This window comes from Streptomyces sp. NPDC003016 (assembly GCF_053591455.1).
This window is the reverse complement of the sequence record NZ_JBSFTV010000041.1, coordinates 1-55,808: the sequence shown is the minus strand read 5'-3', so window position 1 is coordinate 55,808 and position 55,808 is coordinate 1. Positions and strand designations below refer to the sequence as shown.

The following is a 55,808-nucleotide window of genomic DNA, read 5'->3' as shown; positions in this document are numbered from 1 at the left end:
GCTATGGCGACGGTGACCGCCCCTGTACCGCCGAGTACCACCGCGCCGATGGTCAGCCATGCTCGGCGTTTCATGCTCAGCGGTCTGTAGGCGTGTGACTTGCGCGGGCTCAAATCCCTTACCCCTCATGAGAGTTCACTTGCGGCTCACCTCTCGCGAAGATTGCCTGCTCTACCCAGCGAGCCCCGGCACGCAAACGTCACCCATACGGGTGGAGTTGTGGCGCAGATCACTGAGGGGCAGGTCGCTGAGGCGGTGAGGCGGTGAGGCGGTGAGGTGCTCAGGCGTGGTGGCGGGCGGCGGGGAAAGGTGAGCCCTGCCCCGGGCACTCCTCAGGGAGCGGCGGGGCAGGGAGCGCGTCCGGCTCCGCTACGGGGCCGGCGTCTCGCCGGTGTCGGGGGGCGTGGGGGGTGTGGGGGGTGCGGGGGGTGTGGGGGGTGCGGGAGGCATGGAGGGGTCGGAGGGGTCGGAGGGGGCGGTCATTGCGGTCGCCGCGGTGCGGATGGCGGGCAGGTCGGCGTAGAGGTTGCTGCCGGGGCACTCGGTCGGATAGCCGTCGCGGTGTCCGGAGATCCGGTTCATGACGACCTTCTGGCCCAGCTTGTACTTGCCGTTGTTGGCGCCGGCGGTCAGTGTCACGGTGCCGCTCGGGTCGTGCCCGTACAGGCCGAGCTTCCAGGCGGCGACCTTGGCGACGGATTCGCGGACGACGGGTGTGGTGGCCGCGGTGTTGTAGTTGCCGAGGACGGAGACGCTGCTCGTGTCGGTGTTGAAGCCGTAGGTGTGTGCGCCCTGGACGGGCTTGTCGATGCCGCCCGCGCGGCCCTCGAAGAGGGTGCCGCACTTGTCGACGACGAAGTGGTAGCCGATGTCGTTCCAGCCCTGGCTCTTCACGTGGTAGATGAAGAGGCCCCGGATGACCGAAGCGGACTCGGCGCAGGTGTAGTCGTTCGACCCGGCCGTGTGGTGGACGAAGACGGCCTCGGTGTCGCCCGTGTACGTCGGGGGGTTCGCCACCAGCGACTCGTCGGCGCCCCAGCCGGCCCGCGAGGTGATGGCCGGCTGCCCCGGTGCGGTGGGTGCCACGGTCGCGGTACGGGGGACGGGCGCCTCGGTGTCCCCGGGGTCGACCAGCTCGACGCGCAGGCCGTCCGGCAGGCGCCGCTTCGCGGACACGCGCAGCTGTACGCCGTCGGAGGGGCCGGTCCACAGCGGCTGGGTCCCGGCGCGCAGGCCGGGCCCGGCGTGCTCGGGCCCGCTCTCCGGCGTACGCGCGTCCGTGTCGAGCGCGCGCCAGCCGGACCAGGCTCCCGTGCGGCTGTCCCGGGTGCGGACCTCGGCCGTACCGCCGAGCTCGGCGTACGGGTCGTCCCAGGTGAGGCCGACCAGACGGAACGCAGGGGTGGTGTGCCGCGGGAGCGTGCGCACGGCCGGGTCGCCGCCGGCCGGGACGGCGAGGGTGTGCAGGGTGCCGGACGGCTCGGCGGTCTCGGCGGCCACGAGGGCCGCGAGGGCCGCGGCGGTCCCGGCGGCCGTGGCGGGGACGGGCGGGGTCGCGAAGGCGGCGGGGCCTGCCAGGGCGAGCGGGCCGACGGCGAGGGACGATGCGGCGAGCAGTACGGCGGTGCGGCCGAACGCTTTCGACTTTCCTGCCGAAACCTCTTGGATTGTGGAAATGCCGGTTGATCGCGTGGAATTCATCGGTGGTGGCACGGGGCTCCATCTCTCGCTCGGCAGGCAACTCGGAACCGGGTGGTTATACACCGGGCGAGCGGTGCGTGCGAGCATGCGGAAGAAATAGGCTTATTCGAGTTGGCGGGACCGCCGCCTTCGGTCTCTGTACACGCCCACGGCCGGGTTCCGTGGTTTTCCACAGCAGTGGAATTCCACAGCGCGACGCGATGCGGTACGGCGCGACGCGGTACGGCGCGACGCGGTACGGCGTGGCTCACGCCGGCCGGGCGTCGGCACGCGGGTGGGGCCGGGGTGGCGCCGAGTGCTCCCGCGCCCCAGATGTCGCGCCCCGCAGGGGACGGGACCAGACTGGAAGGAGGCGGAGTTTCCCGGAACTTCCGCGTCGGATCCGCCGTGGAGGAGCCATGAGGTCGACCACGCGGAATGACACTCCTGTCGCGATCGAAGGCGGCGGAGTGGAGCTGCGTATGCAGGAGATCGGGGGCGACATGACGGTCGCTTTCGCACGGTTTCCCCAGGGCACGGACATGGGGCCGCTCGCCAAGGGCCTGCCCGGTGATCTGTGCCAGTGCCCGCACTGGGGTTACCTGTTCAAAGGCCGGTTGAAAATGCGGACCGGGGACGGCGAAGAGATTTACGAGGCGGGGCAGGCTTTCTACTGGGCGCCCGGTCACGTCCCCGAAGCGCTCGAGGACTGCGAATATCTGGACTTCTCGCCGACGGAGGAGTTCAACGAGGTGATCGACCACCTCAAGTCGCAGATGTGAGTCCGTGAATCGTCCGGATCGCGTCCGTGAGCACGGGCGCGGGGGGTTTCGCCCGGTGTTGTGGTCCCCGCCGGAGAGGTTCGCCGACCGGTTCGAGCCGGGCCGGGCGCGGGAACTGTGACGTTTCCGTGGCTCCGGGCGCAGTGCAAGAGGGGGGCATGGGCACGGTGACCAGTGCCGAGTCGGCACGAAGAGGGACGTGTGGTCAGGGGCGGGGAGCGGCGTCGTACACAGGAGTGCGACGCGGAGTTGGGCGCTGCCGTCGAGCGGGCCCAGCAGGGGGACGAGGACGGGTTCGCGGTGGCTTACCGCCTCGTGCACCCGGGGTTGCTCGGATACGTACGGGGGTTGGTCGGGGAGGACGCCGAGGACGTGACCTCCGAGGCATGGCTGGAGATCGCACGCGATCTGGGGCGGTTCCGCGGCGACGGGGCGGGATTCCGCGGCTGGACGGCGACGATCGCCCGCCACCGCGCACTTGATCACTTGCGCAGGCTGAAGCGAAGGCCGCGTACGTCGCTGCTGGAACAGGACGTACTGGAGCTGCCCGCCGGCCAGGACACCGCCGACGACGCGCTCGAAGCGCTGTCGACCGGGCGGGCGCTGGAGATGATCGCCACGCTGCCGCGCGAGCAGGCGGAGGCGGTGCTGCTGCGGGTGGTCGTCGGGCTCGACGGGCCGGCGGCGGCCCGGGTGCTGGGCAAGCGCAGCGGATCCGTGCGGACGTCCGCGTACCGCGGGCTGAAGCGGCTGGCCGAGCAGCTGGCGTCGGACGGCGGCCGGGCGGGCGCTGTGACGTCTGCGGCGCCGCGCACGCTGAAGGATGAGACATGAGACGGGTATGGGAACAGGCGAGGGCCCGGCGGCGGGCCGAGACTGCCGAGACCGGGACCGGGGACCGGGAAGCGGCGCGCGAGGAGCCGGCCACGCCGGAGGTCGAGGCGCTGCTGGCCGCCGTACGCCGTCCCGCGCCTCGCCGTGGTGAGGAGAGCGCGCAGGCGGCGCTCGCCGCGTACCGGGAGGCGCGCGACTCCGGCGTGCACGCCCTCCCGGGGCGCTGGTGGCGGGCGCGTGGGCGTGACGACTGGCGGCCGTCTCGGCGGCGGCGCGGTGCGCTGCCGGTCAGGGCGGCGTTCGCCTCGGCCGCGGCGACGGTGACGCTGGGCGGGATGGCGCTGGCGGCCGGCACGGGGGCGATCCCGGGGCCGTTCGGAACCGGCGGCAGCGGCGGCAGCGCTTCGGGCGGCGGGGCCGGCACAGGAACGGCGGGGACCTACAGCAACGCGCCGACGGTGCCCGGCACGGAGCGGGGGAGTGCGGGGGACACGGCGGGAGGCGCGGCGCGCCGCCCTTCGGCCGACGTCACCCGCCCGGCGACCGCGCGCCCGCCCCGGGCCCGGGGCGACGTGGAGTACTGCGCCGCGTACCTGGCGTCCGACGGGCGGGGGACAGCCTCCCGTCACGGTGAGCCTTCCGAGCTGCCGACGGCGGCCGCCGCGGCCGCCGGACAGTCGGTGGAGGCGTACTGCGAAGACGTGCTGAAGGCCGGAAAGCGGCCGGGGCCGGGGCCGGAACCGGCGGGCAAGAGCTCCCCGAATGCTTCGAAGGCACTGAAGCCTTCGAAGGCGCCGAAATCACCGAAACCGACGAAATCACCGAAATCGACGAAGCCGTCGAAGCCGACTAAGGCGGCTGAGGTGCCGAGGACGACGGAACCCCCGGCGCAGCCGACCGGCGGCGCCCCAGGCCGCGCAAAGCCTGCGAAACCTGCACATTCAGGAAAGCCCGCGAAGCCCGGAAATCCCGGAAATCCCGCGAAGCCCGAAAAACCAGTGAAGCCCGAGGGCAAGCCCAAGTCCAAGCCCAAGTCCAAGCCCAAGCCCAAGGGCGAGGGCAAGGGCGGCGACGGCCGCCGGAGCGGAAACGTCGCCCAGCGCACCGACGGGAACGGACCCCGCAAGCAGTGAGCGGGGGTCCGGTGGGCGGCCCGGCGGGGGCCGGTGAGCGGCGCCCGTGTGCGGCCGGCCGCCCCGGGACCCGAGGCCCGGGAAGACAGAGTGGAGCCGCCGCCGGTCCTGGAAGGACGACCGGGGCCGCCACCCCCCACAGGAGAGGCCCCGGTCGCCGTCCGCGGACCGTGCGGCGGCCCGTACTTCTCTCAGCGCCATGTATGCGTTTTCTGTCACACCGCTCTCTGTCAGCGCCTCGTCGCACGGTGTGCAGGTCGTGGACGCGACCCCGTGCGACGTCGTAGCGTGCTGACTCGCGCGGGGCTGCGCGGCAGCGGTGACCAGCCGCGACTCGGGACAGGTTGAGGGAGTGCTGGGGGACGACGCGGAGCTGACCGCCGCGGTGCTCGCGGCACAGGACGGGGACGAGGACGCCTTCCGGACTGTGTACCGCGCCGTGCACCCGCGGCTGTTGGGCTACATACGGACGCTGGTGGGCGACCCGGAGGCCGAGGACGTCGCCTCCGAGTCGTGGCTCCAGATAGCCCGCGACCTCGACAGGTTCAGCGGAGACGCCGACCGGTTCAGGGGCTGGGCGGCGCGCATAGCGCGCAACCGTGCCCTCGACCACATCCGGATGCGCGGCAGGCGCCCCGCCATCGGCGGCGACGAGAGTGAACTCGCCACGAAGCCCGGCGCCTGCGACACCGCCGACGAGGCGATGGAGGCCCTTGCCACCGGCGACGCTCTCGCCCTCATCGCCCAGCTCCCCCAGGACCAGGCCGAGGCCGTCGTCCTGCGCGTGGTCGTCGGGCTCGACGCGAAGAGCGCGGCCCAGACCCTGGGCAAGCGCCCCGGCGCGGTACGGACCGCCGCACACCGCGGGCTGAAGCGGCTGGCCGAACTGCTGAACGCCGGGGACGGAGGCAGCGACGACGGCGGCAGCGAGGGCAGCGGTGGCGGCGACGAGGACCGTGAAGGCGGCAGCGGTACGGTTGCGGGTCCGGTCGGCGTACGGCCGGAACTCGGCGCCGTACCGCCCCAGCGACGCCCGCGACCGGGCCGGGTGACGTCCGCCGGTGTGACGCATACGTGCGTGCGGACGCAGAAGGACATGTGATGGCCGACGAGCGGTACGAGTGGCTCGACAAGGGCGCGGCGGAGCGACTGCTGCGCGGAGAACCCGTCGGGCCCGTCGGCGACCACGCACGCGCCCAGGCCGAGCGCCTCTCCGCCGCCCTGGACGCGGTGGCCCGGGCCGGCGGTCCCGAGAGCGGTGAACTCCCGGGTGAGGCAGCTGCGTTGGCGGCGTTCCGCAAGGCCAGGGCGGCGTCCCCCGAAGTCTTCTCCACGGTACGCGGCGGCCGCAGGGCGCCCGCCCCCGTGCGCTGGGGGCGTCCCGTGCGCGTCGGGCTGGCCGGGGCGCTCGCCGGCGTCGCGCTCGGCGGCGTCGCGGTGGCGGCGGGCACCGGCGTACTGCCGGGCCCCTTCGGGCGTGACGCCGATCCGGCGCCCGCGTCCTCCGCGGCCGCGACACCGCACCCGGCCTCCCCCGGGACCGCCGACCGCGAACCGGGCGCCCCCGGCGAGCCCGCGCCGGGCGCCACCGGCACCCCTGGCGGCGCGGACGGGACGCCCGGCAGCGGGACCGGCGGCGCGGAGCGGGACGGCGACGGCGAGAGCGACGGGGAAAGCGGCGGTACGCACGACTCCTCTCCCGGACCGGACACCGGCACCCCCACCACCGGCCCGGGCTCGGCCGACGCCGACGCCGACGCCGACGCCGGCGCACCGGGAACAGGCGACAGCTCCGATCCCGCTTCCCGTCCCGGTTCCGGCGACTGGTACCGCAAGACGGCCAAGGCATGCCAGGACTACCGCACCGGCGACCTCGCCCCCGACCGCGAGCGGCGCCTGGAGGCGGCGGCCAAGGGTGCCGACCGGGTGGAGCGGTTCTGCGACCGCCTGCTGGAGGGCGCCGACGGAGCGGCCGGAGGTGAGGTCGCCGGTGCGGGCGGGACCGAAGGCAGGGACGGCGACGGCGTGGGCGAGGGCCGCGGCGACGGAGGTTCCGGCGGTGACACGAACGGCGGGACCGGCGGTGACACGAACGGCGGGACCGGCGGGAGCAGCGGGACCGGCGGTCGCAGCGTCGACGGCGGCCAAGGAGTCCGCGACGGAATCCGCCGCTCCGTGCCGCAGGTCTCCTTCACCCGGCCGGCGTCCCCGGCACTCGCCTCGTCCGTCACCGCAGCCTTCTCGTCAGAACTGCTCTGACCTGCGGATTTACGGACTCGCTCACAGTGGTGTGACGTTTTTCCGCCCCGTGACGCAGTAGAGAGTGAGCCGACTGGTCATCGGCAGCGCGACGAGCCGGGGTTCCCCCCGTACCTACGGCTCCGCGCAACAGGCGCGGGCGGGACACGTTCCCCCGGTCCCGCCCGCGCCCCTTCTTCTTTCCCCGCCGCTACCAGTAGACGACGACCTTGTCGCCGTTGCGGACCTGCGCGAACAGGCTCGCGATCTTCGCCTCGTCCCGGACGTTGACGCAGCCGTGCGAGGCGCCGCTGTAGCCGCGGGCCGCGAAGTCCGACGAGTAGTGGACGGCCTGACCGCCGCTGAAGAACAGGGCGTACGGCATGGGGCTGTCGTACAGCGTCGAGACGTGGTGCCGGGACTTCCAGTACACCTCGAACGTCCCCTCACGGGTGGGCGTGTACTGCGAGCCGAACCGCACGTCCATCACGGAGACGGCCCGCCCCTCGACCATCCAGGACAGGGTCCGGCCGGTCTTGCTGATGCACAGGACCCGGCCCTTCAGGCAGCGCGGGTCGGGCTTCGCGACCGGTTCGGCGGTCGGCGGGTGCAGCTCGGCGCGCGTCGGTTCCCTGGTCATCCCGAGGAGCCTGTCCCAGGTGACGGTGTCGGTCGTGCCCGTGCGGGGCAGGCCGCGCTTGTCCTGGAAGGACGAGACGGCAGCGGCGGTGACCGGGCCGTAGTGGCCGGTGGGGGCGCGGTTGAAGTGGGCGATCTGGCGGAGCCTGGCCTGGAGTTCGCGCACCTGGCCGCCTTCGGACCCGCTCGCCATGAGGGTCTTGGGCGCCGTCGGCTCCGCTTCCGGCCGGGGCCCGGGTGTTCCGGCCCCGGCCTCGGAGGCCGTCGGCCCGGCGGCCGGTTCCGTCGGCTTCGCCGGCGTCGGCTCCGGCTCCGGTGTCGTCGGCTCCGTCGGCGTCGTGTCGGGCGAAGGCTTCGCCGAAGGCGCGTCGGCGGCCTCGAACGCGGGAGCCGCCGACTTCGGCGCCCCGCCGGCCGCCCCTCCGCTCGCCGCCGCCGGACCCGCTCCCCTCCCGTTCGTCTGCGCCGTGCATCCCGCCGTCACCACTACGACGGCGGTCGCCGCCAGTGCCACCGCTCTGCGCACGGCCCTGGTGTTCCGCTGCTTCTCGTCCATCCCCGCCCCCCGGGCATCTCGTATGTCCCCAGGGAGTGTTTCCCGGTCTGCCCGGTTGCGAAAGCCCCCGCATCATGGAAGCAGCGACGCGGAGCGACGTTGTGAGCAAGGTCCCAGCCTGCGGCTCTCCACCCGCCGCACGCCCACCGCTACAGTCCGTCGCGAGGGTCGGTTCATTACCAGCCAGTACGTTCAGCGGGAGGCACAGCAGATGGCGCGCGAGTCGGAGTCGGGACTGCCTATTGAGCCGGTGTACGGACCGGACGCCCTGGAAGGCTGGGACCCCCGTGAGAAGCTGGGCGAGCCCGGTGCGTACCCCTTCACGCGCGGTGTGTACCCCTCGATGTACACGGGCCGCCCGTGGACCATGCGCCAGTACGCGGGCTTCGGCACGGCCACCGAGTCCAACGCCCGCTACAAGCAGCTGATCGCCAACGGCACGATGGGCCTGTCGGTCGCCTTCGACCTGCCGACCCAGATGGGCCACGACTCCGACGCGGCGATCGCGAGCGGCGAGGTCGGCAAGGTCGGGGTGGCGATCGACTCGATCGACGACATGCGGGTCCTGTTCGGCGGCATCCCGCTGGACAAGGTCTCGACGTCGATGACGATCAACGCGCCCGCCGCGCTCCTCCTCCTGATGTACCAGCTGGTGGGCGAGGAGCAGGGCGTACCGGCCGGCAAGCTGACCGGCACGATCCAGAACGACGTCCTCAAGGAGTACATCGCGCGCGGGACCTACATCTTCCCGCCCAAGCCGTCCCTGCGCCTGATCGCGGACATCTTCAAGTACTGCAAGGCCGAGATCCCGAAGTGGAACACGATCTCGATCTCCGGCTACCACATGGCGGAGGCCGGTGCCTCGCCCGCGCAGGAGATCGCGTTCACACTCGCCGACGGCATCGAGTACGTCCGCACCGCCGTCGCGGCCGGCATGGACGTCGACGACTTCGCGCCCCGCCTCTCCTTCTTCTTCGTCTCCCGCACCACCATCCTCGAAGAGGTCGCCAAGTTCCGCGCCGCGCGCCGCGTCTGGGCGAAGGTCATGCGCGACGAGTTCGGCGCGAAGAACCCCAAGTCGCTGATGCTGCGCTTCCACACGCAGACGGCGGGCGTGCAGCTCACCGCGCAGCAGCCCGAGGTCAACCTGGTGCGCGTCGCCGTCCAGGGCCTGGCCGCCGTCCTCGGCGGAACGCAGTCCCTGCACACCAACTCCTTCGACGAGGCGATCGCCCTCCCCACCGACAAGTCCGCCCGCCTGGCCCTGCGCACGCAGCAGGTCCTCGCGTACGAGACGGACGTCACGGCCACCGTCGACCCCTTCGCCGGCTCGTACGTCATCGAGAAGATGACGGACGAGGTCGAGGCCGCCGCCCTCGAACTGATGGCGAAGGTCGAGGACATGGGCGGCGCGGTCAGCGCGATCGAGCGCGGCTTCCAGAAGAACGAGATCGAGCGCAGCGCGTACCGCATCGCGCTGGAGACGGACAGCGGTGAGCGCGTCGTGGTCGGCGTGAACCGTTTCCAGCTGGAGGAGGAGGAGCCGTACGAGCCGCTGCGCGTCGACCCCGCGATCGAGGCCCAGCAGGCGGAGCGGCTGGCGAAGCTGCGCGCGGAGCGCGACCAGGCGGCGGTGGACGCGGCGCTGGTGGAGCTGAAGAAGGCGGCGGAGGGCACGGACAACGTCCTGTACCCGATGAAGGACGCGCTGCGGGCCCGGGCGACGGTGGGGGAGGTCTGCAACGCGCTGCGGGAGGTGTGGGGGGCGTACGTCCCCACCGACGCGTTCTGAGCGCGTCGGATCGCCGGCCCCCGGACGGGTGATCGGGGGCGGAGTGCCGGCGCCCCCGGTTACTCTCGGTGGAGAGTGATCCCGACAAGGAGGATGCCGTGGCTGTCATGCAACACGAGCTGACGTTGGGCGAAGCCGCCGACCTGCTCTCCCGTGCACTGCCCGGGCACCGCGTGGAGATTCTCCAGGGGAGGCTCATCGTGACACCGCCGCCGGACGGTTCGCACGCACTGTCGTTGACCTGGCTGGTCGTGGCGTTCGACCGTGCCGGGGCGAGGCAGGCCGGACTCAGGTACGTCCAGGGCATCGGCCTGTGGCTGCCCGGCCTGCCCGACGACTACGCGATCCCCGACTTCTCCGTGGTCGACGAGGACTTCCGGGACGCGCTCGTCCAGAAGAACTGCTACGCCCCGAACGTCTTCCGCCTCGTCGTCGAAGTGACCTCCTCGAACTGGACCGACGACCTCGGGACCAAGGTCGAGAGCTACGCCGAGGCCGGGGTCCCCGTCTACGTAGTGGCCGACCGCAAGCACGGCGAAGTGCTGCTCTACAGCGACCCGGTGAACGGCAAGTACCCGGCGCCGCAGCGGTACGAGCGGGGGTCCTCGGTCCCCGTCCCCGCCTGCGTCGGCGTCACCCTCGAACTGCCCGTGGACACCCTCCTCGACGGCGACTGACCGCCTCCGAAATGCCCGGCCGAGTGTCGTACTCCTGTGCCACACTCGGCCCATGCTGGGTGTCACCGACCTTCCGACCTACCTCGCCGGGCTCGTGCTGGCCATTCTGCTGCCGGGGCCGAATTCGCTGTACGTGCTGTCCGTCGCCGCCCGGCGCGGAGTGCGGAAGGGGTACGCGGCGACCGCCGGGGTGTTCTGCGGGGACTCGGTGCTCATGACGCTGTCCGCCGCCGGGGTCGCCTCGCTGCTCCAGACGAACGCGCTGCTGTTCGGGATCGTGAAGTACCTGGGCGCGGGCTATCTGACCTGGCTGGCGATCGGGATGATCCGCGCGTCCTGGTCGATGTGGCGCTCCCGCCACGAGCGCACGGACGACGCCGGGGCCGCGGCCGTCGACGCGGCTCCGACCACCGAGCGCCCCTTCCGCCGGGCCCTCGCGATCAGCCTGCTCAACCCGAAGACGATCCTCTTCTCCGTCTCCTTCTTCGTGCAGTTCGTCGACCCGGCGTACGCCCACCCCGCGCTCTCGTTCGTCCTGCTGGGTGCCCTCGCCCAGCTCGCGAGCGTGCTCTACCTCTCCGCCCTGATCTTCGGCGGCACCCACCTGGCCGCCGCCTTCCGCCGCCGCAGGCGCCTGTCGGCGGGTGCCACCTCGGCGGCGGGGCTCCTGTTCCTGGGCTTCGCGGCGAAACTGTCGCTCAGCAGCGTCTGACCGACGCGGAGCCCTACGCTGGGCGCCATGTCGATCCAGGTGCCGATGAGCGACGTGCTGCGTTCCGTGGTGGGTACGCCCGCCGAGGCCACCGTTCTGGAGAGCAGTCCGCGCTCGCGGGTGTGGCGGGTCGATCTGCGCGGGGGCGACCGGGTGATCGTCAAGCAGATCGCCGACGTGGGCGGGCCGGGGTCCGGGGCCGGGTCGCGGTCCGGGACCGGGTCGGGGCCCGGTGCGAGGTCCGCGGGCGACGAGGACGCGCGGTACGCCCGTGAGGTCGCCGCACTGCGGCTTGCCGCACGGGCCGCCCGGCCCGCCGTCGCGCCCGCGCTGCTCGCGGTCGACCCGGCGGCCCGCGTGATGGTTCTGGAGTACCTGGACGATCTGGGCGCCGTCGACGACTGGATGCCGGGGTACGCCGAGTCCTTGGCCCGGCTGCACGCGCTCACCGGCCCGGCCGACACCGGCGCCCTCCCGGCCTGGTCCGGGCCGACCGAAGCCGACGCCGACTCCTTCCTCGCTCTGGCGCGGGCACTCGACGTACCGGTGCCGCCCGGGCTCCCGCACGAACTCGCGGACCTGATCGACCGCCTGGACCCCGCCCCCCACCACGCCCTCCTCCACGGAGACCCCTGCCCCGGCAACGACCTGCGCACCGCGGACGGCCTGCGCTTCGTCGACTTCGAACAGGCGTCGCTGGGCAACGGCCTCGTCGAACTGGCCTACTTCCGGATCGGCTTCCCGACCTGCTGGTGCGCCCTGTCGGTGACCGGTACCCCGCTCACGGAAGTCGAGGACGTCTACCGGTCCACCTGGCGCGGCATCACCGGCACGGACGTCCCCGGCGACCTCGCCGACGCCTGTGCCGGCTGGCTGATCCGCGGTGACGCCCTCGTCCAGCGCGCCGAGCGCCAGTCCGCCGACCACCTCGCACGGATTCCCACCGAGGACTTCGACTGGGGTCACGTCTCCGCCCGCGAACGCCTGGTCCACCGGCTGGGCGTGGTCGCCGGCCTCACCCGGGCCCACGACCACCTGCACGCGCTCGGCCGGCTCAGCGACACCCTGGCCACCCGGCTCCTGCACCGCTGGCCGGCCCTTCGCCCGCTGCCCGCGCACGGCGAGCGGCCCTGGCACTGAGGCTCCGCCGGCTTCCGCCGCGTACACCCGGCCGGGCGCCGCCCGTCAGGGCCCGGCCGAGCGCGGCGAGCAATTTGCCGTGCGGACAAGGGGAGTTCACCCGGGAGTCGTGCTGGATTCCTAGGGTGACGCGGACCCGCGACCTGTCAGCGGGGCGGAAAGACCTTGGAGCATCATGACGAAGGCCCGCAACCGATGGCCGAGACCGCGCGACGGGGAGAACCCCGCCGCCGCGCCGGACGGCCACGCGTCACCCCATGCGCCGCCCGTGGGGATCACCCCGACCGGACTGGACGAGTGCCTGCGCGCGTGCGCCGTGCACAGCGGCAAGCTGGTCGCCGGGCTCGACCGCAGGCGCACGGAACTCGCCGAGAGACTGCGGCAGCTGCTCGCCGTGCAGGCCATGGCGCAGGCCCCGGCGCCGACGCCGTCCGCCTCCGGTGCCACCGCCCTGATCCGGCGCGCCGCCAAAGGCACGGCCGGCCCCGCCGACACGCTGGGCGCCGAGCTGCTCGACGCGTTGCTCGCCGTCGGCAGCAAGGCGCTGGAGTGCGGTTACGACGACGAGCTGAGGCTGGCCCTGCTCATCAGCGACACCGTCCTGACCCTGCGCAGGAACTCCCGGGCCGGCTGGCGGCTGCGCGCCCGCACGCTGGAGGCCGTCGGGGACGAGGCCGCCACCGTCGAGGCGTACGAGCGCTACCTCGCGCTGACGGACGACGACGGCTTCGGGGTGGCCCCCAAGATCGCCGGAATGCGGGAGGGCGGGCGGCGGCAGGACGAGCTGCTGCGGCTGCTGGAGCGCCAGTGCCCCGGGGCCGCGGCGTACTCCGCCGGACCGGCCACCGACGTCTGGGCCGAGGGTCTCGCGCTGCACGCGCGCGGCAGCCGGGAGGAGGCCGAACCGCGCCTGGTCGGCGCACTGCTCGCGATGGAGCACGACGGCAGCCCGGTGCAGGACATCCAGGCGGCCGTGAGCCAGTACCTCGACCTGCGGATCGCCGCGAACGGCGGTGGGGCGGCGGAACTGAGCGAGCTGATCACGCTCTACGCCGAGCAGCGCCGGAACCGGATGCGCGGGCCGGTCGCCGACCCCACCTTCGGCGGTGTCGACTGGATCACCCTGGGCGAGTTCCGCAACCAGATCGCGGGCAGGTCCATCTGCCTGATAGCCAACTCCCAGCGGGTCGGGCGCGGTTCGCTGGGAGCGGAGATCGACGCGTACGACCTCGTCGTGCGCTTCAACTCGTACAGGATCGACGCGGCCGCGACCGGCAGCCGCACCGACATCCACGCGACCATCCACAAGCACGGCTTCAACTGGGACCGGCCCGTGACGACCAGGCTCGTCTTCGGCGGGGTGTCCGGCGACTGGAAGCACTCGCTGCGCAACCGGCTCGTGCCGGGCGCCCAGAAGTACCTCGGCGACGAATCGCTGCGCTGGCCGCTGCGCAACGTCGGCAGGGTCGGCACGGACGTGTGGTCGTCCATCCCCACCAGCGGCTTCAACATGCTGTGGCTGCTGGACTTCCTCGACGTCAGCCCGACGCTCGACCTCATCGGCTTCGACTTCTACGAGAGCGGTGCCTACCGCCTCCAGGAGGCGATGCGGATGCCCATCACCTCCGTGCACGAATACACCAGCGAAAAGGCGTGGGTCATGGAACGTGCCCAGAGCGTCAGCGACATGAGGATCTCCCTGCGATGACATCCCCCGCCCCCGCCCCCGCCCCCGCCCCCGCCCCCGCACCCGCCTCCGCCCTCACCGGCAAGCGCCGCATCGCCTTCGCCAGTTTCGTCGACGAGAACTACCTGCCCGGCTTCCTCGCACTGCTGCGCAGCCTCGCCCTGTCCAATCCCGGCCTGTGCGAGGATTTCATCGTCCTGCACGACGACCTGAAGCCCTCCTCCGTCGCCCGCATCCACGCCCTGCACCCGCGCATCGAGCTGCGCCGCGTCGACGCCGCCCGCTACGACACGTACGCCAAGGGCGACCAGGACAACTACCTGGTCCGCAAGGCGTACTTCATCCTCGACGTCTTCCGCATCCGCGACTACGACACCGTGATCACCCTGGACACCGACATGGTGGTCCTCGGCGACCTGGGCGAGCTGCTGAAGCTGCGCGAAGGGCTGGCCGCCGTACCGCAGTTCTTCTACGGGCAGCACAAGCTCAACAGCGGTCTGCTCGTCATCCAGCGCGCATACCTCAGCGACGAGTTCTGCGCGCGCATCGACGCCACCGGCCGCAGCGGCGCGTACGAGCTCGACAAGCACGACCAGGGCATCCTCAACGCCGTGCTCGACGGGGACTTCGTCCAGCTCGACGCCCGCTACAACTTCGTCAAGCGGCGGCTGTCCGGCGACCTCCCGGTACCCGACGACACCGCGATCCTGCACTTCACCGGGCGGCACAAGCCCTGGCAGGGCGGCGAGGCGGGGTACGGGAAGGCGGAGGAGCGCTGGCGCGAGTTCGAGCTGTCCGACGCGCAGTTCCACGCCGCCTTCCTGGCGCAGGGCAAGGGCATGCACCACGACCTGCTCGTCCACTTCGGCACCCCGCACGTCCGGCGCACCGGGGACGTGGAGAGCGCCCGCAAGGTCGCCGCCGCCCACATCGCGGCGGGCGAGTACCAGGAAGCGGTGGACCTGCTCGGGCGCGTCCGCATCCCACTGGACTCGGCCTGGCCGCACGAGGTGCTGGGCCACGCCCTGATGAGCGTGTCCCGTTACGACGAGGCCCGGGCGCAGCTGCTGCTGGCCACGGCCGCCCCGAACCGGGCCGCCACCGCCTTCGGGCGGCTCGCCCAGATCGCCTGGATCCACGGCGACGACGACGCGGCGCAGCAGTACGCGCTGGACGGGCTCAGGGTCGACCCGGCCCACCGGGCGAGCCGGCTGATGCAGCGGCGTACCCGGAACCCGCAAGCTCCGCGGGAGGGGGTGGCGGCCGAGCAGATCGCGCACGTCGCCTTCTACATGGAGCGCCAGGGCAACGCGGGCGACAAGCTGCTGCCCGAGAGCGTACGGCTGGCCTTCGACGCCGACCCCGGCCCCCGCCGCTGGCACTCCGTCCACGCCCACCGGCTCTTCGACGAGGCCGCCCTGGAGCGCGTCAACGCCCGGCGCGGACTGGTCGTCGGCGGCGGCGGACTGTTCATCCCGGACACCGCGCCCAACGGCAACAGCGCCTGGCAGTGGAACGTCCCCGACGCGCTGCTGAACCGGATCGACGTCCCCGTCATGGTGTACGCCGTCGGCTTCAACGCCTTCGACGGCCAGTCCTACCGGGCCGGGCGCTTCAACACCGCCCTGCGCACCCTCGTCGAGCGCGCCTCCTTCTTCGGCCTCCGCAACCACGGCTCGATCGAGAAGGTGCGCGCGCTGCTCCCCGCCGGGCTGCACGACAAGGTGCGCTTCCAGCCCTGCCCGACGACCGTCACCCGGCAGCTCGTCGACGGCTGGACCGACCCGCCGCACCGCGAGGACACGATCCTCGTCAACGCGGCGTACGACAGGGCCGGCCTGCGCTTCGGGCACGACTACGGCCACTTCCTCGCCGAGATGGCGAAGGCCGTGCGCGCGCTCGGCGCCCACGCCGGGGTGAAGTGCGTGGCGCACTCGCTCGACGACGAGAAGATCGCCTTCGACCTGCGGCGCGAGCACGGCATCTCGCTGCCCGTGATCCCGATGTACGACTTCGGCAACGACGCGATCAGGGACACGTACGCCCGCACCAAGCTGGTGATCGGGATGCGCGGCCACGCGGGGATGATCCCGTTCGGCTGCGGTACGCCGATCATCAGCCTGATCTCGCACCCCAAGATGGCGTACTTCCTGTCCGACATCGACCGGCCCGAGTGGGGCATCTCCGTACACGACAAGAACCTCGGGGCGGTCCTCACCGAGCGGGCGCTGGGCCTGCTCGACGACCATGCCGCGTCGGTGGCCGACGTGCACGGACGGCAGCAGGAGCTGTGGAAGGTGACCGAGGCGAACGCCGCGGACCTGCGGGTGATCCTGGGGCGCCGCCCGGCTCTCTGAGGACGCACGGAAGGGGGTGGGCCACTGACCGGTGGCCCACCCCCTTCGCCGTCGGCCGGTCGGCCGGTCAGCCGTCAGCCGTCAGCCGTCGGCCGCCAGCCGGTCAGCCGTCAGCCGTCGGCCGCCAGCCGGTCAGCCGTCAGCCGTCGGTCGCCAGCCGGTCAGCCGTCAGCCGGTCGCGGCCCTCCTGGTCGCGGCCCGCTTCAGCGACCGCGCCCTGCGCACCACGCGCCGCAGCGCCGCGTTGCGCGGGATGAAGCCGAACTGCTTCGGGATCGCGCCCGGCAGCGCGAGCGTGGTCAGCCGGCGGCGCTTGAAGTAGCGCCAGGTGGAGCCCCTGAGGTGCTGGGCGAGGAAGTGCTCGGCCGCCGGCCGCAGATCCGCGCGGATCTGCGGCTGCATCGCGAAGCCGACCGCCTTGAGCAGGCCCGCCAGGTCGGGCGGGCCGGTGTGCGCGCCGTCCTCCGCCAGACCGGGGACCAGCGCGTCGACGATCGTGACCGGCACGCGGTTGCTGTTCTGGTACGGCGAGAGGCGTTCCAGGAGCAGGTCCGTGCCGGTACGGGCCACCGGGACCGCGTAGAACGTGCTCGCCGTCAGCAGCGCCGTCGAGAAGCACCCGACCACCAGCGCGGGACGGAAGCGCTGGTACACCACCTCGGCCAGCACCGGACTGTCCAGGACGGTCAGTTCGACGCCCAGCGCCTGCGCCTCGCGCTCCAGCAGGCGCGACCAGCGGGCCGGCGCCGTGGGGTGCGGCTTGAAGACGATCTGCCGGTGGCCCCGGTCGGCGGCCCCGCGCAACATCGCCACATGGAGGTCCTCCTCCTCCTCCGCGGTGAGGATCGAGAGCGCGGACAGGTACTGGCCGAGGAGGAGCGCCGAGCCGACGGGGAGCGACAACCCCTCCTCCGCGTCGGACAGTTCGCCGAGCACCTTCAGGAAGGACTCCGTCGGTACGACCTCCGGCGGTACGCCGAACTCCCCGAGCAGCAGCGGAGTCAGGCCCGGCACCAGGTCCAGGTGGAGCAGGCGGCGTACGCGCGTGCCGACCAGCGGGTCGATCTTGTTGCGGGTCGGGCCGTAGCTCATCAGCCCGTCGGCGTACACCTCGACGGGCGCGTCCGTGAACAGCTGGGTGAGCGCCAGCGCCGGATTGACCTGGATGGACTCGACGACCAGCTCCACCGTGTCGTCGCCGAGGTCCCACAGCAGCCTCAAGTGGCGTTCCCACAGCGGGATGTCGTCGGTGCGCGGCGACCAGGCGCCGGGGTGGAAGGGTGCGAGGGCCTCGTTCCAGGACAGCACCCGGTCGAAGCGGTTCCGCAGCCGCTCGAAGCCCGGCATCTCGTCGAGGGAGGGCGTCGTCTCGGGGGTGGTGGCGTTGTTGCTGACGAGGAGCAGGCGCCGGCCGGCCGGAGCGAAGCAGTCGCTGTCGATGGCGGCGGCGAGCGTCGCGGCGCCGTACAGCGTGGAGGCGAAGAAGATCTGCGTCGTGGCCATCAGGCAGCGGCCTCCGACGAGCCCTGCGCGACCGACGAGCCCTGCGCGACCGGCGCGGCCGGTGCGGTCCGCGCGCCCGCGGGACGGCGGTGGAGGCGGCGCAGCCTTACGGAACGCTCGGTGTCCATCGAGTCCAGCGCGTCCTTCAGGACGTCCTGCGGCATCCGCTTGAGGGCCGCCGCGCTCATCGTCCGCAGTTTCCGCGCCACGGCCGGTTCGAACCTCTCGATGCTTCCCAGGTGGTGGGAGATGATGGCGCAGTACGTGCGCACCGCCTTCGGCAGCAGCCGGTCCGCGTCGCGGTCCGCCGCCGTCTCCCCGACGACCTGGTCGAAGGCCCGGATGAAGTCGAGCTGCCGTACGTCACCGATCTGCGTGAGCGACGACGCGATGCCCCGCCGGTAGAAGACGCCCAGCATGCCGAGGACGGCGAAGCTCCCGGCCTCCCGGTGCAGCCGCCAGATCCACGGCCGGTCCTCGGCCGTGCGCAGGCCGTCGGTGAAGTGCAGCAGCCCCCGGTCGGCGAGCCTGCGGTGGTACATGCCGGCCCAGGCGTACGCGTAGTCGACGGAGGTGGAGCGGGTGGCGGGCAGGATCGCCTCGCGCGGCGACATGACGACGCCGCGCCGCCCGTGCGGGACGCGGTGGACCGTACGCGTACGCCCGGTGCACTGCACGTGGTCGGTGCGGACGAAGTCGCAGCCCAGCTCCTCCATGGCGGCGAGCAGGCGCGCGTAGTGGCCGGGGGCCAGCCAGTCGTCACCGTCGAGGAAGGTCAGGTACTCGCCGCGCGCCGCGTCGAGACCGGTGTTGCGGGCGGTGGCCAGGCCGCCGTTGCGCTCGTGTCTGACCAGGACCGCCCCCGGGAGCTCGCGCTCGGCACGCTGGAGGATCTCCGGCGTCCCGTCGGTCGAACAGTCGTCGACGAGGATGAATTCGAAGTCCTCGCGGGCATTCGCGCGGAGGCTTCGAAGGGTGTCTGGGGCGTATGTCTGCACGTTGAAGAACGGCACGACGACAGAGAGCTTGACCACCCCCGCGACGCTAGGGCGCACTGCGGCATTCGCCGCGACCCCCACGGGGACGGCGGGTGAACGAAGAATGGCGGAATGGTTAACCCGCCTGTTTTCCGGGCGCCGACGCCGACCGTCGATGTGCTGTTAACCGTTTGTTGCGGCTGAGTTGGGCCGTCAATCGGAATGCCTCCCTAGTTTCGTCGATGTGCCAGCAAGTACCAGCAAAGCCCTGCGGATCGCCGTGATCGCCGATTCCGACACGCGATGGAAATGGGGGGCGCTCACCGCCCGCCGCATCGCACCGGAAGCCGGAATCAGCGGATTCCTGCTGCGCGGCCGGGCCACCCCCACCCCCCGTCAGCTCGCCGAGGTCGGCGTGGAGGCCGAGGGGGTGCGGGAGGTGACCGCCGCCGAATTCATCGGTGAGGTCGAGCACGAGGCGTACGACGTCGTCCTGCTCGCCCTCGTCGGCGGCGCCGTACAGGCGATGCTGCACGGCCTGGCGCCGCTGTGGCCGGGCACCGGCCGCCGGCCCGTCATCAGCACCGGTTACGTCGGCGTCGTCTACGAGAAGCTCGCCGACGGGCTGCTGCTGCGCCACGGCGCCGACATCGTCATCGCCAACTCCCGCCACGACGCGGAGCGTTTCCGCGCGGTGTACGAGGGCGTGGGCGCCGACGCCACGGCCGTCACGGAGGCCGCGCTGCCCTTCCTGGGCGGCGCCGGCTACACGGGCACGGACACCCGCACCGTCGTCTTCGCCGCCCAGCCCTCCGTCCCGCAGTCCCGCGCCGACCGCGCCTACCTGCTGCGCCGCCTCGTCCGGCACGCCCGCCTGCACCCCGGCCGCGAGGTCCTCCTCAAGCTCCGCAGCAAGCCGGGCGAGCACACCACGCACATCGAGGAACTGCCCTACCAGAAGCTCGCGGCCCGCGTCGAAGGCGGGATGCCCCCCAACTTCCGCCTCGTGTACGGGCACATGGGCGAGGTCCTGGACCGCGCCGACCTCCTCGTCACGGTCAGCTCGACCGCCGCCCTGGAGTCCCTGCACCGCCGCATCCCGACCGCCGTCCTCACCGACCTGGGCGTGCGCGAGGTCCTCGGCAACCACCACTTCCTCGGCTCCGGCTGCCTCGCCTCCTGGGACCAGCTCGACGCCGGCCACCGGCCGCGGGCCGACGAGGAGTGGCTCGGGCGCCAGGGAGTGGCCGCGGACGGCTCGTACGAGACGGCCTTCGACGCCGTACGCGAACGGGTCGCCGCACTCCTGGAGCGCCCCGGCCTCCCGCCGGTCGCCCCCTACTACACCTCCGCCACCGCGCCGGGCTACCTCCCCGGCATCCTCGCCCGCCACCGCCTCGACGGCACGCACACCACCGCCGACGTCACCGGCGTACGCCGCGTCCTGCGCGACGCCGTGCGCGAGGCGGCGCGCGGGGCCTACCGCCACGGGGTGCAGCGCGTGGCGCCCGTCATCCGCCGCATGGGAGAACTGTGAACAGCCAGCCCGAGCCCCAGACCGACGCGGCACGGCCCGGACGCCGCGTCCTCGCCGTGATCCCCGCCCGCGGCGGATCCAAGGGCGTACCGGGGAAGAACCTCGCCCCCGTCGGCGGAGTGCCGCTCGTGGCGCGCGCCGTCCGGGCGTGCCGGGGCGCCGCTCACGTCACGGACGTGGTCGTCTCCACGGACGACCCCGCCATCGCGGCGGCGGCGCGCGGCGCGGGCGCCGAGGTGGTGCCGCGCCCGGCCGGCATCGCGGGGGACACGGCGACCAGCGAGGCGGCCGTGCTGCACGCCCTGGACGCCCACGAGGCGCTGCACGGCGCGGTGGTGGACGTGGTGCTGCTGGTGCAGTGCACGAGCCCGTTCCTGACCGGCGAGGACGTCGACGGCGTCTGTGCCGCGGTCGTCGAGGACGGCGCGGACACGGCCCACACGGTGGCCCCCTTCCACGGCTTCGTCTGGCGCGAGTCCGCCGAAACCGCCGAATCCGCCCGGCCCGCCGAGTCCACCCGGTCCGCCGCGCAGGGCGTCAACCACGACAAGAGCTTCCGCCCCCGCCGTCAGGACCGTCCGCAGGACTTCCTGGAGACGGGTGCGGCGTACGCCATGGACGCGGCCGGATTCCGCAAGGCCGGGCACCGCTTCTTCGGGCGCACCGCGCTCGTCGTCACGGACCCGGCCCGCGTCCTGGAGATCGACGACCCGCACGACCTGGCCCGCGCCCGCGCCCTCGCGCCGCTCCTCGACCCGCGGGAGACACCGGGCGCCCTCCCCACCCGCGTCGACGTCGACGCCGTCGTCATCGACTTCGACGGCACCCAGACCGACGACCGGGTGCTGATCGACTCCGAGGGGCGCGAACTCGTCGCCGTGCACCGCGGCGACGGGCTCGGCATCGCGGCCCTGCGCAAGGCGGGGCTCAAGCTGCTGATCCTGTCCACGGAACAGAACGCGGTCGTCGCCGCACGGGCCCGCAAGCTGCGCATCCCCGTGCTCCACGGCGTCGACCGCAAGGACCTCGCCCTCAAGCAGTGGTGCGAGGAGCAGGGCGTGGCACCCGAGCGGGTGCTCTACGCCGGCAACGACGTCAACGACCTGTCCTGCCTGGCCCTCGTGGGCTGGCCGGTGGCGGTCGCCAACGCCCACGACACGGTGCGCGCGGCGGCGCGCGCCGTGACGACGATCCCGGGCGGCGAGGGCGCGATCCGCGAGATCGCCGCCTGGGTCCTCGGCCCGTCACTCACCACCGACACCGACACCGACACCCCCGCCCTCACCCCGTAACCCACCCCCCGTAAGGAAAAGATCCACATGAGCACCAACTCCCGCCTCCGCACCCTCGGTTCCAAGACCGCGGGCCCGGGCCACCCCGTCTACGTCACCGGCGAGATCGGCATCAACCACAACGGCGACATCGAGAACGCCTTCGCGCTCATCGACGCCGCCGCCGACGCCGGCTGCGACGCGGTCAAGTTCCAGAAGCGGACCCCGGAGATCTGCACCCCGCGCGACCAGTGGGACATCGAGCGCGACACCCCGTGGGGCCGGATGACCTACATCGACTACCGCCACCGCGTCGAGTTCGGCGAGGACGAGTACCGCGCCATCGACGAGCACTGCCGGAAGCGCGGCATCGACTGGTTCGCCTCCCCGTGGGACACCGAGGCCGTCGCCTTCCTGGAGAAGTTCGACGTACCGGCCCACAAGGTCGCCTCCGCGTCCCTCACGGACGACGAGCTGCTGCGCGCGCTGCGCGCCACCGGCCGCACGGTCATCCTCTCCACCGGCATGTCGACGCCGCGCCAGATCCGCCACGCCGTGGAGGTGCTGGGCAGCGACAACATCCTGCTCTGCCACGCCACCTCGACGTACCCGGCCAAGGCCGAGGAGCTCAACCTGCGCGTGATCAACACGCTCCAGGCCGAGTACCCCAACGTCCCGATCGGCTACAGCGGCCACGAGACCGGCCTCCAGACGACGCTGGCCGCCGTCGCCCTCGGCGCCGCGTTCGTCGAGCGCCACATCACCCTCGACCGCGCCATGTGGGGCTCCGACCAGGCCGCCTCCGTCGAGCCCGGCGGCCTGACCCGCCTGGTCCGCGACATCCGCACCATCGAGGCATCCCTCGGTGACGGCGTCAAGAAGGTGTACGAGTCCGAGCTCGGTCCGATGAAGAAGCTGCGCCGGGTCGCGGGCGTCGTCGCCGAGGGCGCCGACCGCGAGCCCGTCGCGGTCTGACGGACCGAGGTCGAAGTCGCCGTGAACGGCACCCCCGGCCCCCCCGCCACCGAGGTCTCCGAGGCGTCCCGCGCCTCCGACGCCTCCGAGACCCTCGCCTTCGTCGAGAGCCCGGTCCAGCTCCTGAACGTCCTGGAGTGGGCCCACGCGCAGGCGGATCCCCGGGCACCGGCGCAGCGGCACGACCTCACGGTCGTCGTCCTCTCGCCCACCGACCCCATGACCCGCGGCCAGCTGCGGCGCATGGCGGAGCTCGCCCGCCACGAAGGCATGCGGGTGCGGTGGGAGGAGGCCCGTGGCGGGGCGGGGGCGCCGTTCCAGACCATCGGCGGCCTGGCGTCCGCCCTGCGCCGGGCGCGCCGCGTCGTCATCGGCGACCCGTTCTCGCGGTACGTACAACTGCTGCTGATGATCACGCGCGCCCGGGACCTGGTCGTCGTCGACGACGGCACGGCCACCATGGAGTTCATCGCCCAGCTCACCGGCGGCGAGCGCCTGGAGCGCTGGCACCGGCGCGGCGGCCGCCGGGCGGCGCGCGACGTCGTCTTCGGGCCGGTCTCGGCGTCGGCGCGCCGCCGCCTCACCCCGTCGCCCACCCGCACCGTCGAGGTCTTCACCTCGATGCCCGTGGAGCGGGCTCCGGGGATCACCGTCACCGCCAACGACTTCGGCTGGACCCGGACCCGCTTCGGGCCGCCCCGCGTCTCGCGCGGCGCGGACCTGGTCGGCACCTCGCTGGTCGAGACGGGTGTCGTCGACCCCGACCGGTACGTCGAGGCGGTCACCACCCTGGCCCGCACCCACGGCGCCACCCGCTACTTCGCCCACCGTCGCGAGAGCACCGACAAGCTGCACCGCCTCGCCGTCGAGACGGGTCTGGAGATCGTCCGCCCCGACCTGCCGCTGGAGCTCATCGCCCGGCGCGGCCCGATCGGCCGTACGATACTCAGCTTCCCCTCGACCGTGGTGCACACCCTCCCGCTCGCGCTGGCGGGCACGGGCGTACGGGTCGCGGTCTGCGACGTGAACCCGCAGTGGCTGCGGGACACGGCCTCACCCCGCGCCCAGGGCTTCCTGTCGGGCGTCACCACCACGGCCCGCGACGTCCAGCGCCTCCCGGCCCTGGGCTGAATGTCCGGCGAATGTCTGGTTCGACACATATGTGAGTTCGCACACGGAGGAGCGGATTCCACGCGCGGGAAGGTGGGCCGCAGGACGGTCCCGACGCGAGGGTAAAACACCAGCTCGACGGCGCGATGAGAGCGGCGCAGCTTACCCGCCCGGGCCGGATCCCATGCACCGTGCGACCGCTTTTCCTTCCCCTATGCGACTGAAGTTTTGTAGATCACTGGTCACTCACCCCCCTGAGGCGCCTACCCTTTCAGGGATGAGCCAGCTGATCTGCGAGTCCGAAGAAGCAGCACTGCCCGGGATGGTCCCGCTCCCCGGCACGCTGCCCGAGAGCCTGCGTCTTGAGCTGATCGCCTTCCGCCGCGACCTGCACATGCACCCCGAGCTCGGCAATCAGGAGTTCCGCACCACCGCCGCGATCAAGACCCGCCTGGAGCAGGCAGGTCTGGCGCCGCGCGTGCTGCCCTCGGGGACCGGGCTCATCTGCGACATCGGCACGGTCCCGGCCGCCGCCGGCCGCGACGGCGTACGCCCGGTCCTGGCCCTGCGCGCCGACATCGACGCGCTGCCCATCCCGGACACCAAGACGGACGTCCCGTACCGCTCCACCGTCCCCGACCGCGCGCACGCCTGCGGCCACGACGTGCACACCACGGTGGTGCTCGGCGCCGGCCTGGTCCTCGCCGACCTGGCCCGCCAGGGCCTGCTGACGCAGCCGGTACGGCTGATCTTCCAGCCCGCCGAGGAGATGATGCCCGGCGGCGCGCTCGGCGTGATCGAGGCCGGCGGCCTCGACGGCGTGGGCAGGATCATCGCGGTGCACTGCGACCCCAAGGTCGACGCGGGCCGCATCGGCCTGCGCACCGGCCCGATCACCTCGGCCTGCGACCGGATCGAGATCTCGCTGGACGGCCCCGGCGGCCACACCGCCCGCCCGCACCTCACCACCGACCTGGTCACGGCCGTCGCCAGGGTCGCCACCGACGTCCCGGCGCTGGTCGCCCGCCGCGTCGACGCACGCGCGGGACTCGCGGTGACCTGGGGCCGCATCGAGTCCGGCCACGCCTGCAACGTCATCCCGCAGCGCGCCGTGCTCGCCGGCACCGTCCGCTGCCTGGACCTCGGCGCCTGGCACGAGGCCCCGGACCTGATCCACGCCGCGATCGACGAGATCGCGACCCTGCACGGCGCCAAGTCGGAGATCAACTACGTCCGCGGCGTCCCGCCGGTCGTGAACGAGCACGCCGTCACCGAGCTGCTCACCGACGCGATGGCCGCCAGGCGCGGACTGCACGCGATCGAGGACACCGAGCAGAGCCTCGGCGGCGAGGACTTCTCCTGGTACCTGGAGCAGGTCCCGGGCGCGATGGCCCGCCTGGGCGTGCGCACCCCGGGCGACACCGCCCGTCGCGACCTGCACCGTGGTGACTTCGACGTCGACGAGGCCGCGATCGAGGTCGGCGTCGAGCTCTTCACCGCCGCCGCGTTGCTCGAAGGACACCGTTCGTAACCAGCCACGGCGCCTTTCGTTCACGACGATCCGATAACAGCTGTCGTACGGTCGCTTATCCGGCATCTACGCGCGTTACGATCGCCGCGAAACCAGCGCCGGCAGAGGCGCTTCGGTCAGGTTGAAGGAGCCCTCCCGTGCGCCGGGTAACCAGAAGTGCCACTGTGGCCATCGCGTCCACAGCCCTCGCGTTCTCCGCCACCGCGTGTGGCAAGACGTCGGACTCCGGTTCCGACCCGAAGGGAGCCAGCGCCGCCATCGCGTACGACATCGGCGGCCGCGGCGACCAGTCCTTCAACGACGCCGCGTACGCCGGCCTGGAGAAGGCCGAGAAGGACCTCGACATCAAGGGCAACGACCAGGAGCCCTCCGAGGGCGAGTCGGACGCCGACAAGGTCCAGCGCCTCACCGAGCTGGCCCGCACCGGCAACAACCCGGTGATCGGTGTCGGCTTCGCCTACGCGCCGGCCATCAAGAAGGTCGCGCCGAAGTTCCCGAAGACCACCTTCGGCATCATCGACGACACCTCGGTGACCGGCAAGAACATCGCGAACCTGGTCTTCAACGAGGAGCAGGGCTCCTACCTCGCCGGCGTCGCCGCGGCCAAGGCCACCAAGACCAACAAGGTCGGCTTCATCGGCGGCGTCGAGGTCCCGCTGATCAAGAAGTTCGAGGCGGGCTTCGCCCAGGGTGTCAAGGACACCAACCCCCAGGTCGAGGTCCTCGAGCAGTACCTGACGCAGCCGCCGAACTTCGACGGCTTCGCCAAGCCCGACCTCGGCAAGGCCGCCGCCCAGGGCCAGCTCGACAAGGGCGCCGACGTGATCTACCACGCCGCCGGTCTCGCGGGCTCCGGCGCGATCGAAGCAGCCGCCAACAAGGGCAAGTGGGCCATCGGCGTCGACTCGGACCAGTACAAGCAGCCCGGTCTGGCGAAGTACAAGGACAAGATCCTCACTTCGGTGACCAAGGACGTCTCCGACTCGGTCTACAACCTGATCAAGTCGGTCAAGGACGGCAAGCCGCAGTCCGGTGAGGTCCGTTACGGCCTCGCGGAGGACGGGGTGGGCCTGTCCGACTCCAACCCGGCGTACCGGAAGATGACGGACCTCATCGCCGCCGTCGACAAGGCGAAGGCCGCCATCGTCGCCGACAAGATCAAGGTCAAGACCGCGCCGTAGGGCCGCCGGCCACGACGTGAGACCCGGGGGACCGGGGAGGCGGTTTCCGTCGCCTCTCCGGCCCCCCGGCCGCATACCGCCCGGCTCTTTCCGTCATTCGACGGAGCTACGCGCGTAGACGCTCCTGTAGCACGATAGTTTCGCCGCGCCCCGCATCCCTGCGTTCCCGTATCCCTGCCTCCCGCTCCTTTCCGCCAAGGAGAGTGCGTCATCAACGCGTCCAGCCCGCCCCCCGCCGTGGAACTGCACGGCATCACCAAGCGCTTCCCCGGCGTCGTCGCCAACCACGACATCGACATCACCATCCGCAAGGGCACCGTGCACGCCCTCGTCGGTGAGAACGGTGCCGGAAAGTCGACCCTGATGAAGATCCTCTACGGCATGCAGAAGCCGGACGAGGGCACCATCACCATCGACGGGGAGCAGGCCACGTTCCACAGCCCCGCCGACGCCATCGCACGCGGCATCGGCATGGTGCACCAGCACTTCATGCTCGCCGACAACCTCACCGTCCTGGAGAACGTCGTCCTCGGCGGCGAGAAGCTGTACGGCATCGGCAGCAAGGCCCGCGACAGGATCAAGGAGATCTCGGACGCGTACGGACTGAACGTGCGCCCCGACGCCCTGGTCGAGAACCTCGGTGTGGCCGACCGCCAGCGCGTGGAGATCCTCAAGGTCCTCTACCGCGGCGCCCGCATCCTCATCCTCGACGAGCCGACCGCCGTGCTCGTGCCGCAGGAGGTCGACGCGCTCTTCGCCAACCTCCGCGAGCTCAAGTCCGAGGGCCTGACGGTCATCTTCATCTCGCACAAGCTGGGCGAGGTCCTCTCGGTCGCCGACGACATCACCGTCATCCGGCGCGGCACGACCGTGGGCACCGCCGATCCGGCGGACACCACCCCCAAGCAGCTCGCCGAGCTGATGGTCGGCAGCGAACTCCCCTCGCCCGAGACCCGCGAGTCGACGGTCACCGACGTACCGATGCTCCGCATCGACGGCCTCCAGCTCCACGCCGTCGACCCCGACGGCGCCGTGCGCGAGGTGCTCGCCGGGATCTCCCTCACCATCCACAAGGGCGAGGTCCTCGGCATCGCGGGCGTCGAGGGCAACGGCCAGGCCGAGCTCGTCGAGGCGATCATGGGCATGCGCGACCCGGACGGCGGCGTCATCACGCTCGACGGCGCCGACATCTCGCACGCTCCCACCCGCAAGCGCCGCGAGGGCGGCATCGGCTACATCCCCGAGGACCGCCACCGGCACGGTCTGCTCCTCGAAGCGCCGCTGTGGGAGAACCGCATCCTCGGCCACGTCACCGAGGAGCCCAACTCCAAGCGCGGACTGCTCGACCTGAAGGCGGCCCGCGCCGACACCGAGCGGATCGTGCGCGAGTACGACGTCCGTACGCCCGGCATCGAGGTCACCGCGGCCTCGCTGTCCGGCGGCAACCAGCAGAAGCTGATCGTCGGCCGCGAGATGAGCCACGCCCCCAAGCTGCTCATCGCCGCGCACCCCACGCGCGGCGTGGACGTCGGCGCCCAGGCGCAGATCTGGGACCAGATCCGCGAGGCACGCCGCGAGGGACTGGCCGTACTGCTGATCTCCGCCGACCTGGACGAGCTGATCGGGCTCTCCGACACCCTGCGGGTCATGTACCGCGGCCGCCTGGTCGCGGACGCCGACCCGGCCACCATCACCCCGGAGGAGCTGGGCTCGGCCATGACCGGTGCCGCCAGCGGTCATCTGGAGCACGCCCCAAAGGACGAGGCCTGATGAAGAAATTCGACAAGGACCGGCTGGTTCTGGGCCTCGCCGGCCCAGTGCTCGCGCTGGTCGTCGCCGTCGCGCTCACCTCGGTGGTGCTGCTCGCCTCGGGCCGTGACCCGATCGAGCCGTACACGCTGATGATCGAGAACGCCGCGTACGCCGACATCCAGGTGCTGATCCTCAACCAGGCCGGCACGTACTACCTGGCGGCGCTCGCCGTGGCCGTCGGCTTCCGGATGAACCTGTTCAACATCGGCGTGGACGGCCAGTACCGGCTCGCCGCGATGATGGCGGCCCTGGTCGGCGCCAGCGTCGAGCTGCCCGGCCCGCTGCACATCGCCCTCATCGTGATCGTCGCGATGCTGACCGGCGCCTTCTGGGCCGGTATCGCGGGCATCCTGCGGACCATCCGGGGCGTGAGCGAGGTCGTCTCCACGATCATGCTCAACGCGATCGCCACCAGCCTCATCGCCTGGCTGATCCTCCCCGACAACTTCGGCGTCCAGCCGGAGGGCTCCAACGACCTCACCACGGGCGACATCGCGGAGTCCGGCTGGTTCCCGAGCGTGAGCATGGGCGACGGCGGCGAGATCTACGGCTTCACGTTCGTCGCCTTCGCGCTCGGCATCGTCTACTGGTTCGTGCTCAACCGGACCCGCTTCGGCTTCGACCTGCGCGCCACCGGCGCCAGCCAGACCGCCGCCGCGGCCTCCGGCGTCGACGCCAAGAAGATGATCCTGACCGCGATGCTGATCTCGGGCGGGGTCGCCGGCCTGGCCGGAATGCCGACGCTGCTGGGCGACACCCACACCTACAGCCTCAGCTTCCCGACCGGCATCGGCTTCACGGGCATCACCATCGCCCTGCTCGGCCGCAACAACCCGGTCGGCATCCTGTTCAGCGCACTGCTGATCGCCTTCCTCGACAAGGCGTCCGCCGTCCTCGACCAGTACGGCTACGAGAAGGAGATCGCCACGATCATGCAGGGCCTGATCGTGATCGCGGTCGTCGTCAGTTACGAACTCGTCCGCCGCTACGGGCTCCGCCGCCAGCAGCAGAAGGTGGGCGAGGAGCTCGCCGCAGCCGCCCGCAAGAACCGTGAGGAGGTGGCGGCGTCATGAGTACCAGCACTGTCTCCGCCGTGAGCGCGGCGCCCAAGAAGAGCGCCCGCCGCAAACTGTCCGTCCCCGTCGTCCTGCTGATCATCGCGGGCGGGCTCGCCCTGGTCTCGCTGGTGCGCCTCATCAGCGGCGCCGACGACCTGACCTCCGTCGGCCAGGTCTCCGGCGCGCTCCAGCTCGCCGTCCCGATCGGCCTCGCCGGTCTCGGCGGCCTGTGGGCCGAGCGCGCGGGCGTCGTCAACATCGGCCTCGAAGGCATGATGATCCTGGGCACCTGGTTCGGCGCGTACGCCGGCTACCAGTGGGGCCCGTGGTCGGGCGTCGCCCTCGGCATCCTCGGCGGCGCGCTCGGCGGTCTGCTGCACGCGGTCATCACGGTCACCTTCGGCGTGAACCACATCGTCTCCGGTGTGGCCATCAACATCCTGGCCGTGGGCGCCACCCGCTACCTCTCCAACTTCACCTTCGACAAGGCCGCGGGCGGTTCCTCCAAGCAGTCCCCGCGCATCGACGAGATCACGAAGATCACCATTCCGGGGCTCTCCGACTGGCTGCGGGACATCCAGGGCAGGCACTGGTTCTTCGTCTCGGACGTCGCGGGTGTCCTCGGCGGCCTGCTCACCAACCTCTCCCTGCTGACCGTCGTCGCACTGCTGCTGATCCCGGCCACCGTCTGGATCCTCTGGCACACGTCCTTCGGCCTGCGCCTGCGCTCCTGCGGCGAGAACCCGGTGGCCGCCGAGTCCCTGGGCGTCAACGTCTACAAGTACAAGTACATCGCCGTCGTCGTCTCCGGCGGCCTCGCCGGCCTCGCGGGCGCCTTCCTCGCCATCGTCGCCACCGGCATCTACCAGGAGGGCCAGACCGGCGGCCGCGGCTACATCGGTCTCGCCGCGATGATCTTCGGCAACTGGATGCCGGGCGGAATGGCGCTGGGCGCCGGCCTCTTCGGCTTCACCGACAGCCTCAAGCTGCGCGGCGGCGCCGAGAACGTCCACGCGATGCTGCTCCTGCTGGCGATCCTGCTGCTGATCGTCCTGTTCTGGCAGCTGTACAAGAAGAAGTACGTGCCCGCCGCGGTCTCCGGCGTCGCCGCCGTGGCCCTCTTCACCTGGTACGCGTTCACCGACGAGGTCCCGAGCCAGTTCGTGGACGCCGCGCCGTACATCACCACCCTGCTCGTCCTGGCGCTCTCCGCACAGCGGCTCCGCATGCCCAAGGCCAACGGCATGCCGTACCGCAAGGGCCAGGGCAAGTGACGCGAGGAGCGGCGGCCGTCGACTGGGAGGCCCTGCGGGAGGCGGCGCGCGAGGCCATGTCGCGCGCGTACGCCCCCTACTCGGGCTTCCCGGTCGGCGCCGCGGCCCTCGTCGACGACGGCCGCACCGTCACCGGCTGCAACGTGGAGAACGCCTCCTACGGCCTCTCCCTGTGCGCCGAGTGCGGCCTCGTCTCGCAGCTCAACGCCACCGGCGGCGGCCGCCTGACGCATTTCACCTGCGTCGACGGCCGGGGCGAGATCCTGATGCCGTGCGGCCGCTGCCGGCAGCTGCTGTACGAATTCGGCGGCCCCGCGCTGCTGCTCGACACGTCGGCGGGTATCCGTACCCTCGCCGACATGCTCCCCGACGCCTTCGGCCCCCAGCACCTGGCGCCCGGCTCCCCGGAAGGAACCCGATAAACCCCATGGACGTCATCTCCGTCATCCGGACCAAGCGCGACAAGGGCGAACTGAGCCCCGAGCAGATCGACTGGGTCATCGACGCCTACACGCGCGGCGAGGTCGCCGACGAGCAGATGTCGGCCCTCGCGATGGCGATCCTGCTCAACGGCATGAACCGGGTCGAGATCGCCCGCTGGACCGCGGCGATGATCAACTCGGGCGAGCGCATGAACTTCGCCCAGCTCTCCCGCCCCACCGCCGACAAGCACTCCACCGGCGGCGTCGGCGACAAGATCACACTGCCGTTGGCCCCCATCGTCGCCGCCTGCGGCGCGGCCGTGCCCCAGCTCTCGGGCCGGGGCCTCGGCCACACCGGCGGCACGCTCGACAAGCTGGAGTCGATCCCCGGCTGGCGCGCGCTGCTCTCCAACGAGGAGATGCTCGGCGTCCTGGAGTCCACCGGCGCCGTCATCTGCGCGGCGGGCGACGGCCTGGCCCCGGCGGACAAGAAGCTGTACGCGCTGCGCGACGTCACCGGCACGGTCGAGGCGATCCCGCTGATCGCCTCCTCCATCATGTCGAAGAAGATCGCCGAGGGTACGGGCTCGCTCGTCCTGGACGTGAAGGTCGGCTCCGGCGCCTTCATGAAGAACATCGAGGACGCCCGCGAGCTCGCCGCCACCATGGTGGGCCTGGGCACCGACCACGGCGTACGCACGGTGGCCCTCCTCACCGACATGTCGACCCCGCTCGGCCTCACGGCGGGCAACGCCCTCGAAGTCCGCGAATCGGTCGAGGTGCTGGCGGGCGGCGGCCCGCGGGACGTCGTCGACCTCACCCTCGCGCTCGCCCGCGAGATGCTCGACGCGGCCGGACTCAAGGACGCCGACCCGGCCAAGGCGCTCGCCGACGGCTCCGCGATGGACGTCTGGCGCCGCATGATCGCGGCCCAGGGCGGCGACCCGGACGCGGCTCTCCCGGTCGCCCGCGAGCAGCACGTCGTCCACGCCTCCGAGAGCGGCGTCCTCACCACCCTCGACGCGTACGCCGTCGGTGTCGCCGCCTGGCGCCTGGGCGCCGGCCGCGCGCGCAAGGAGGACCGGGTCCAGGCCGGCGCGGGCATCGAACTCCATGCCAAGCCGGGCGACAGGATCACCGCGGGGCAGCGCCTGATGACCCTGCACACGGACACCCCGGAGAAGTTCGAGTACGCCCTCGAAGCCCTGAACGGCGGGGTCCTGACGGCCCCCGAGGGCACGGAGTTCACCCCGGCCCCGATCGTGCTGGGCCGCATCGCCTGACGCGCGAGGACGGGCACGACCGAGCGGGGCCGGTGGATTCCACCGGCCCCGCTCCTTTCGTCCACTCACGCGTCACCGCGTCACCGCGTCACCGCGTCACCGCGTCGAGATCGAGCGCCGCGGCGATGGCGTGGTACCCCGCGTCGTTCGGATGCAGACCGTCCTCGAAGACGTATCCGGGGCGCGGCATGTCACGGCCGGCCGGGCCGGACACCGCCCGGTCCGCGTCGAGCACCGCGTCGTACGCCCCGCTCGTACGGATCCAGTGGTTGACCGCGTCCCGTACCTTCTCACCCTCCTCGCTCCACACCGGGAACAGCGCGCCCGTGGTGTCAAGGACGGTCATGCCGACGTCCTTGACACCACGGGCGTGGGCGGCCCGGACCAAGTCGCTTGTGCCCCTCGATCAACTCCCGGGCGCCGGCCTTCCGGGCGGACCGTGCAACCGTGGCCCCCGCGAGCCGCAGCGGCTTTTTCCCGAAGGTGTTGTCCACCCGGATCCGCACTTCCGTACCGCCGGCCGAGACCCGCACGACCTGCCGCACCGACTGGTCGTCGAACCCTTCCAGCGACCAGTTGGGCCCGATGTCCCCGTTCCCGGCGCGGACCCGCTGCGGAGCCGCACCCCAGGCCCCGGCCCCGGCCCGTGCCGCGGCGGCGGGCGCGGGCGCCGCGGCCGGTGCGATCAGCCCGCCCACCGGAGCCGCGACGACCGGCAGCGCAGATGGCCCCATCGGAGGATCCCCTCGGTGTGATCGGGTCCGTCGAGGACAATCCCACCGTCGGTCCGGTCCGGAATCAGTGGTGCGAGCCCCCGGATCCGGGGTGGGGCGGGCCGCTGGAAGGCGGCCGCTGGAAGGCGGCCACCGATGAGTTACGTCCGCCGCCCGGGTCTGTCCGGTGTGAATGCCGTGATGCCGACCGTCCTCGTCGTCGCCGGCCGGGTGACCCCCGGCGACGTGCCCCGCCTGTGCGACGAGCTGGACGAGCTGCTGTACGCCTCCGGGGCCACCGAGGTGATCTGCGACGTCACCGGACTGGCCGACCCGGACCTCACCGCCGTCGACGCCCTGGCCCACCTGCGGCTCACCGCCCGCCGGGCCGGCTGCCGCCTGCGGCTGCGCGGCCCCCGGCCGGACCTGCTGGCGCTGCTGCGTCTCACCGGGCTCGGCGACGTCGTCCAGGCCGGCCCCGCGGGTCCGTAAGCATTTACCGGGCGGTATTCCTTTCGGCGCGATCACCCGATGGGTTGTTTTCACAAAAGTGGAAGAAAGCCGATCCGGCATGTCACATCGGGGATACAGCCATATCGGTGCGCGGCTCCAAATGGCCGAACAGGCGAGTTCAAGCGTGATTTTCCCACCGGCTTTCTGACAAAGTTCAAAGCCGAAATCCACGGTTGCTTTCTCGGTCAGTTCTACGGTCCAGGTATGAAGAGAGCCGCACGTGCTGCAAAGAAGTTGGACTGAGCAGAGCCAACTGACAGTTTTCCACCTCGTCCAGCCGGTGGAAGGGGGAGTCGCACGCGTCGTCACCGACCTCGTCAGGGCGCAGACGGGCGCGGGTCTGCGGACCGTCGTCGCCTGCCCGCCGGGCGGCGTACTGGCGTCGGAGGCCGCCGAGGCCGGAGCGCGCGTGCACACCTGGCCCGCCGAACGCGCCCCCGGGCCCCGGCTCGCCAAGGAGGTCATGACCGCCGCCCGGCTGATCCGCGCGTGCCGCCCCCACGTCGTGCACGCCCACAGCGCCAAGGCCGGGCTCGCGGGCAGGCTGGCGGTGCGCGGCCGGGTGCCGACGGTCTTCCAGCCCCACGCCTGGTCCTTCGACGCCGTGCAGGGCCGTGAAGCCGCGCTCGCCCTCGGCTGGGAGCGGTACGCGGCCCGTTGGAGCACCCGGACCCTGTGCGTCAGCGAGACCGAGCGCCGGGCGGGGGAGGAGGCCGGCATCGCCGCCCGCTGGACGGTGATCCGCAACGGCGTCGACCTCCGCCACTTCCGCCCCGACGAGGGCGCGAGCCGCGCCCCGGCCCGCGCCGCTCTCCCGCTCCTCTCCGGCCTCCCCGCCACAGCCCCCCTCGTCGTCTGCGTCGGCCGCCTGTGCCACCAGAAGGGCCAGGACATCCTGCTGCGGGCCTGGCAGCCGGTGGCCTCGGCGGTACCCGGCGCCCGGCTGGTCCTGGTCGGCGACGGGCCCGACCGCGCACGCCTGACGGCCCTGGCCCCGCCGGGCGTGCTGTTCGCCGGGACCAGCCGGGACCCCAGGCCGTGGCTGCACGCGGCGGACGTCGTCGTCCTGCCCTCCCGCTGGGAGGGCATGGCCCTCGCCCCGCTCGAAGCCATGGCCTGCGGCCGGCCCGTCGTGCTGTCCGACGTCAGCGGGGCCAGGGAGAGCCTGCCGCCCGGCCACGAAGCCCACTGCCTCGTACCGCCGCAGGACCCGCGGGCCCTCGCTGCGGCACTGACGAACCTGCTGACCGACCCCGGGCTCCGGGAGGCCCTGGGCCGCGCGGCCCAGACCCACACCCGGTCGACCCGTGACGTACGCAAGACCGCCGCAGCCGTTTCCGGCCTCTACAGGGAACTTGTCAGCCTGCCCCGACCCGCGATCATGATGAGGAAGCGCACCGAGCGATGACGACGGAGAGTGCATTCGCGCCCGACACCGCCCAGGCCACAGCCGTGCAGCTGACGGCTCCCTCGGTCCATCCGCCGAGGAGGGCGGCACGGCACCGGCCCGCCCCCCTGGCCCCACGGAGCCTGCGCCTGCGGGGCCCCCTCGTGGCGATGCTCGCCGCCGACGTGCTCGCCACGGGCCTCACCCTGGCGCTGATGCCCTGGCCGGTGCTCGTGTGCGTCCCGCTCGCGGCCCTCATGCTGGCGCTGCACACCTGGCGCGGCCTCTACCGCCCCCGTCTGTCCCCCTCGGCACTCGACGAGTTCCCCCCGCTCCTCCTCCTCGCCCTGGTCCAGTGGTACGCCACCGCGGAAGCCCTCACGGCGTACGACTCACGGCACGGCGCCGGCTGGACGGACCTGACCTGCGCCGCCGCCGCCCAGGCCCTGCTCGGCTGCGCCGGCCGGTCCACGGTCTACCGGATCCGCCGCCGCACGGCGGTCCGCCGCCCGCAGTCCGCACTGATCGTGGGCCGGACCCCGCTCGCCCAGCAGGTCACGGCGGCCCTGCAGGCCCGGACCGAGTACGGACTGCGCCCGGTCGGCCGCTTCGACCCGGCGCACCAGCCCACGGACGCCACCCCCGCGGACACGCTCCCCGTCCTCGCCACCCTGGAGGACGTCAGCCGGGCGGTCATCCAGAACTCCGTGCGCCACGCCGTCTTCACCGACCCGCCCCGGTCGGCCCCCGACGCGGCCGCGCTCGTCGAGATCTTCGCCGAGCACGACTGCCGGCTCTGGCTCGTCGACGGCCCGACAACCGGAACAACGACACCCGACCGCACACCGGACCCCGACCACCTCTGGGGGTTCGCCGTACGACCGCTCCGCACCGGCCCGGGCCGGCCCGTGGCCCGCGCGGGCAAGCGCGTCATGGACGCCCTCGTGGCCGCCGTCGCCCTCGTCGCGGCGGCACCGGTCATGGCCGTGTGCGCCCTCGCCGTACGCCTCTCCGACGGTCCGGGCGTCATCTTCCGCCAGGAGCGCATCGGCCGCGACGGCCGCCCCTTCACGCTCCTCAAGTTCCGTACGCTCCGCCCGGCCGACGAACACGAGTCCGCCACCCGCTGGAGCGTGGCCACGGACCACCGCATGAGCGTCACGGGCCACCTCCTCCGCCGCACGTCCCTGGACGAGCTCCCCCAGCTCTGGAACGTGCTGCGCGGCGACATGAGCCTGGTCGGCCCACGCCCCGAACGACCGTACTTCGTCACCAAGTTCAGCCACGCCTACCCCGGCTACCAGGCCCGCCACCGGATGCCCGTCGGCATCACCGGGCTGGCCCAGGTCAACGGACTGCGCGGTGACACCTCGATCGAGGACCGCGCCCGCTTCGACAACCACTACATCGAGACCTGGTCGCTCTGGCAGGACGTGTGCATCCTCACGCGCACCGCCACTTCCCTGTTCCGGCTCGGAGGCAGCTGAGCATGACCGCCCTGTGGACCGCCGTACCGGCGCCGCACCCGCGCGTCCAGTGGCGGGAACAACGCTGGTGGCCGGTGCTGCCCCTGCTCGCGACCGTGCTCCTCCTGGCCGTCCCGGTCCAGACGGCGGGAGCCGGAACGTCCGCCGACATCACCCCGGCGGACATCGCGTCGTGCGTCCTGGTGGCCTTCGCCCTCGGCCGCGTACTGCACCTGCGCCGGCGGCCGCTGACACCGGCCGCCGCGCTGGTCCTCGGCATCCCGACGGCCGGCATCGCCGTGGCGACGTTCACCGCCGCCGATCCGGCCGCCGCCCTCACCGGATTCGTCCGCTACCTCCAGGTCTTCGTCCTCGTCCCCACCGCGGTGGTCCTCCTGGTCCGCACCCCCCGCAACTTCCGCATCATCACCGGCTCCCTGATCGCCCTCGCCCTCGTCCAGGGCGCCACGGGCGTCCACCAGTACGCCACCGGCACGGGCGCGTCGTACCGGGGCGAGGACATCAGAGCGGTGGGCACCTTCGGCCCCACCGACGTCATGGGCATGGCCACGGTGGTCTCGTACGGCCTCCTGGCAGCGCTGGCCCTGGCCCTCCGTACGCCCGGGAAAGCCCCTCCCTGGCTGCGCCCCGCCGCCACCGCCGCCGCGGCGGCGCTCGTGGTCCCCCTCGCGCTCTCCTTCAGCCGGGGCGCCTGGATCGCCACGCTGGCGGCGGCCGTCGCCATGATCCTCCTCACCGGCCTGCGCCAGGCGGTACGCGCCCTCGCCGTCCTGACCGCCGCCTCGGTCGTCCTCGTCGGCGGCTTCGGCATCGGCTCCGAGATGATCTCGCAGCGCCTCACCAGCATCACCGAGGTGACGGAAACCCCCGACCGCTCGGTCACCGACCGCTACACGATGTGGGCCGCCGCGACGAGCATGTGGGACGACCGGCCCGCCACCGGAGTCGGCCTCAAGGGGTTTCCCGTCCACCGGGACGCGCACGCGTCGATCGGCCTGTCCTCCGGCAGCGACACGGCGGGCGCGGGCCAGGAATTCCACAAGCAGGCCCTGCTCTCCCCCCACAACATGTACCTCCTCGTGCTCAGCGAACAGGGCCTGATCGGCATCACCGCGTTCGTGGGCAGCTGGGCGGCGATCCTGGTGGCCGGAGTACGCAGACTGACGCTCCCCCGCAAGAACAAAAGAGCCACGGACTGCGGCCTGGCCGCGGTGGGCCTGATGACCTGGCAGACCGTCGACTTCCTGTACGCCGACATCGGCGGCCCCTCGACGGTGCTCACCGGGATCGTCCTGGGCCTGGCCGCGTGGTGGGCCCTGGCGCAGCCGGCCGAGGCGACCGCCGCATGACCGACACGGACGAGCAGAGCAAGACACCCCGCACCCGCACCGCACTGGACGCCCCCACCACCGCCTCACCCGCCCCGGTGCCGGGAGGGGACGTGCCGGTTCGCTCCCCGCAGGGCGTCGAACACCACACGCCCGAACGGTCCACCCCCCCGAACGCCCGGCGCCCGAGGAGACGCCCCGGCGCGGCAACGACCCCGAAGCCCCCGCACCCGAAGCCCCCGCCCCCCGCAGCAGCCGGCGCCCCCGTCCCCCCGAAGCTGGGACGGTTCCTCGCGAGGGCCGCGGCGGTCACCGCCGGACTGACGGCGGCAGGGGCGCTGTTCGGACTCGTACGGGACCAGGCCATCGCCCACCTCTTCGGCGCGAGCGTGGACAGCGACGCCTTCCTGATCGCCTGGACCGTGCCGGAAATGGCCTCCACGCTCCTGATCGAGGACGCGATGGCGCTCCTCCTGGTCCCCGCCTTCAGCCACGCGCTGGCCCGCCGCGCGGCCCAGCGCACCCAGGACCCGGCCCTTTCGTACGACGCCGTCCGGGCGCTGGTCCTGGCCACCCTGCCCCGGCTGTCGGCCCTGCTGGCCTGTGTCGCCTGCCTGCTGATCCTGGGAGCCCCCTGGGTCGTGCGGATCCTCGCGCCGGGCTTCAGCGACCCCGCACTGGCCGTCGACTGCACCCGCCTGACGGCCGTGACCGTACTCACCTTCGGCATCGCCGGATACTTCAGCGCCGCCCTGCGCGCGCACCGCAAGTTCCTCCAGCCGGCCGGCGTCTACGTCGCGTACAACCTCGGCATCATCGTCACCACGCTCACCCTGCACTCGCTGTGGGGCGTACGGGCCGCCGCGGCCGGGGTCGCGGTGGGCAGCCTCCTGATGGTCCTGACCCAACTGCCCACCTTCCTCAAACTGGCAGCCCGCCCCCGCCCCCGCCCCCGCACCGCACCCCGCCCCCGCATCGGACTCCGCACCCGCACCGCCGCCACCCCCCTCCTCGGCACCGCCGTCCTGGCCCCCGTGGTCCTCTTCGCGATCGGCCGTCAGTCCCAGGTCCTGGTCGAGCGCTTCCTCGCGTCCTCCCTGCCCGGCGGCGCCATCTCGCACCTGAACTACGCGCAGAAGGTCGCGCAGATGCCGATGGTGCTGTCCCTCATGATCTGCACGGTGACGTACCCGGTGGTGGCCCGTGCCATGGCCGAGGGAGACCACGAGGGAGCCCGCCTACGGGTCGAACGCGACCTGGCCCTGGCGGCGATGGTGGTCCTCCTGGGAACAGCGCTCGTCCTCGGCTACGCGCCCCAGATCGTCGAAGTCCTCTTCGAGCGCGGCGCGTTCGACGCGCAGGACACCGCGACGACGGCGACCGTCATGCGGGTGTACGCCGCCGGCCTCCTGGGCCACTGCCTCGTCGGCGCCCTGAGCAGGCCGTTCTTCTCCACGGGCCGGCCCACCTGGTACCCGGCCGCCGCGATGGCGGCCGGGCTCCTGGTCACCACCGCCGTCGGCGCGGCCGCGGTCGGCCGCTTCGGCGTCCACGGCATCGCCGCCGCCAACGCCGTCGGCATCAGCACGACGGCGCTGCTGCTGCTCAGCGGTCTCGGCTCGCGCGTGGTCTCCATCCGGGTACGGGCCGTCAGCGCCTCCTTCGCCCGACTGGCCGTCGCGGCCGCCGCCGCCGCCGCGACGGGCTGGACGGTCGCGCCGATGACGGCCGGCCCCCTGCCGAGCGTGGCCGCCGGCTGCGTGCTCGTCCCCGCCGTATTCGTCCTCACCGGACTCGCAGTAAGAGCTCCCGAAGTCGTTCACCTGCTGGCACTCACCCGACAGAGGTTCCGTCATGGCCGCTGACACGGCGATCCGTAGCGCCGAACGCCCCACGCCCCGACCCCACTCGACCCGCCACCCGGCCGGCCCCTCCCAGCCGTGGATCCTGATGTACCACTCGGTGGGCGACCCGACGGACGACCCGTACGGCATCACCGTCGCCCGCGACCGGCTCGACCGCCAGCTGGGCTGGCTGCGGCGCCGAAGACTCACCGGCGTCGACGTCGGCACGCTGCTGCGCGCCCACGCGGCCGGCCGTGCCCGGCGCCTGGTCGGGCTGACCTTCGACGACGGGTACACCGACTTCCTCCACGAGGCGCTGCCGGTGCTGCGCCGGCACGCGTGCACGGCGACCGTGTTCGTCCTGCCCGGCCGGCTCGGCGGCTCCAACGAGTGGGACCCGCGCGGCCCGCGCAAGCGGCTGATGACCGAGGAGGACATCCGGTCGGTCGCGGCGGCGGGCATGCAGATCGGCTCGCACGGCCTGTACCACCAGCGCCTGGCCGGCCTGTCCGACGACGCCCTCCACCAGGAGACGCGCCACAGCCGGGAGCTGCTCCGCGAGATCACCGGCACCGCCCCCGAGGGTTTCTGCTACCCGTACGGCATCGTCGACGACCGGGCCACCGACGCGGTCCGCGCCGCCGGTTACACCTACGGCTTCGCGATCGACCCCGGCCCGCTGCTCGGCCCGTACGCCCTGCCCCGCACGCACATCAGCCACGCCGACCGCAGCCTCCGGCTGTGGGCGAAGCGCCTGCGCCACCGTTTCGCGCTGTCCGGGGACTCCCGGTGAAGGCGCTGCACATCATCACCGGGCTCGGGGTCGGAGGAGCCGAGCAGCAGCTCCGCCTGCTCCTGCGCCACCTGCCCGTGCGCTGCGACGTCGTGACGCTGACCAACCCGGGGGCGGTGGCGGACGGCCTGCGCGCGGACGGCGTCCGGGTCACGGACCTGGGGATGAAGGGCAACCGGGACCTCAAGGCGGTGCCCGCGCTGGTCCGGCTGATCCGCCGGGGGAGGTACGACCTCGTCCACACCCACCTGTACCGCGCCTGCGTCTACGGGCGGATCGCCGCGCGCCTGGCCGGGGTCACCGCCACGGTCGCCACGGAGCACTCGCTGGGGCACGCGGAGATCGAGGGCCGCCCGCTCACTCCGGGCGCCCGCGCGCTGTACCTGGGGACCGAACGCCTCGGCTCGGCCACCGTCGCCGTGTCCGCCACCGTCGCCGGGCGGCTGCGCGACTGGGGCGTACCGGCCGCGCGGATCCACGTCGTACCCAACGGGATCGACGCGGCCCGCTTCCGCTTCGACCCCGCGCGCCGCCTCGCCACCCGCGCGCGGCTGGGTGTCCCCGCCGACGCGTTCGTGGTGGGCGGCGTGGGCAGGATCGTCCCGGGCAAGCGCTTCGACGTGCTGGTCCGCGCGGTCGCGGCCCTGCCCGGCGCCTGGCTCCTGCTGGCCGGCGACGGTCCCGACGCGGACGCGCTGCGCACCCTCGCCTCCCGGCTGGGAGCCGCGGACCGCATCCGCTTCCTCGGCGAGTGCGACGCCGCCGCCGCGGACAGCCTCGTGCACAGCCCCGCCGCCCCGGCCGCCGTGGCCTGCGCCGGCGGCGCCCTCACGGCCGAAGCCGCCCACCACCCCGCCGGTACGCCCCGCCCCGCGTCCCGCACCACCGCGTCCCGCCCCGCCGGTACGCCCCCCACCGCCGTCCGCCGCCCCCCTGTTCTCCGCAGAGGTGCCACTGCAACCACCGCCACCGCCACCGCCCCCGGCATCCCGGATCTTCTCTGCGCCATGGACGCCTTCGTCTCGGTGTCCCGCGAGGAGGCATTCGGCCTGGCCGTCGTCGAGGCGCTGGCCGCCGGGCTGCCCGTACTCCACAGCGCGTGTCCCGCCATCGACGACCTGCCCGCGGGCCAGTCGCCCGGCGCCCGGCGCATCAGCGGCGACACCGGCGAGCTGACGGCGGCCCTGCGACGGCAGATGGAGAGCGGAAGGCGCCGGCTGCCGCCGCCCCCGGCCGTCGGCCACTACGACATCGCCCGCAGCAGCGAACGCCTCATGGACGTGTACGCACACGCCCTCGCCCTCCGTCCCCCCATCTCTTCCCCGACCACGCCTTCTCCGACCAAGCCTTCCCCGACCAAGAGAGCACACCCATGACCGAGTCGCCCGAGCCGCAGCCCGCCGCCCCCGGACGGATCAGCCGGCTCCGTGCCAGGACCACCGACCTCGTCGACATCGTCCTGAGCGTCCGGATCCCCCCGTTGCCCGTCTGGTGGCCCCTGCCCGTCTGCGCACTCCTCGGCACGGTGTGCGGAGTCTCCTACGGGGCCCTCAAGACCCCGGAGTACACCGCCACCAGCTATGTCGTCGCCGTCCCCGGCAAGGGCATCGAACCGACCGCGGCCCTCGGCTACGCCCAGGCCTACGGCCGGATCACCACCAGCGACTCCACCCTCGCGTACGCGCGCGTGGCCGCGGGGGTCCCGCCGCAGACCCTCCGCAGCCAGGTGCGGACCGAGACGTCCCCCGACTCGCCGATGATCGCGATCACCGGCACCGCCACCAAGCCCGCCGTGGCCGCGGACATCGCCAACGCCGTCGCCGACGCCGTCTTCGTCAGCAGCAACCACGTGTCCAAGAAGACCGGCGTGAAGCTCCTCGTCTTCTCGCAGGCCATCGCGCCGGACGAGCCGGCCTCCCCCTCCGCCGCGATCAGCGCGGCCGTCGGCGGATGCGCGGGCGGGCTCATCGGCGGGCTGGCCCTCCTCGTACGGCCGCGGCTTCCCCGCCGGGCCGCGTCCGCCCCGGTGCCCGCCCCCGCCACCGCCCCCGCCAACGCCGAGCGGGAGCTGGTCTGATGGCCGACGACCGGCGGGGCACCACCGTCACCCTGTGCCGCGACCCCGGGCGGTTCGCCGCACTGCGGGAGGAGTGGGACGCGCTCCACCGCCGCTGCGCCGCCGCCACACCGTTCCAGAGCCACGCCTGGCTCCACTCGTGGTGGCTCTCGTACGGCGCGAACGGCCTGCTCCGCGTCGTCCTGGCCCGTCGCGGCGGCCGGCTGATCGGCGCGGCGCCGCTGATGCTCGTGCACCGCCCGATGCCGCTGCTCGTGCCCATGGGCGGTGCGATCTCCGACTTCTTCGACGTACTGGTGGACGACGAGGAGGCGGGAAGCGCGATCACCGCACTGGAGCGCGGGCTCGACCGCGCCGCCCGCCAGGCCGTGATCGACCTGCGGGAGGTGCGCCCCGGGGCGGCGGCCGAGACGCTGTACGAGACCTGGACCGGCGCCCGCAGCCGCCTCACGGACTCGACCTGCATGGAACTTCCCGCCGAGCCGATCGACGGCCTGGTCAAGCGGATGCAGAGCAGCCGGGCGCAGCGCGTACGGGCCAAGCTGCGCAGGATCGACGCACTGGGGATCGAGGCCCGCACCGTGGCGGAACACGAAGTGCCCGGCGCCGTCGGCCGCCTGCTGCGCCTGCACGAACTCCAGTGGCGGGGCCGCGGGGTGAACGTCGAGCACCTCAGACCGCGCTTCGCGGAGCACCTGGTGCGCGCCACGCGCCGGATGCTGGCCGGCGGTGACGCCGCGGTCACGGAGTTCCGGCTGGCCGGCGAGGTGGTGGCCGTGAGCATGACCCTCCAGTCCGGCCTCCTGTCCGGCGGCTATCTGTACGGGGCCGACCCCGGCCTGCGCGACAAGAAGGTGGACGTGGCGACGATGCTGCTGCGCCACGAGGCGCACCTGGCCGCCGGCTCGGGCCGCGGCGTGCTGAGCCTGCTGCGCGGGTCGGAGCCGTACAAGAACCAGTGGCATCCCGAGACGGTCACCAACCAGCGGCTGCTGCTGGCCCGGTCCGGCATGGAGCCCCTGCTGCGGGTGCGCGAGTCGCAGGTGACCATGCGGGACCGGGCCGCCGAGACCGTGAGCACGCGGTTCCCCGCGGCGCGTGACTGGCGCGACCGGCTGAACAGCTGGCGGGCGGACGGTGTCGCTAGAACAACAGCCGGTCCGCCGACGGCGGGGACTTCACACAGAACCTGAAGTCCGGCACCCACTGGTTGATCCAGTCGCCCAGCTTCACCGGCGCGCACCAGTCGTCGGAGTTCGGCTCGCGCGGCGGTTCGGCCGGCGCGGGCCTGTCGGGCCTGCCCTCCGAGGGCTCCGCCGGGGTGGGCGCCGGGGCCGGTGGGACCTGCCCCGGCGTTCCGTACAGCTTCGAGCGGAACACCTCCGACGACTCGGGGTTCTCGTCGCACTGCCAGACACCGTGCGGGCAGTAGTCGGTGATCGTCTGGTAGAGCGGCTTGTGCCGGGCCATCCAGTCGAGCATGCGGCTCATGTACTCGGGGTTGTCGCCGTTGCGGAACAGCCCCCACTCGGGGTACGAGATCGCCTTGTTGTGGGCGGCGGCGAAGTCGACCTGCGCCTGCAGCCCGTACGGCCCCGACACGTGCTCGTCGAACGTCTCGCCGGGAGGCTGGTCGTAGGAGTCCATGCCGATGATGTCCACGACGTCGTCGCCGGGGTAGCACTCGGTCCACGGAATGGCGTCCACCCCGCGGTTGGGAGCGAAGTCGAAGCGGAACTCCTGGCCGGGAACGGAACGCATCGCCTTGACGATCCGCTTCCAGTACGCCTTCCAGGCATCGGGGTCGGGTCCGCAGCGGTGCGTGTACGTGGTGCCGTTCATCTCCCAGCCGAGGACGATCACCGTGTCCTTCGCGCCCAGGTCCACCAGGCGGTTGGCCAGGGTCCGGTAGTGCGCGTCATAGCTGCCGGCGGCGCCCTCCTGCAGCAGGTCGCGGACCTCGTCGTCGGGGACGCGGGCCTCGTTCCGCTCCAGCATGGGCACGTTGAGCACGAACATCCGGTCGTCCGCACCGCGCCGCCACTCGGCCCAGGGGCGCAGGAACTCGGGGCGGCCCTCGATGTTCGACCAGAGATCACCCGGCAGATAGGTGTGCCCGACCGTCAGTTCCGCACCGCCCAGCCACTTCGACAGCTCGGCCATGCGCTCCACGCCCTCGGGCCCGTAGTGGAGGTACGCGCCGATGGCGGGCACGCGGCTCTCCTGCTCCGGCTCGGGCTTCGGCTCCTGCTCCTGCTCAGACTCCGGTTCTGGCTCCGGCGTGGCGGGGGCGGGAACGGGAACGGGGGGATCGGTGGGTGCTCTGTCTGCCGCCTCTGCTCCGAAAACACCACTGGCGACGATGAGACTTATAGCAACCGTCCCGATGCAGGTGCCAGTGAGACGGCGCCGCTTGGACATGACTCCTCCTGGTATCTGTCGATTCATACCGATGTGAACGACAGTAGGCAGAAAGTCTTATTAATGGGTTGTCCTCGCGCTCGTCAGTAGGCCATTGGCGATATGCCCGCCCCGAAACGGGCCACTCGGCTGAAATGCGCGAACCCGTGCGCCCCCGGGCCGGTCAGACCTGGGGCCGCACGGGTTCACGGGCGGTTTGACGGGCGGAGAGGGCCCGCACCGGGCCGGATCAGGACACGTCGAAAGCGAAAGGCAGGGCCCGGACGCGGTTGTCGAAGTTCGAGTCGACCAGATCCGGAATTCCCACCGACCTCAGATCGCGCGGCCTGGTGAGCAGTTCATGGAAAAGGGCCTTCATCTCCTGGCGCGCCAGATGCGCCCCCAGGCAGTAATGCGGCCCGCCGCCCCCGTACCCCAGATGGGGATTCGGGTCCCGCGTGATGTCGAAGACGTCGGGATCCGTGAACACCGCTTCGTCGCGATTGGCCGAAGCGTAGAAGAGCACCACCTTTTCTCCGGGGAGGAACTCGCGTCCCCCCAGGACGCATTCGGTCGTGACCGTCCGGCGGAACTGGATGATCGGCGTCGAATGGCGGACGATCTCGTCCACCGCCCCGTCGGCGTACCGCTCGAAGTCGGACGTCAGCAAGGCGCGCTGGTCCGGGTGGTCGGTCAGGAGCGCCAGCCCGTGGGCGATCGCGTTGCGCGTGGTCTCCACCCCGGCGACGAGCAGCAGGGAGAAGAAGGCGCCGAGCTGGCGGGAGGAGAGCGCCTGCCCGTCGATGTCCGCGCACACCAGCGCCGAGATGAGATCGCCGGTGGGGTGGCGGCGGCGTTCACGGGCGAGTTTCGCCATGACGAGCTGCATGTGCGCCAAGGCGCGCAGCCCCCGTCCGGGCACCCGCAGCCTGGCGCGCACACCGCGGTTCACACCGACGTTCTCGGACGCGTGGTTGACGCGGTCGGCGATCTCCGGGCGGTAGCGCTCCGGGATCCCCATCAGATTGCAGATGACCTCGAACGGCATGCGGGAGGCGACCGAGGGGACGAAGTCACGCGGTCGCCGGGCGATCATCTCGTCCACCACGCGTCTGGCGACGTCGTGGATGTCCTCCTCCGCCGCGGCGAGCAGGCGCGGCGTGAAGGCGCGGGAGACGATCTTGCGCATCGTGGCGTGCTCGGGGCCGTCCATGTTGACCATGGAGTTCCCGAACACGGCCTTCGCCCACGCGGCCGGTTCCGGAGTGGTGACGCCCGGAGCGCTGGCGAACTGGCGGGGCTGCCGGCTCGCCTCCGTCACGTCCGCGTGCTTCACCAGCGCGTAGAAGCCCTTGCCGCCCTTGCGCCCGGCGCCCGTACCCTCTCCGAAACGCACCGGGGCGTCGAGCCCGCGCAGCAGCGCGAAGGCCTTCAGCCGCTCGGAGCGCGGCAGTTGCCAGAACGACGGATCGGCGAGATCGGCGTTCTGCTCCCGCAGCATGTGCTGCGTGGTCGCCTGCGTCGGGATTTTCATCTCACACCCTTCTGAAGCGCGGGCGGCCGTGCCGACCCGGGCCGGTTGCTGCGGACAGGTGAACTTTGCCCTGATATGTGCGTCCAGCTCGTTCTTGTGCGAAAACGGCGTGTCTGCGAAGCGAGAACCGTTTCGCCGTCGGGTCGTTGTCCACGACGGAGCACGCACACCGCGGGAGCGGACCGACACGGAGGACGAGAGGTGCCCGGCATGGGACTGATCACGCGCAGGACCGCGGCGACCGTACGAGCGGGCTCCCTGACGCGCCGCGTCCTGCTGCGCACCGTCTTCGCGGCGGGCGTGATCGCGGGCACGGCGGGGGCGCTCGCTCCGATCCTCGCCAGGAGGCCGGGGACCGGAACCCGCCCGCCCCGGGCGAACGGCCCGGCCCCCGCACCGGAGCGGTTCACCGAGACCTACCGGGGCCGGCACCTCCAGGGGACGGCCAGGGGCCCGGCGCCCGTGAGACGGGCCGGCGGGGCCGCCGCCCACCCGGGACACGCCGGCGACGCCATGACCGTCGCGGCCCTGCCGGACGACGTCGAGGTACGCATCGACGGCCGGCCGCTGCACGTCATGCGGCGCGCCGACGGCAGCTATCTGAGCGTGGTCAACCACTACGAGTCGTTCCCGACACTGCTCGCCGCGGCCCGTGCCGCAGTCGACGAGCTGGGCGACGCCCAGCTGTCGGTGTCCCCCATGCACAGCCTCTGAATCCGGGAGAGCCAACAGTGGTGTACACCCGAAAGAACCAGCGGAATCTCACCCGTACGGAGAAAAAGCGCCTGGTCAGCGCCTTCCTGGAGCTCAAGCGCTCAGGCCGGTACGACGAGTTCGTGAAGCTGCACGGCCGGTTCTACGTCTCCGACGGCGAGGACGGGCCGCGTCCCAGCCATATGAGCCCCTCGTTCCTCCCGTGGCACCGCAGGTTCCTCCTGGAGCTCGAACGCGCCCTGCAGGCCGTCGACCCGGGGGTGTCGATCCCGTACTGGGACTGGACGAAGGACAACACCCCCGCCGCGTCGCTGTGGGCGGAGGACTTCCTCGGGGGCAACGGCCGGTCCGGCGACTGGCAGGTGACGACGGGGCCGTTCGCCTACGCCACCGGGAACTGGACCATCACGGCACGGATCGGCGAGCGGAACTTCCTCACCCGCAACCTGGGACGGCCCTCCGCCCCGGTCTCCCTGCCCACCCGGCAGGACGTGGACCGCGCGCTGCGCGACCCGCTCTACGACGCGGCGCCGTGGGACTCCACCACCACCAAGGGCTTCCGGAACAAGCTGGAGGGCTGGGGAGCCAAAGGGTCGGCCACCAGGACGCACAACCACAACCGGGTCCACCGCTGGGTCGGCGGCCTGATGATGAGCGGCTCCTCGCCCAACGATCCGGTCTTCTGGCTCCACCACGCCTTCCTGGACCTGCTCTGGGACCGCTGGCAGAAGGCGCACCCCGACTCCGGCTACCTGCCGCGCGAGAAGCTGCCCGCGTCCGATCCGCAGCACGGGCGGGTCTTCAGCCTCCACGAACCGATGCCGCCGTGGAACGTGGCGCCCGCGCAGCTCCTCGACCATTCACGCGTCTACCGCTACGCCTAGCGGCCACCCGGCTGCCCTGGTCCGCCACCGGGACGGCGCAGTCGGTGAGGGTGGCGGTGAAGGACCCCGCTCCGTCGCCGGCCGGCGGATGGAAGCAGCTCCCGTCGGAAGCCGGCTGTGGTGGCGGGACCGCCGGCGGTCGCGGGCCCTGCGGCGCGACCCGGTCGGCCGGGGAACCGACCTCCCTCGGCTCGTCGAGCAGCACCGTCAGCCCGTACCCCGTCACCACCAGCCCCGCCCAGGCAGGCGAGCACCAGGAACGTGCGTACTTTCCGCCCCTACTCCTTCTCGAGACGCGCCGGCAGGTCGAAGAGCGGGAACCACCGCTTCGTGTCCAGGAAGGACGTGATCCCGCTGACCTTCCCGTCCACGATCTCGATGACCATGAGCGCCCACGGGTCGAAGCTTCCGTCGCCCGACCGGCTCGGGTGGTAGTGGGCGAAGGCCGGCGTGCCGTTGGCCACGACCGGCACCAGCCTGGAGCCCCGGCAGACCTCGCCGACGCCCAGCATCCAGCCGACGATGTTGTCGTGGCCCTGGAGCCACAGGTCGTACGGCGGCATGGACAGCGTCGCGTCCTCGTGGAGCAGCGCGGTCAGGGCGGCCATGTCGTACCCCTCGAAGGCCGCGACGTACCGCTCCAGCAGCTTCTGCTGTTCCTCGTCCAGCGGGTCGGCCGTGTCCGTCTCCCGCGAGCCGTGCTCGGCGATCGTCGCCCGGGCCCGCTGGAGCGCGCTGTTGACCGAGGCGACCGAGGTCTCCAGCAGCTCCGCGACCTCGCTCGCCTTCCAGGCCAGCACCTCGCGCAGGATCAGCACCGCCCGCTGCTTCGGCGGCAGGTGCTGGAGCGCGGCGACGAACGCGAGGCGCACGGACTCGCGCGACACGGCCGTCTCCGCCGGGTCGGCCACCGAGGGCAGCACCCGCCCGTCCGGCACCGGCTCCAGCCAGGTGATCTCGGGCCGGGCGTTGAGCGCGGCCCGGGCCACCGGCGTCGCGGCGGTGAGGTCCATCGGGCGGGCCCTGCGGTTGCCCGCGTTGAGCATGTCGAGGCACACGTTCGTCGCGATGCGGTAGAGCCACGAGCGCAGCGACGACCGCCCCTCGAACTTGTCGAAGCTCCGCCACGCCCGGACCATCGTGTCCTGCACGGCGTCGTCCGCCTCGAAGGCGGATCCCAGCATCCGGTAGCAGTAACCGGTCAGCTCGGTCCGGTGCTTCTCCAGCCGGGAATCCAGGTCCTGCGTCGTCACGACATCGTTCATCGGGTCCACCCCACTCGCCGCCTTTGGCACCAGCACTCCGGAAGTTACCGGACGCCACTGACCATCAGGGCCGGGCTGCGAAAACCGGTACGGCCGAACGGACTTCAGGCCCGCGCCGCGCCGCCCGCCCGAGGCGTCCGGCGCGTCCGCACCGCCACGAGCTGCCGCTGTTCGACCCTGGCCACCCGGGTCCCGTACAGCGTGATCGACACGACGCCGCCCACCGCGACCAGGCCGAGGAGCACCGTGCCCCCCCAGCCCCCGGCGTGGAAGGCGACCGCGCCGAGCGTGCCGCCGGCGCTGCTGCCCAGGTAGTACGCCGACTGGTAGAGCGCGGACGCCTGCGCGCGCCCGGTCTTCGCCGTACGGCTCACCGAGGACGACGCCACCGCGTGCCCCGCGAAGAACCCGGCGGTGATCAGCACCAGACCCGCCAGCACGGCGCCCAGCGCGTCGGCCACCGAGAGCAGCAGACCGGCCGCGGTCGTCGACACCGCCAGGTACAGCGCGCCCCGGCGGCCCGTGCGGGCGACCAGCTTCCCGGCCGCCGCGGAGGAGACCGTACCGACCAGGTAGACCAGGAAGACCGAGCCGATGACGCCCTGCGGGAGGCTGAAGGGGGCTTCTGCCAGCCGGTAGCCGATCACCGTGTAGACGGCGCCGAAGACCGTCATGAAGAGGGCGCCGATCGCGTACAGCCGCAGCAGCAGCGGGTCGGCCAGATGGCCGCGTACGGTCTTCGCCAGCGCCCGCGGGTTCAGCGAACCGGGCGTGAAGTGGCGGGCCTTCGGCAGCATCAGCCGGAACACCACCGCGCACACCACGGCCAGCAGGCCGACCGCGGCGAGCGCCGCGCGCCAGCCCCACAACTGGGCCGCCCAGCCGGTGACGATACGGCCGCTCATTCCCCCGATCGAGTTACCGGCGACGAACAGTCCGATCGCGGCGACCAGCGCCTTCGGCCGTACCTCCTCCGCGAGGTAGGCCATCGCGGAGGCCGGCAGACCGGCCAGCGCGGCGCCCTGCACGGCGCGCAGCGCCACCAGCCACTCCAGCGAGGGTGCGAACGGCACCAGCACCCCGACCACGACGGCGACCGCCAGCGAGACCGTCATCATCCGGCTGCGCCCGAAGCGCTCGGAGAGCGCGCTCAGCGGCAGTACGAAGAGGGCCAGCGCGCCCGTGGCGGCCGAGACCGTCCAGCTGGCGGCGCTCGCGCTCACGCCGAAGTCGGCGGAGACCAGCGGCAGCAGCGCCTGGGTGGAGTAGAGGAGGGCGAAGGTCGCCATCCCGGCGGCGAAGAGCGCGAAACTCATGCGGCGGTAGCCGGGGGAGGAGGGGGCGAGACGGGAGTCGGTGTCGACAACAACGGCGTCGGCGTCCACAGGGGTGGTGGACGCCTTGGTACTTGCAGGAGGCATGCATCGAACGTAGACACAGCAGGTTCATGCGTCCAATGCACAAACCCCAGATAATCGATCCCATGGTGCATAACCCCAGCTCACGCCCCCGTCTGTCACCCAGCAGTTACGAAGAAGACATCCAGCAGGTACTCGCGCCGCGCCTCGCGTACTTCGCGGCCGTCGCCCGCCACGAGCACGTCACCCGCGCCGCCCACGAGTTGGCCGTCCCCCAGTCGACGCTCTCGCGCGCCATGGTCAGGCTGGAGGAGGACCTCGGCGTCGCCCTGTTCGCCCGCAAGGGCCGCACCGTCTCCCTCACCCCCGCCGGCCGCACCTTCCTCACCACCGTCGAGCGCGCGCTGGCCGAGGTCGAGCGGGCCGCGGACTCGGTACGGGCCGACGCCGACCCCGCGACCGGCAAGGTCGCCTTCGGCTTCCTGCACACCATGGGCTCCGAGACCGTCCCCGCCCTGATCCGGGCCTTCCGCGTGGACCACCCGCGCGTACGTTTCCAGCTCGTCCAGAACTACGGCGAAGCCATGATCGAGCGGCTGCGCGCCGGCGACCTCGACCTCTGCCTGACCTCACCCGTCCCCGACGCCCCCGACCTGGTCGCCCGCCGCCTCGACGAGCAGCGGCTGCGCCTGGTCGTCCCCGACGACCACCGCCTGGCCACCCGCAAGCGGGTGCGTCTCATGGAGGCGGCCGACGAGGCGTTCGTGACCCTCGAACCCGGCTACGGACTGCGCCGCATCACCGACGACCTGTGCGCCGAGGCGGGTTTCAAGCCGCGCGTCGCGTTCGAGGGCGAGGAGGCGGAGACCCTGCGCGGCCTGGTGGCGGCCGGTCTGGGCGTCGCCCTGCTGCCGCCGCCCGCCGTGGCCCGCCCCGGCGTCAGGGAGCTGACGGTGACGGCCCCGCGCGCCGCACGCGAGATCGGTGTCGCCTGGCTGGACGGCCACCCGGACACACCGCCGGTGGCGGCCTTCAAGCGCTTCCTGCTGTCCCGCCGGGGCCACCTGCTGCCGGAGTAGGCGGAGTAGGCGGAGTAGGCCCCGTACGGGTACGGGCGCGGTACGGATCACGGGCTGACGGCGAGCACCAGATAGGCCGCCAGCAGCGACAGGTGCACGCCGCCCGTCAGGGGAGTGGCGCGCCCCGGCACGATGGTCAGCGTGCCGACGGCCACGGTGAGCGCGAGCAGCACCATGTGGGCGGCGTCGAGCCCCAGCAGCAGCGGCCCCGTCATCCAGACGGACGCGACGGCGACCGCCGGAATGGTCAGCCCGATGCTGGCCATGGCCGATCCCAGCGCCAGGTTCAGGCTGGTCTGCACCCGGTCGCGCCGGGCGGCCCGTACGGCGGCGATCGACTCCGGCGCCAGCACGAGCAGCGCGATCACGACACCCACCACCGAGGCGGGCAGCCCGGCCGCCGCCACCCCCGCCTCGATCGTCGGGGAGACCCCCTTCGCCAGTCCGACCACCGCGACCAGCGACACGGCCAGCAGCCCCAGGCTGATCAGCGCGGTCCGCCGGGTCGGGGGATCGGCGTGCTCCTCGGCGTCGATCACCTCGCCCCGGGTGGTGACGGGCAGGAAGTAGTCCCGGTGCCGCCAGGTCTGCGTCATCACGAACAGCCCGTAGAGCAGTACGGCCGCGAACGCCGCGAAGACGAGCTGGGCCGTGCTGAACTCGGGACCGGGAGCGCTGGTGGTGAACGTCGGCAGTGCCAGGCTCAGCCCCGCCAGCGTCGTGACGGTCGCGAACGCCGCGCCCGTCCCCTCCGCGTTGAACACCGCCACCTTGCGTTTGAGCGAACCGACGAGAAGGGACAGGCCGACGATGCCGTTGCAGGTGATCATCACGGCGGCGAAGACCGTGTCCCTGGCCAGCGAGCTGTTCTTCTCGCCTCCGTCGGCCATGAGCGTGACGATCAGGGCGACTTCGATGACCGTCACGGCCACGGCCAGGACGAGCGAGCCGAACGGCTCACCCACCCGGTGGGCCACCACCTCGGCATGGTGGACGGCCGCGAGCACCGAACCGGCCAGGAAACACGCGAGCACCACCACCACGGGCCCCGGCACGGACCGCCCCCAGGTGAAGACCAGCGGCACGACGGCCAGTACGGGCACGGTCGTCGACCAGTGCGCCGCGCGGGCGCGGACCAGACGCATCATGCCTTCGACCCTGACAGAGCCTCGTGCCGGGCGCGCGTCGTACGGCGGACGGGGGTGCGGGCGGCGCTAGCGTCGATGCCATGCCTACTCCCACCACTCCGCCCCCCGCCCGTTACACGGTGGAGATCAAGCCCCGGGCGGCCGATGCCGCCGGCCACCCCGACCACGGATCCACGCTGCGCACGGCGGTCGTGGAGGCGACGGGCGAAACGAGCGTGTCGGGCTACCCCCATTACGAGGGCGACGGCGTGGCGGCCGACATCGACCCCCGCACGCGCACGGTGGAGGCGATCACGCTGGACGGCGGCGAGCTGCCGTACGGCTGGATCGCCGAGGTCTCACCGCCGGAAGCGTGAACGGCGCCCGGCGGGTTCCCGAACCGGGGCTCCGCCCCGGACCCCGCTCCCCGGTCGCCGGAGGGGCCGGGTTTTCCGGCCCCGCGCGGCGAGGTCAAGCCCGTCCGGCGATCGGGGGCAACGCCGAAGGGCGTCCGGGGCCCAGGGCCTGCCACGGTTCGGGAAGGGGGCCGGGGAAAGCCCCGCGCAGCGGAATCGGGCCCGCCCGCCGCCTACCGCCGCAGCGCCCGCCCGAAGCCGGCGGCGAGCGGCATCCGCAGTCCCAGCGGCGGCGGCGCGGCGAAGGCGTCGGCCACCGGCCGGGCGTACCCGCGGCCGAAGAGCGTGCCCAGGACGAAGTCGGCCGCCAGCGCCAGCACTTCCGGGCGGTGCTGGCGCAGTGCGTGGCCGTCGGAGTGGACCTCGAAGCGGCAGATGTCGCGGTTCGCCTTCTTGGCCCGCTCGGCCAGCCGGTACGACAGCTCGGGATCGGTACGTTCGTCATTCGTGCCGTGCACGATCAGCACCTGGCGTCCGGCCAGCTGCTTCACCGGCTCCTCGGCCGCCGCGGCGGCGTCGTCCGGCAGCCAGGGCGCGATCGCGAGCACGGAGGTGACGGCCGCGTGGTCCGCGGCGTGCAGCGCGGCGCGCCCGCCCATGTCGATCCCCGCGAGACACACCGGTACGTCGCCGTAGCGCCGTACGGCCTCGTCCGCCGCCCACCGCGCGTCGGCCGCGAGCCGCGCGTCCGCACCGTTCCAGCCGCGGCCCCGGTAGCGCACGGCATGGACCACGAGCCCGTCGCCGCGCCCCGCCCCGGCCAGGGCCCGCGCCAGCGGCCGCACACCGGCGTACGCCAGCGGGGAGGGCCGGCGCCCCGACACCGGCTCGCCGGCCGGAAGCAGCAGTACGACGCCGTTGACGCACACCGCGCGGTCACCGCCCCCGGCCGCCGTGACCGCTCCGACCGCTCCGACCGCCCGGCCCAACCGGGCCCCGGAAACCGGGTTTGCTTGCTGTGCCATGACAGAACAGTCTCAGAAGCGCAGGTGTACTCCACCCGTCCGCAGGGTCACTGTTACGTATCGACAGGCGCTATCTACGCGCGTAGGCGCTAGAGTGCCCAGATGACGAGCGAGACCCTCAACGCCCCCACCGCGAGCCAGATCCGCCGCGCCCCCAAGGTGCTGCTCCACGACCACCTCGACGGCGGTCTGCGCCCCGGCACGATCATCGACCTCGCCCGCGAGGCGGGTTACGAAGCCCTTCCCGAGACCGACGCCGACAAGCTCGGCATCTGGTTCCGCGAGGCCGCCGACTCCGGTTCGCTGGAGCGCTACCTGGAGACCTTCGCGCACACCTGCGCCGTCATGCAGACGCGTGACGCGCTCTTCCGTGTCGCCGCCGAGTGCGCCGAGGACCTCGCCGAGGACGGCGTCGTCTACGCCGAGGTCCGGTACGCCCCCGAGCAGCACCTCGAAAAGGGCCTGACCCTCGAAGAGGTCGTCGAGGCCGTCACCGACGGCTTCCGCGAGGGCGAGCGCCGCGCGAAGGCGAACGGCCACCGCATCCGCGTCGGCGCCCTGCTGACCGCCATGCGGCACGCCGCCCGCGCCCTGGAGATCGCCGAACTCGCCAACCGCTACCGCGACAACGGCGTCGCCGGCTTCGACATCGCCGGCGCCGAGGCGGGCTTCCCGCCCACCCGCCACCTCGACGCCTTCGAGTACCTCAAGCGCGAGAACAACCACTTCACGATCCACGCCGGCGAAGCCTTCGGGCTCCCCTCCATCTGGCAGGCGCTCCAGTGGTGCGGTGCCGACCGGCTCGGTCACGGTGTACGCATCATCGACGACATCGAGGTCGCGGCCGACGGCAGCGTCACGCTGGGCCGCCTCGCCGCGTACGTGCGCGACAAGCGCATCCCGCTGGAGATGTGCCCGACGTCCAACCTCCAGACGGGCGCGGCCGACTCCTACGCCGCACACCCCATCGGGCTGCTGCGCAAGCTGCACTTCAGGGCCACGGTGAACACCGACAACCGGCTGATGAGCGGCACCAGTATGAGCCGCGAGTTCGAGCACCTGGTCGACGCCTTCGGATACACGCTCGATGACATGCAGTGGTTCACAGTCAATGCGATGAAATCAGCATTCATTCCTTTCGATGAACGCCTCGCCATGATCAATGACGTGATCAAGCCCGGATACGCCGAGCTGAAATCCGAATGGCTGTTCCGTCAGACCGCCGCGACCAGCGGATCTTCCTCCGTCTGACGTCGAGCGCACCGCTCCCGAGGCGGCCGGGAACGACAATTCCCGGCCGCCTCGGCGTGTTTGCGGCGGGGGCGGGGCGTGGCTAGCTTGCAGAGCCGCTCACCCACCCCACCCCGTCGCAAGGACGTTTTCCTCATGAAGCAGTTTGCCGCCAAGACTCTCGGTGCCGCCGCCCTCGGTGCCGCCTTCGCCGCTGCCGCCGTCGGCAGCGCCTCCGCGGCCGAGCAGGCCGCCCCGGCCGTCCCCGACGTGGCCACCGCGCTGTCCACGGTGACCTCGGTACTGCCCGTACAGGAGACCGGCAACAAGCTCCCCGCCGGAACCCCCGAGTCCCTGGCCGCCGGCCGGAACGCGCTCGCCGGAACCGTCGCCCACACGCCCATGCCCAGCCCCCTGGTGGACAGCGACACCAACCCGGTCGGGGGCCTGCTGGGCGGCACGCTGCCCGGCGTCTGAGCCCGCACCCGCACAGCGCGCACGGAAGGGGCGCGCACCGGATCCGAATCCGGTGC

Annotated in this window: 49 protein-coding genes; 37 read left to right on the top strand and 12 right to left on the bottom strand. The window is 72.3% G+C overall.

Going from position 1 to position 55,808, the window contains the following annotated elements; all coding sequences use genetic code 11:
- Positions 1 to 369 precede the first annotated feature (369 nt).
- Positions 370 to 1,713 carry a peptidoglycan recognition protein family protein gene (locus ACWDZ4_RS28815; RefSeq protein ID WP_451511319.1) on the bottom strand — a complete coding sequence of 448 codons (1,344 nt, stop codon included), beginning with the start codon at positions 1,711 to 1,713 and terminating at the stop codon, positions 370 to 372.
- A gap of 386 nt (positions 1,714 to 2,099) precedes the next feature.
- Between ACWDZ4_RS28815 and ACWDZ4_RS28810 the strand changes: the two genes are divergently transcribed.
- The 5 genes from ACWDZ4_RS28810 to ACWDZ4_RS28790 all read left to right on the top strand — a co-directional run bounded on the left by ACWDZ4_RS28810 (position 2,100) and on the right by ACWDZ4_RS28790 (position 6,688).
- Positions 2,100 to 2,462 carry a hypothetical protein gene (locus tag ACWDZ4_RS28810; protein ID WP_451511318.1) on the top strand — a complete coding sequence of 121 codons (363 nt, stop codon included), beginning with the start codon at positions 2,100 to 2,102 and terminating at the stop codon, positions 2,460 to 2,462.
- A gap of 201 nt (positions 2,463 to 2,663) precedes the next feature.
- Positions 2,664 to 3,296, top strand: a complete 633-nt coding sequence (locus tag ACWDZ4_RS28805) for an RNA polymerase sigma factor (RefSeq protein ID WP_451511317.1) — start codon at positions 2,664 to 2,666, stop codon at positions 3,294 to 3,296.
- The gene (locus tag ACWDZ4_RS28800) at positions 3,293 to 4,429 is read left to right on the top strand and encodes a hypothetical protein (protein WP_451511316.1); all 1,137 of its coding nucleotides are present in this window, start codon (positions 3,293 to 3,295) and stop codon (positions 4,427 to 4,429) included. Before ACWDZ4_RS28805 ends, ACWDZ4_RS28800 begins: the two co-directional genes overlap by 4 nt.
- A 352-nt stretch (positions 4,430 to 4,781) precedes the next feature.
- Positions 4,782 to 5,531 carry an RNA polymerase sigma factor gene (locus ACWDZ4_RS28795; protein ID WP_451511315.1) on the top strand — a complete coding sequence of 250 codons (750 nt, stop codon included), beginning with the start codon at positions 4,782 to 4,784 and terminating at the stop codon, positions 5,529 to 5,531.
- Positions 5,531 to 6,688, top strand: coding sequence for a hypothetical protein (locus ACWDZ4_RS28790; RefSeq protein WP_451511314.1), 1,158 nt, complete (start codon positions 5,531 to 5,533; stop codon positions 6,686 to 6,688). Before ACWDZ4_RS28795 ends, ACWDZ4_RS28790 begins: the two co-directional genes overlap by 1 nt.
- Positions 6,689 to 6,878: 190 nt before the next feature.
- On the opposite strand, the gene ACWDZ4_RS28785 is transcribed toward ACWDZ4_RS28790, so the two are convergent.
- A complete protein-coding gene (locus ACWDZ4_RS28785; protein WP_451511313.1) occupies positions 6,879 to 7,862 on the bottom strand; it encodes a L,D-transpeptidase family protein in 984 nt (327 codons plus the stop codon).
- Positions 7,863 to 8,073: 211 nt separating this feature from the next.
- On the opposite strand from ACWDZ4_RS28785, the gene ACWDZ4_RS28780 reads away from it, so the two are divergent.
- The 6 genes from ACWDZ4_RS28780 (at position 8,074) to ACWDZ4_RS28755 (ending at position 16,227) form a co-directional block, all read left to right on the top strand.
- Positions 8,074 to 9,654: an acyl-CoA mutase large subunit family protein gene (locus tag ACWDZ4_RS28780; protein WP_451511312.1), complete on the top strand. Its 1,581-nt coding sequence runs from the start codon at positions 8,074 to 8,076 to the stop codon at positions 9,652 to 9,654.
- A gap of 98 nt (positions 9,655 to 9,752) precedes the next feature.
- Positions 9,753 to 10,331, top strand: coding sequence for a Uma2 family endonuclease (locus ACWDZ4_RS28775; protein ID WP_451511311.1), 579 nt, complete (start codon positions 9,753 to 9,755; stop codon positions 10,329 to 10,331).
- 52 nt (positions 10,332 to 10,383) lie between these two features.
- Complete coding sequence (gene leuE / locus ACWDZ4_RS28770) at positions 10,384 to 11,043, top strand: leucine efflux protein LeuE (protein ID WP_451511310.1); 660 nt, start codon at positions 10,384 to 10,386, stop codon at positions 11,041 to 11,043.
- Between the two features lie 27 nt (positions 11,044 to 11,070).
- A complete protein-coding gene (locus ACWDZ4_RS28765; RefSeq protein ID WP_451511309.1) occupies positions 11,071 to 12,183 on the top strand; it encodes a phosphotransferase family protein in 1,113 nt (370 codons plus the stop codon).
- 175 nt (positions 12,184 to 12,358) lie between these two features.
- Entirely contained in the window at positions 12,359 to 13,891 is a 1,533-nt protein-coding gene (locus ACWDZ4_RS28760; RefSeq protein WP_451511308.1) for a hypothetical protein, read from the top strand.
- The gene (locus ACWDZ4_RS28755; RefSeq protein WP_451511307.1) at positions 13,888 to 16,227 is read left to right on the top strand and encodes a glycosyltransferase; all 2,340 of its coding nucleotides are present in this window, start codon (positions 13,888 to 13,890) and stop codon (positions 16,225 to 16,227) included. The genes ACWDZ4_RS28760 and ACWDZ4_RS28755 overlap by 4 nt, the downstream gene beginning before the upstream one ends.
- A 168-nt stretch (positions 16,228 to 16,395) precedes the next feature.
- Here ACWDZ4_RS28755 and ACWDZ4_RS28750 read toward each other — a convergent pair whose 3' ends face one another.
- Positions 16,396 to 17,730 (bottom strand): alpha-2,8-polysialyltransferase family protein, encoded by a 1,335-nt coding sequence (locus ACWDZ4_RS28750; protein ID WP_451511306.1) that lies wholly within the window; start codon positions 17,728 to 17,730, stop codon positions 16,396 to 16,398.
- Complete coding sequence (locus ACWDZ4_RS28745; RefSeq protein WP_451511305.1) at positions 17,730 to 18,764, bottom strand: glycosyltransferase family 2 protein; 1,035 nt, start codon at positions 18,762 to 18,764, stop codon at positions 17,730 to 17,732. Before ACWDZ4_RS28745 ends, ACWDZ4_RS28750 begins: the two co-directional genes overlap by 1 nt.
- Before the next feature lie 187 nt (positions 18,765 to 18,951).
- Here ACWDZ4_RS28745 and ACWDZ4_RS28740 point away from each other — a divergent pair, with 187 nt between their 5' ends.
- The 11 genes from ACWDZ4_RS28740 to ACWDZ4_RS28690 all read left to right on the top strand — a co-directional run bounded on the left by ACWDZ4_RS28740 (position 18,952) and on the right by ACWDZ4_RS28690 (position 32,161).
- Complete coding sequence (locus ACWDZ4_RS28740) at positions 18,952 to 20,244, top strand: DUF6716 putative glycosyltransferase (protein WP_451511304.1); 1,293 nt, start codon at positions 18,952 to 18,954, stop codon at positions 20,242 to 20,244.
- Complete coding sequence (locus ACWDZ4_RS28735) at positions 20,241 to 21,536, top strand: cytidylyltransferase domain-containing protein (protein WP_451511303.1); 1,296 nt, start codon at positions 20,241 to 20,243, stop codon at positions 21,534 to 21,536. The genes ACWDZ4_RS28740 and ACWDZ4_RS28735 overlap by 4 nt, the downstream gene beginning before the upstream one ends.
- Before the next feature lie 27 nt (positions 21,537 to 21,563).
- Positions 21,564 to 22,490 (top strand): N-acetylneuraminate synthase family protein, encoded by a 927-nt coding sequence (locus ACWDZ4_RS28730; protein ID WP_451511302.1) that lies wholly within the window; start codon positions 21,564 to 21,566, stop codon positions 22,488 to 22,490.
- A 21-nt stretch (positions 22,491 to 22,511) separates the two neighbouring features.
- Positions 22,512 to 23,621 carry a hypothetical protein gene (locus ACWDZ4_RS28725; protein ID WP_451511301.1) on the top strand — a complete coding sequence of 370 codons (1,110 nt, stop codon included), beginning with the start codon at positions 22,512 to 22,514 and terminating at the stop codon, positions 23,619 to 23,621.
- 256 nt (positions 23,622 to 23,877) lie between these two features.
- A complete protein-coding gene (locus tag ACWDZ4_RS28720; protein WP_451511300.1) occupies positions 23,878 to 25,131 on the top strand; it encodes an amidohydrolase in 1,254 nt (417 codons plus the stop codon).
- Positions 25,132 to 25,268: 137 nt separating this feature from the next.
- The gene (locus tag ACWDZ4_RS28715) at positions 25,269 to 26,312 is read left to right on the top strand and encodes a BMP family lipoprotein (RefSeq protein WP_451511299.1); all 1,044 of its coding nucleotides are present in this window, start codon (positions 25,269 to 25,271) and stop codon (positions 26,310 to 26,312) included.
- Between the two features lie 237 nt (positions 26,313 to 26,549).
- A complete protein-coding gene (locus ACWDZ4_RS28710; RefSeq protein WP_451511298.1) occupies positions 26,550 to 28,082 on the top strand; it encodes an ABC transporter ATP-binding protein in 1,533 nt (510 codons plus the stop codon).
- Positions 28,082 to 29,197, top strand: a complete 1,116-nt coding sequence (locus ACWDZ4_RS28705; protein WP_451511297.1) for an ABC transporter permease — start codon at positions 28,082 to 28,084, stop codon at positions 29,195 to 29,197. The genes ACWDZ4_RS28710 and ACWDZ4_RS28705 overlap by 1 nt, the downstream gene beginning before the upstream one ends.
- Positions 29,194 to 30,456, top strand: coding sequence for an ABC transporter permease (locus ACWDZ4_RS28700; protein WP_451511296.1), 1,263 nt, complete (start codon positions 29,194 to 29,196; stop codon positions 30,454 to 30,456). The genes ACWDZ4_RS28705 and ACWDZ4_RS28700 overlap by 4 nt, the downstream gene beginning before the upstream one ends.
- Positions 30,453 to 30,878, top strand: coding sequence for a cytidine deaminase (locus ACWDZ4_RS28695; RefSeq protein WP_451511295.1), 426 nt, complete (start codon positions 30,453 to 30,455; stop codon positions 30,876 to 30,878). Before ACWDZ4_RS28700 ends, ACWDZ4_RS28695 begins: the two co-directional genes overlap by 4 nt.
- A 5-nt stretch (positions 30,879 to 30,883) precedes the next feature.
- Positions 30,884 to 32,161 (top strand): thymidine phosphorylase, encoded by a 1,278-nt coding sequence (locus ACWDZ4_RS28690; protein WP_451511294.1) that lies wholly within the window; start codon positions 30,884 to 30,886, stop codon positions 32,159 to 32,161.
- An 88-nt stretch (positions 32,162 to 32,249) separates the two neighbouring features.
- On the opposite strand, the gene ACWDZ4_RS28685 is transcribed toward ACWDZ4_RS28690, so the two are convergent.
- Both ACWDZ4_RS28685 and ACWDZ4_RS28680 read right to left on the bottom strand, forming a co-directional pair.
- The gene (locus ACWDZ4_RS28685) at positions 32,250 to 32,507 is read right to left on the bottom strand and encodes a hypothetical protein (protein ID WP_451511293.1); all 258 of its coding nucleotides are present in this window, start codon (positions 32,505 to 32,507) and stop codon (positions 32,250 to 32,252) included.
- Entirely contained in the window at positions 32,494 to 32,895 is a 402-nt protein-coding gene (locus ACWDZ4_RS28680; RefSeq protein WP_451511292.1) for a hypothetical protein, read from the bottom strand. The genes ACWDZ4_RS28685 and ACWDZ4_RS28680 overlap by 14 nt, the downstream gene beginning before the upstream one ends.
- Before the next feature lie 135 nt (positions 32,896 to 33,030).
- Here ACWDZ4_RS28680 and ACWDZ4_RS28675 point away from each other — a divergent pair, with 135 nt between their 5' ends.
- The 9 genes from ACWDZ4_RS28675 to ACWDZ4_RS28635 all read left to right on the top strand — a co-directional run bounded on the left by ACWDZ4_RS28675 (position 33,031) and on the right by ACWDZ4_RS28635 (position 43,496).
- Positions 33,031 to 33,366 carry an STAS domain-containing protein gene (locus ACWDZ4_RS28675; RefSeq protein WP_451511291.1) on the top strand — a complete coding sequence of 112 codons (336 nt, stop codon included), beginning with the start codon at positions 33,031 to 33,033 and terminating at the stop codon, positions 33,364 to 33,366.
- Positions 33,367 to 33,607: 241 nt separating this feature from the next.
- Positions 33,608 to 34,795 (top strand): glycosyltransferase, encoded by a 1,188-nt coding sequence (locus tag ACWDZ4_RS28670; protein WP_451511290.1) that lies wholly within the window; start codon positions 33,608 to 33,610, stop codon positions 34,793 to 34,795.
- Positions 34,792 to 36,261, top strand: a complete 1,470-nt coding sequence (locus tag ACWDZ4_RS28665) for an exopolysaccharide biosynthesis polyprenyl glycosylphosphotransferase (RefSeq protein ID WP_451511289.1) — start codon at positions 34,792 to 34,794, stop codon at positions 36,259 to 36,261. Before ACWDZ4_RS28670 ends, ACWDZ4_RS28665 begins: the two co-directional genes overlap by 4 nt.
- A 2-nt stretch (positions 36,262 to 36,263) precedes the next feature.
- Complete coding sequence (locus tag ACWDZ4_RS28660; RefSeq protein ID WP_451511288.1) at positions 36,264 to 37,610, top strand: O-antigen ligase family protein; 1,347 nt, start codon at positions 36,264 to 36,266, stop codon at positions 37,608 to 37,610.
- Entirely contained in the window at positions 37,607 to 39,454 is a 1,848-nt protein-coding gene (murJ, locus tag ACWDZ4_RS28655; RefSeq protein WP_451511287.1) for a murein biosynthesis integral membrane protein MurJ, read from the top strand. The genes ACWDZ4_RS28660 and murJ overlap by 4 nt, the downstream gene beginning before the upstream one ends.
- Positions 39,444 to 40,226, top strand: a complete 783-nt coding sequence (locus ACWDZ4_RS28650; RefSeq protein WP_451511286.1) for a polysaccharide deacetylase family protein — start codon at positions 39,444 to 39,446, stop codon at positions 40,224 to 40,226. Before murJ ends, ACWDZ4_RS28650 begins: the two co-directional genes overlap by 11 nt.
- Complete coding sequence (locus ACWDZ4_RS28645) at positions 40,223 to 41,602, top strand: glycosyltransferase (protein ID WP_451511285.1); 1,380 nt, start codon at positions 40,223 to 40,225, stop codon at positions 41,600 to 41,602. The genes ACWDZ4_RS28650 and ACWDZ4_RS28645 overlap by 4 nt, the downstream gene beginning before the upstream one ends.
- Complete coding sequence (locus ACWDZ4_RS28640) at positions 41,599 to 42,303, top strand: lipopolysaccharide biosynthesis protein (RefSeq protein WP_451511284.1); 705 nt, start codon at positions 41,599 to 41,601, stop codon at positions 42,301 to 42,303. The genes ACWDZ4_RS28645 and ACWDZ4_RS28640 overlap by 4 nt, the downstream gene beginning before the upstream one ends.
- Entirely contained in the window at positions 42,303 to 43,496 is a 1,194-nt protein-coding gene (locus ACWDZ4_RS28635) for a GNAT family N-acetyltransferase (protein WP_451511283.1), read from the top strand. The genes ACWDZ4_RS28640 and ACWDZ4_RS28635 overlap by 1 nt, the downstream gene beginning before the upstream one ends.
- Here ACWDZ4_RS28635 and ACWDZ4_RS28630 read toward each other — a convergent pair.
- Together ACWDZ4_RS28630 and ACWDZ4_RS28625 are read right to left on the bottom strand one after the other, a co-directional pair.
- A complete protein-coding gene (locus tag ACWDZ4_RS28630; RefSeq protein ID WP_451511282.1) occupies positions 43,447 to 44,724 on the bottom strand; it encodes a glycoside hydrolase family 26 protein in 1,278 nt (425 codons plus the stop codon). The genes ACWDZ4_RS28635 and ACWDZ4_RS28630 overlap by 50 nt on opposite strands.
- Before the next feature lie 229 nt (positions 44,725 to 44,953).
- Entirely contained in the window at positions 44,954 to 46,237 is a 1,284-nt protein-coding gene (locus ACWDZ4_RS28625) for a cytochrome P450 (protein WP_451511281.1), read from the bottom strand.
- A gap of 210 nt (positions 46,238 to 46,447) precedes the next feature.
- Between ACWDZ4_RS28625 and ACWDZ4_RS28620 the strand changes: the two genes are divergently transcribed.
- Together ACWDZ4_RS28620 and ACWDZ4_RS28615 are read left to right on the top strand one after the other, a co-directional pair.
- Positions 46,448 to 46,951, top strand: coding sequence for a tyrosinase family oxidase copper chaperone (locus ACWDZ4_RS28620; protein ID WP_451511280.1), 504 nt, complete (start codon positions 46,448 to 46,450; stop codon positions 46,949 to 46,951).
- Between the two features lie 20 nt (positions 46,952 to 46,971).
- Positions 46,972 to 47,835 (top strand): tyrosinase family protein, encoded by an 864-nt coding sequence (locus ACWDZ4_RS28615; protein WP_451511320.1) that lies wholly within the window; start codon positions 46,972 to 46,974, stop codon positions 47,833 to 47,835.
- A gap of 278 nt (positions 47,836 to 48,113) precedes the next feature.
- Here ACWDZ4_RS28615 and ACWDZ4_RS28610 read toward each other — a convergent pair whose 3' ends face one another.
- The gene (locus ACWDZ4_RS28610) at positions 48,114 to 49,100 is read right to left on the bottom strand and encodes a sigma-70 family RNA polymerase sigma factor (RefSeq protein WP_451511279.1); all 987 of its coding nucleotides are present in this window, start codon (positions 49,098 to 49,100) and stop codon (positions 48,114 to 48,116) included.
- Positions 49,101 to 49,204: 104 nt separating this feature from the next.
- Positions 49,205 to 50,521, bottom strand: coding sequence for an MFS transporter (locus ACWDZ4_RS28605; protein ID WP_451511278.1), 1,317 nt, complete (start codon positions 50,519 to 50,521; stop codon positions 49,205 to 49,207).
- A 62-nt stretch (positions 50,522 to 50,583) separates the two neighbouring features.
- Here ACWDZ4_RS28605 and ACWDZ4_RS28600 point away from each other — a divergent pair, with 62 nt between their 5' ends.
- Positions 50,584 to 51,537 carry a LysR family transcriptional regulator gene (locus ACWDZ4_RS28600; RefSeq protein WP_451511277.1) on the top strand — a complete coding sequence of 318 codons (954 nt, stop codon included), beginning with the start codon at positions 50,584 to 50,586 and terminating at the stop codon, positions 51,535 to 51,537.
- Between the two features lie 47 nt (positions 51,538 to 51,584).
- Here the strand turns inward: ACWDZ4_RS28600 and ACWDZ4_RS28595 are convergent, their stop codons facing one another.
- Entirely contained in the window at positions 51,585 to 52,685 is a 1,101-nt protein-coding gene (locus ACWDZ4_RS28595) for a calcium:proton antiporter (RefSeq protein ID WP_451511276.1), read from the bottom strand.
- A gap of 80 nt (positions 52,686 to 52,765) precedes the next feature.
- Between ACWDZ4_RS28595 and ACWDZ4_RS28590 the strand changes: the two genes are divergently transcribed.
- Positions 52,766 to 53,041, top strand: a complete 276-nt coding sequence (locus ACWDZ4_RS28590) for a hypothetical protein (protein WP_451511275.1) — start codon at positions 52,766 to 52,768, stop codon at positions 53,039 to 53,041.
- A gap of 212 nt (positions 53,042 to 53,253) precedes the next feature.
- On the opposite strand, the gene ACWDZ4_RS28585 is transcribed toward ACWDZ4_RS28590, so the two are convergent.
- A complete protein-coding gene (locus ACWDZ4_RS28585) occupies positions 53,254 to 54,045 on the bottom strand; it encodes an alpha/beta hydrolase (RefSeq protein WP_451511274.1) in 792 nt (263 codons plus the stop codon).
- Between the two features lie 102 nt (positions 54,046 to 54,147).
- Between ACWDZ4_RS28585 and ACWDZ4_RS28580 the strand changes: the two genes are divergently transcribed.
- Complete coding sequence (locus ACWDZ4_RS28580) at positions 54,148 to 55,296, top strand: adenosine deaminase (RefSeq protein WP_451511273.1); 1,149 nt, start codon at positions 54,148 to 54,150, stop codon at positions 55,294 to 55,296.
- Positions 55,297 to 55,431: 135 nt separating this feature from the next.
- Positions 55,432 to 55,752 carry an ATP-binding protein gene (locus ACWDZ4_RS28575; RefSeq protein WP_451511272.1) on the top strand — a complete coding sequence of 107 codons (321 nt, stop codon included), beginning with the start codon at positions 55,432 to 55,434 and terminating at the stop codon, positions 55,750 to 55,752.
- Positions 55,753 to 55,808: the final 56 nt, after the last annotated feature.

What these genes read in the sequence shown, in the direction of transcription:
- ACWDZ4_RS28810 (WP_451511318.1), top strand. Translation starts at nt 2,100, where the DNA reads ATGAGGTCGACCACGCGGAATGACACTCCTGTCGCGATCGAAGGCGGC.
- ACWDZ4_RS28800 (WP_451511316.1), top strand. Translation starts at nt 3,293, where the DNA reads ATGAGACGGGTATGGGAACAGGCGAGGGCCCGGCGGCGGGCCGAGACT.
- ACWDZ4_RS28790 (WP_451511314.1), top strand. Translation starts at nt 5,531, where the DNA reads ATGGCCGACGAGCGGTACGAGTGGCTCGACAAGGGCGCGGCGGAGCGA.
- ACWDZ4_RS28785 (WP_451511313.1), bottom strand. Translation starts at nt 7,862, where the DNA reads ATGGACGAGAAGCAGCGGAACACCAGGGCCGTGCGCAGAGCGGTGGCA.
- ACWDZ4_RS28780 (WP_451511312.1), top strand. Translation starts at nt 8,074, where the DNA reads ATGGCGCGCGAGTCGGAGTCGGGACTGCCTATTGAGCCGGTGTACGGA.
- leuE (WP_451511310.1), top strand. Translation starts at nt 10,384, where the DNA reads ATGCTGGGTGTCACCGACCTTCCGACCTACCTCGCCGGGCTCGTGCTG.
- ACWDZ4_RS28765 (WP_451511309.1), top strand. Translation starts at nt 11,071, where the DNA reads ATGTCGATCCAGGTGCCGATGAGCGACGTGCTGCGTTCCGTGGTGGGT.
- ACWDZ4_RS28760 (WP_451511308.1), top strand. Translation starts at nt 12,359, where the DNA reads ATGACGAAGGCCCGCAACCGATGGCCGAGACCGCGCGACGGGGAGAAC.
- ACWDZ4_RS28755 (WP_451511307.1), top strand. Translation starts at nt 13,888, where the DNA reads ATGACATCCCCCGCCCCCGCCCCCGCCCCCGCCCCCGCCCCCGCACCC.
- ACWDZ4_RS28750 (WP_451511306.1), bottom strand. Translation starts at nt 17,730, where the DNA reads ATGGCCACGACGCAGATCTTCTTCGCCTCCACGCTGTACGGCGCCGCG.
- ACWDZ4_RS28730 (WP_451511302.1), top strand. Translation starts at nt 21,564, where the DNA reads ATGAGCACCAACTCCCGCCTCCGCACCCTCGGTTCCAAGACCGCGGGC.
- ACWDZ4_RS28720 (WP_451511300.1), top strand. Translation starts at nt 23,878, where the DNA reads ATGAGCCAGCTGATCTGCGAGTCCGAAGAAGCAGCACTGCCCGGGATG.
- ACWDZ4_RS28705 (WP_451511297.1), top strand. Translation starts at nt 28,082, where the DNA reads ATGAAGAAATTCGACAAGGACCGGCTGGTTCTGGGCCTCGCCGGCCCA.
- ACWDZ4_RS28700 (WP_451511296.1), top strand. Translation starts at nt 29,194, where the DNA reads ATGAGTACCAGCACTGTCTCCGCCGTGAGCGCGGCGCCCAAGAAGAGC.
- ACWDZ4_RS28690 (WP_451511294.1), top strand. Translation starts at nt 30,884, where the DNA reads ATGGACGTCATCTCCGTCATCCGGACCAAGCGCGACAAGGGCGAACTG.
- ACWDZ4_RS28685 (WP_451511293.1), bottom strand. Translation starts at nt 32,507, where the DNA reads ATGACCGTCCTTGACACCACGGGCGCGCTGTTCCCGGTGTGGAGCGAG.
- ACWDZ4_RS28680 (WP_451511292.1), bottom strand. Translation starts at nt 32,895, where the DNA reads ATGGGGCCATCTGCGCTGCCGGTCGTCGCGGCTCCGGTGGGCGGGCTG.
- ACWDZ4_RS28675 (WP_451511291.1), top strand. Translation starts at nt 33,031, where the DNA reads ATGAGTTACGTCCGCCGCCCGGGTCTGTCCGGTGTGAATGCCGTGATG.
- ACWDZ4_RS28665 (WP_451511289.1), top strand. Translation starts at nt 34,792, where the DNA reads ATGACGACGGAGAGTGCATTCGCGCCCGACACCGCCCAGGCCACAGCC.
- ACWDZ4_RS28660 (WP_451511288.1), top strand. Translation starts at nt 36,264, where the DNA reads ATGACCGCCCTGTGGACCGCCGTACCGGCGCCGCACCCGCGCGTCCAG.
- murJ (WP_451511287.1), top strand. Translation starts at nt 37,607, where the DNA reads ATGACCGACACGGACGAGCAGAGCAAGACACCCCGCACCCGCACCGCA.
- ACWDZ4_RS28650 (WP_451511286.1), top strand. Translation starts at nt 39,444, where the DNA reads ATGGCCGCTGACACGGCGATCCGTAGCGCCGAACGCCCCACGCCCCGA.
- ACWDZ4_RS28640 (WP_451511284.1), top strand. Translation starts at nt 41,599, where the DNA reads ATGACCGAGTCGCCCGAGCCGCAGCCCGCCGCCCCCGGACGGATCAGC.
- ACWDZ4_RS28635 (WP_451511283.1), top strand. Translation starts at nt 42,303, where the DNA reads ATGGCCGACGACCGGCGGGGCACCACCGTCACCCTGTGCCGCGACCCC.
- ACWDZ4_RS28630 (WP_451511282.1), bottom strand. Translation starts at nt 44,724, where the DNA reads ATGTCCAAGCGGCGCCGTCTCACTGGCACCTGCATCGGGACGGTTGCT.
- ACWDZ4_RS28625 (WP_451511281.1), bottom strand. Translation starts at nt 46,237, where the DNA reads ATGAAAATCCCGACGCAGGCGACCACGCAGCACATGCTGCGGGAGCAG.
- ACWDZ4_RS28620 (WP_451511280.1), top strand. Translation starts at nt 46,448, where the DNA reads ATGGGACTGATCACGCGCAGGACCGCGGCGACCGTACGAGCGGGCTCC.
- ACWDZ4_RS28610 (WP_451511279.1), bottom strand. Translation starts at nt 49,100, where the DNA reads ATGAACGATGTCGTGACGACGCAGGACCTGGATTCCCGGCTGGAGAAG.
- ACWDZ4_RS28605 (WP_451511278.1), bottom strand. Translation starts at nt 50,521, where the DNA reads ATGCCTCCTGCAAGTACCAAGGCGTCCACCACCCCTGTGGACGCCGAC.
- ACWDZ4_RS28600 (WP_451511277.1), top strand. Translation starts at nt 50,584, where the DNA reads ATGGTGCATAACCCCAGCTCACGCCCCCGTCTGTCACCCAGCAGTTAC.
- ACWDZ4_RS28595 (WP_451511276.1), bottom strand. Translation starts at nt 52,685, where the DNA reads ATGATGCGTCTGGTCCGCGCCCGCGCGGCGCACTGGTCGACGACCGTG.
- ACWDZ4_RS28590 (WP_451511275.1), top strand. Translation starts at nt 52,766, where the DNA reads ATGCCTACTCCCACCACTCCGCCCCCCGCCCGTTACACGGTGGAGATC.
- ACWDZ4_RS28585 (WP_451511274.1), bottom strand. Translation starts at nt 54,045, where the DNA reads ATGGCACAGCAAGCAAACCCGGTTTCCGGGGCCCGGTTGGGCCGGGCG.
- ACWDZ4_RS28580 (WP_451511273.1), top strand. Translation starts at nt 54,148, where the DNA reads ATGACGAGCGAGACCCTCAACGCCCCCACCGCGAGCCAGATCCGCCGC.
- ACWDZ4_RS28575 (WP_451511272.1), top strand. Translation starts at nt 55,432, where the DNA reads ATGAAGCAGTTTGCCGCCAAGACTCTCGGTGCCGCCGCCCTCGGTGCC.